Consider the following 56,811-nt stretch of genomic DNA (forward strand, 5'->3'; position numbering starts at 1 on the left):
GGAAATGAAATTGAAATTGAACAAGATTTAAAAGATATAAATATGAAATTAGTATATACAAGTTTATTTTTTTTAGGGGTATTTGGCCTTTCTAGCTGCGGCAATTCTTCGGAAGAAAAGAAAATTGACAATTCCCCTGCTGTTCCAGTAACGGTGAGTTCCGTAGCTGCAGAAAACAATACGCCATTTTTAACCGCCAGCGGAAAAATAGAAGCCGCAAACAGTGCCACCCTTAGTACGCGAATGATGGGCTTTGTGGATAAAGTACATGTAAATGTGGGTGAAAAAGTTACAAATGGACAGTTATTGGTAAGTATCAACAATTCAGACCTTTCAGCAAAACAAGCGCAGACCAACGCCGGAATTACGGAAGCGCAAGCTGCTTTTAACAATGCCGAAAAAGATTATCAACGCTTTCAAAATCTCTTTGCGGATAATAGTGCAAGCCAAAAGGAACTGGATGATCAACGCGCGCGTTACGAAATGGCAAAGGCCAGACTGGAAGGCGCAAAGCAGATGAAAAACGAAGTACAATCGCAGTTTGCTTATGTAAATCTACGGGCGCCTTTTAACGGGGTAGTTACCAATAAATTTATTGATGCTGGCGATATGGCAAATCCCGGTGTTCCTTTAATTTCGGTGGAAGGTCCAGGCAATTTTGAAGTAACCGCTTCCGTGCCTGAAAGTGAAATCTCAAAAATAAAATCCGGTACCGAAGTACAAGTAATCGTAAAATCGATTGATAAGGTAGTGCCCGGTACGGTAACCGAAGTAAGTACTTCGGCTAAAAATACCGGCGGACAATATTTGGTAAAGATAGCATTGGCCGAGACTGAGGCTAATATACTTTCGGGTATGTACGCGACGGTGCAGTTTCCTGTGGAGAAATCTACCGATGTAAGTTTGGTTCTAGTCCCGGAAGACGCTTTGGTAAAACGCGGACAACTCACCGGTATTTACACGGTAAGCCAAAGCAATACCGCTATTCTTCGTTGGGTAAGGGTTGGCCGTAGTTATGGCGATCAGGTAGAAGTGTTGTCAGGTTTGGCGGCAGACGAAAACTATATTATTGATGCCGAAGGAAAACTCTATAACGGGGCGAAACTAACCATTAAACAATAATCATGAAGGACGGATTAGCAGGCAAAATTGCCAAGTTATTTATAGATTCCAAACTTACCGTATTGTTGATGATTGTGTTTATGGTCGTTGGCGTTTACAGTTCGTTTTTAATACCGCGTGAGGAAGAACCGCAAATTGATGTGGCTATGGCCGACATCTTTGTGGGCTATCCGGGCGCCTCGCCAACCGAGGTAGAATCTAGGGTGGTAAAACCTTTGGAAAAATTGGTTTCCAATATTCCCGGGGTGGAGTATGTGTATTCCACTTCTTCAAAAGAAGGGGCAATGGTAATCGTGCAGTTTTATGTGGGCGAAGATATTGAGCGTTCGTTTGTAAAGCTCTATAACGAAATGAACAAGCATATGGACCAAATGCCTCCGGGAGTTACCATGCCGCTTGTAAAACCCCGTGCCATTGATGATGTGCCTATGTTGGGGGTTACGCTTTGGAGTGAAAAGTACGACGACTTTCAACTGAAACAAATTGCAGACGAACTCACCCAGGAAATTGAGGAAGTAAACGATGTTTCGGCTACCCAAAAAATAGGGGGGAGAAACAGGCAGTTACGGGTGGTTTTGGACAAAGATAAATTAGCTGCAAGTGGTTTGGACTTTTTAGGCGTTGCCGAAATGATCAAGGCAAGCAACCAGCAAATGAGTTCGGGTAGTTTTGATAAAAACGATACTGAGTTTCTGGTCACTACCGGAAATTTCCTTAAATCGGTTACCGATGTTGAAAACTTAGTGGTGGGCGTACAGCAAAACCAACCCATTTATTTAAAGCAGGTTGCCAATATATTTGACGGACCTGAAATAGCGAGTAAGTACGTGTCTTTTGGTTTTGGGGGAGCTAGTGAAAATGTTTCAAAATACCCTTCGGAATATCCTGCGGTTACCATTTCGGTAGCAAAGCGAAAGGGGGCCGACGCCATGAAAATTGCCGATGTAATTATAGACAAGGTTAATCATTTGCGAAGCACTTTAATTCCCGATGACGTGCACGTTGAAATAACGCGAAACTATGGTGAAACAGCTTCCCAAAAAGTCTCGGAGCTGTTAATGCACCTTATGGGCGCCATTATTGCGGTAACTTTGGTGGTAATGTTGGCTATGGGCTGGCGTGGTGGTTTGGTGGTTTTTCTCTCAGTACCAATCACCTTTGCGCTGACCCTTTTAAGTTATTATTTACTGGATTATACGCTAAACAGAATTACGCTTTTCGCCTTGGTATTCGTAACAGGAATTGTGGTTGACGACTCCATTATCATAGCCGAAAATATGCACCGCCATTTTAAGATGAAACGCTTGCCGTTTAAACAGGCCGCCATTTACGCAATTAACGAAGTGGGTAACCCCACCATTTTGGCAACTTTTACGGTAATTGCATCCGTATTGCCGATGGCCTTCGTTTCTGGGTTGATGGGGCCGTATATGTCGCCTATGCCAATCGGGGCTTCCATTGCGATGATACTTTCGTTGTTTGTGGCACTAACGATTACGCCTTATTTGGGATATATATTTCTTCGTGAAAGGGAGAAACCTGCCCGCCGAGGTGGGAAGGGAAAAGCGCCAAAGGAAGAAAAATCTTTAGAGAGCAGCCTTATATTTAAAATTTATTCGAAGTTGGAAACGCCTTTGATTGAAAACAAAAGAACGCGTTGGTTGTTTTTGGGGATTACCGTGGTGATGCTATTGGGTTCGGTTTTGATGTTTTTTACCAAATCGGTTGCCGTAAAAATGCTTCCTTTTGACAATAAAAACGAAATGCAGGTTGTGATCGATATGCCCGAAGGTACTACTCTGGAACGTACTGCGGTGGTAGCCAAGGAAATTGGGCAATATTTATCGCAACAGCCATTGGTGGTTAATTACCAAAATTATGTGGGCACCTCGGCCCCGATTACCTTTAACGGCTTAGTGCGCCATTACGATCTGCGGGGCGGTAGCAATATGGCAGACATACAAGTGAATTTGGTAAAGAAGGACGATAGAAAATTACAGAGTCACGATGTTGCCAAACTATTGCGGCCAAAGATTCAGGAAATTGGTGCAAAATTTGGCGCCAATATAAAAATTGTTGAAGTTCCACCTGGGCCGCCAGTGCTTTCAACTATCGTAGCGGAAATTTACGGCCCCGATTATGACAAGCAGATTGCAGTTGCCAAACAAGTTGAAAACATTTTAAATGAAACCCAAGATGTGGTAGATGTAGATTGGATGGTGGAAGCGAACCAAAAAGAGTATCAATTTGTTATTGATAAAGAAAAGGCCATGCGTTATGGTGTGGCGCCACAGCAAATTGTATATACAATGAATATGGCGCTTTCAAACAGACCCGTAACCAATCTATATGCCGAAAACGCTACCGAACAGGTAGGAATTGTTTTGGCTTTGGCCGAAAAGGAAAAATCTACAATTCAGGATATATCACAATTGAAGATTGCATCAAAACAAGGCAATATGGTTTCTGTGGGCGATTTGGTAACTGTGGAAGAAAGCACTCGCGCAAAAAGCATTTATCGCAAAAACCAAAAACGGGTTGTGTATGTACTTGCAGATATGGCTGGGGAATTGGAAAGTCCGGTATATGCTATTTTAGGAATGACCGATAAGTTGAATACTATCGATCTGCCGGCGGGATATAAAATAAACGAATTGTATTTGCAACAGCCCGAACACGAAGACGATTTCACCGTAAAATGGGATGGGGAATGGCAGATTACCCTCGAGGTATTCCGCGATTTGGGGATTGCCTTTTTGGGGGTCATCATCATTATTTACATTTTAATTGTTGGGTGGTTTCAAAACTTTAAGGCTCCGGTGGTGATGATGGTGGCTATTCCACTTTCATTAATAGGAATTGTACTGGGCCATTGGATAATGGGAGCATTTTTTACCGCAACTTCCTTTATTGGGATGATTGCCCTGGCGGGAATTATGGTGCGAAACTCGGTATTATTAATTGATTTTGTAAACCTGCGAACCGCAGAGGGCATTCCGTTAAAACAGGCCGTAATTGAAGCCGGTGCCGTACGAACAACCCCAATTTTATTAACCGCGGGAACGGTGGTTATTGGTGCTTTCGTAATATTATTTGATCCAATTTTTCAAGGTTTAGCCATTTCGCTTATGGGTGGAACAATTGTTTCTACCGTATTAACGCTGCTTGTGGTGCCGTTGGTTTATTATATGATTGAGAGTAGAGGTGAGGGGTGAGATTTGAGACGTGAGATTTGAGACGTGAGATGTGAGATGTGAGATTTGAGATTTGAGATTTGAGAAAAATTGGTTTGACTGAAAATAAATACTAATTAATAATACTAATCTGATGAAACTATTAATTGTAACGGTTGTTGATGAATTTCAGAAGGAGGTGCTGCAACTATTTAAACAAGCGAATATTGAGAGCTACAGCGGTTCTGATATTGAAGGTTATAAAAATGCATCGTCGTTTATGATGAACGCCAATTGGTTTCCCTCACAAAAGAGTGGGGCGGACAGCAGTTTGTTTTTTTCCTTTACCGAGGATAAAAAGATTGATGTGTTTTTTAGTTTGGTGATTCAGTTTAATGAAAGTTTGGAAACCAACAACCCGATTCACGCGGTGGTAGTACCTATAGAACGGAGCGTTTAAGCACGGACGCTTAAAGGGGTTCTCGACTGCGCTCGAACGGACAAAAGGAATTAAATAGTAAACACTTAAAATACAATAATATGATAAACAGATATATCAGGGCAATTGCCGGGACTTTTATTTTAATTAGTCTTTTGTTAGCGGTTTATGTAAATATTAACTGGTTATGGTTTACGGGTTTTGTAGGCATTAACTTGCTACAATCGTCACTTACACGGTGGTGTTTGATGGAGAAAATACTTAAAAAACTTGGCGTAAAAGACGATGGGGAGAGCTGTTGTGCATAATAGATTTCTTTATAAAACGATTTTAAGAAAATTCCACATATGCAACATTTTGTGGAATTTTTTTTAGCTTCTGAAATTGATTTGGAACGTTTTATAAATGCGCCATTCATTTAAAAAAAATCAAAATGCCCAATTCGATTAACAACGAACAACAATTCAAAATAATCAATTATGACAACGGTCATTATAAAACCCATGAATAAGAGGTATATTTGAAAATATAAACCAATTTAGATTAGTTATGACTGTAAACATCCAATATGTAAAAATGCCCACAAGCGAGGCCATGAACGAATATGTAGAACAAAAACTGCAGAAAATTGCCGAAAAATACGAGTGGTTAATACGAGCCGATGTAAGTTTTAAAATGGAGAATAATGTATATGGTAAAGGCAATATATGCGAGATTGAACTGAGTTTGCCCGGGCCTAAAATTTTTGCAACTTCTAAGGAATCCTCTTTTGAAGCTGCGGCGAAGGAAACTATTTCGGATCTGGAAAAACAACTTAAAAAACGCAAGGCAAAATTTGCCACGCACTAAAAGTAAAAATCATGAAAAAAATATTAGTTCCCGTAGATTTTTCGAAACATTCTGAACACGCAATGGAGGTGGCGGCTGCAATTGCTAAAAAGCAAAATGCCGAAATCGTCGCGCTGCACATGATGGGCTTGTCTGATGCGGTTGTAACTCGCAACCAATCGAAGGAAGTTTTTGAGGCAATGTATTATATGCGTTTGGCAGAAACTCGGTTTGCCGAATTTTTGGATAAAGATTACCTAAAAGGAATTACGGTAACAGACACCGTGCATAACTACACCATTTTTAGCGAAATAAACGATGTTGCTAAGGAAATGGAAGTAGATTTAATTGTTATGGGTTCGCACGGAACTACTGGGTTTCGCGAGGTTTTTGTAGGTTCAAATACAGAAAAAGTGGTTCGTACTTCTGAAATTCCTGTTTTGGTCATCAAGCATCAGGCAACAGATTTTAATCCGCAACTTGGTGTTTTTGCCTGCGATTTTTTACCGAACTCCATTGAGCCCTATAAGAAGGCGAAGCGGATGTTTGAGATTTTAGGAATTAAAATGCAGCCATTGTATATAAATCTTGCGGGAGATTTCCGAAATACACGGGAGATTGAAAAGCGCATCTTAACTTTTATGAATGACGCCAAAGATCCTAACCCGCTGGAGAGTTTAAATAGTGTAGTTCAATATAACGACTATTCGGTGGAGGCGGGAATATTTGCCTTTAGCCAGCTTACCGGAGCAGATATTATAGCTTTGCCCACGCAAGGCCGTCAAGGTTTGGCGCATTTCTTCTCGGGAAGTATTGGCGAGGATGTAGTAAACCATTCAGATTTACCGGTAATGACCTTTAAGGTTTAGTTAATTGCTATCGACATCAATTAACAACAAAAAGCAGGTTTTCAACTTTGGATTCCTGCTTTTTTATTTAAATTTTTTATACGAAAGTCTCAAGCCAGCTCGTATATTCAGCCCTATCAAACTCAAATTAACGGCCCCGAGCAGTAACTCAATACCTTGAACGGTGAAAAACGTGGTGTCAATAGTTTTAAAATTGGCGTGATAGTAAAGATAAATGGCGAGTGAAATCAATAATAAACCGTTAATCGCAACAAATTTCATTCGTTTTTGCTTTTGGAGAACAAGAGGGTTTATGGATTTCCCGGCCAATCTTTTACCGGAAAGTGCGAGCAAGGGCATCGCAATTATTAAAACGGGAAGACAATACAGAATAACCGTTTTCACTTGTTTGATAAAATCTGCATCGCCGATAATTTCAGCAATTAGTGAAAAGGTGAAGAAATTCGCAATGGTCAGTGCCGCAATAACAGTTGTTGCAATATGGATTTTTATAAGTTGCTTATGTTTCATTTCTTTTCAATTTCACAAACAAAACTATGTAGTTTCATGCTCTTAAAATTGTAGGAATCGGAAATCGGGCAGGTTTTCGCGAATCTTTTTGGGACTTTGGTCGGTAAGGTTTTTAATGGTGTTGGAAAAATATGCTTGATCGGCAAAATTTTGATCGTAGGAAAGTGAAGTTAGCGAGGAAGGATCGTTCTTCATTTGGAAGACAGACTGCTTTAATTTTACCAATTGTAAATAGTCTTTCGGAGAACAGCCGATGTATTTATAGAAATAATTCCGAAGCGTTCTGCTAGTAACGCCAACCGTATCGGCGAGAAACGAAATTGACACACTTCCTCTTGTGGCTTCAATTGTTTCCATTACGATTTCAATTTGCGAGAGATCTTTCGCTAGAACCGTATTTTGGAAGATTTTTTCCACCTCGGTAAACATTTCTTTGGTTGAGCCGCAGGTATCAATTTTTTTCTGGAATGATTCGGCTTTCTTTCCAAATAATTCCTTCGTATTTATAATCCAAGGCAATTCGGAAACATTTTTATTCGTGAGATAGGCCAAGGTAAAGGGTTTTACGTGCGCACCCAGTATTTTCAAGCGATCGGTCAATGGCGCAACCGAAATTTTATCTGTTGAAATTCGCGAAATGATCATTTCCGCAGTTTGCGATTTATTTTTTGAATGATTCGTTACCGAAAATGGGTGTTCGAAAAAATAACCAAATGTTAAGCGTGGAAAGGGAAGTACATACTCCTCTTTCATTACTAATTGGGAAACAGGAATATCTATAAAAAAGTAGTAGTCGACTAATTTTTGTAGAAAATGGTTTTTGGGCAGTTGAATCTGAAAGCCATTCTCCATTTTTTAAATAATTAAATATTATAAAACAGTATTCAGTGCAATCTCTACCATCTTTGAAAAACTGCCTTCGCGCTCTTCGGCGGTAGTTGTTTCGCCAGTAACCAAGGAGTCGGAGATGGTTAAAATGGCCAATGCCTTCACCTTAAATTTGGCGGCAATGGTATAGAGGCCGGCGGCTTCCATCTCTACGCAAAGCACTCCAAAATCGGCCCACTTTTTATAATTATTGAAATCGTCTTCGTAAAACTGATCGCTCGATAATACATTGCCAGCTTTTATTGGAATGTTGTTTTCCTTAGCATAGTAAGCCGCTTTCATAAACAAATCGAAATCGGCAGTAGGCGAGTAGTCGCTATTGATAAAACGGGTGTTGTTAATGCCAGAATTAGACGATGCCGCCATGGCAATTACAATATCACGAAGGTTTATATTTTTTTGATAGCTGCCCGCGGAACCCACGCGAATTAAATTTTTTACGCCGTAATCGTTTATAAGTTCGTGGCAGTAAATTAAAGCTGAAGGAATGCCCATGCCCGTGCCTTGCACTGAAATTGGTTTTCCCTGAAAAGTTCCAGTATAGCCCAACATACCGCGTACATCGTTATAGCATTTGGCATTTTCGAGAAAGGTTTCTGCTATCCATTTGGCGCGCAAGGGGTCGCCGGGCAGTAAAACCGATTCGGCAATTTCGCCTGCTTTGGCTTCAATATGAGTGCTCATCTGTATTGTTTTTTGTGGAGGTAACTATTTCAATTCCTGAAGAAGTTCCAATTCTGCTCACTCCCAAATTAATATATGCTTTTGCGGTTTCGAAATCCCGAATTCCGCCAGAGGCTTTAATTTTTAAACTGTCGCCCACTTCTTCAACCATTATTTTAACCACTTTTTCGGAAGCTCCGCCCGTGCCAAAACCGGTTGAGGTTTTTACATAATGGGCCTTGGCATTTTTACAAAGCTGGCATGCCTGTCGTATTTCGGCTTCAGTTAAATAGCAAGTTTCAAGAATTACTTTTAAGGTGCGGCTACCAATAGCTTCTTTTACCGCGGCAATTTCGTCCTGCACTTGGGAGTACAATTGGGCTTTAAGCAACCCTATGTTTAGGACCATATCAATTTCGTCGGCGCCGTTGTTTACAGCTTGTGATGCTTCGCAAATTTTAGCGTGCTGGCTCATTGCGCCTAATGGAAATCCCACTACCGAAGCAATTTTAACATCGGTATTTTTTAATTGGTCGGCGGCTAATGCAACGTAACCGCTGTTTACACAGACCGCATAAAAATTATACAATTTGGCTTCATCGCAAAGTTGAACGATGTGCTCCGGCAGGGCGGTGGCTTTTAAAAGGGTATGGTCTATGTAGCGGCTTAGATCCATTAATTTTTGTGTTGGTTTATGATGGTCACCAATTCATTTTTCTGGAGCACACCGCTTTGGCGCCACAGTTGTTTGCCGTTTTTAAAGAGAATCATTGTAGGAACACCGCGCACTTGGTATTGCGCAGCCAAAGGTTGATTTTTATCGACGTCTATCTTTACAATTTTTACTTCGTCGCCCAATTCGTCTTTTACTTGTTTTAAGATAGGAGCGAGCATTTTGCAGGGGCCGCACCAATCGGCAAAAAAATCGACTAGTACAGGGGTTTCGGAATTGATTATGTTTTTAAAATTGCTTTTCATTGTCGGTTGTCTGTTTTCGGTTGTGGGTTGTCTGTTTTCGGTTGTCTGTTTTCGGTTGTCTGTTGTGGGTTGTCGGTTGTCTGTTGTGGGTTGGCTGTTGTGGGTTGTCTGTTGTCTGTTGTGGGTTGTGGGTTGTGGGTTGTGGGTTTGGGTTTTAGCCTAGTAATGGGTTTTTTTTGAATTTCCGTAGTACGGGCATTAGCATTTCCAAAGGAATTTGAATGGAATAGGTTCCGGTGTAGGAGGGGCAAATAACGCAGTCGTCAAAGTAAAATTCTACCACTGAATCGTTTACTACAAAATTGTTTTTGGCGTTAAAGAAATCGTCTGTGGAAATTGCCCAACAATCGTAATACAATTCGCCCGAATTAATTTTTTCCTTTAAAAGGGAGTTTAAAATTTCACGAACTTCTTCTTCGGTACCGTCATTAAAAAAGTCTTCAAAATTCATAAAAACGGCACGCTCCAAATCGAAATTTAAACATTGAAACGTGTAGGAGGCGTGTGCGGCACCGGTGTAGTGGTTTTCTTTATAAAACAGCACGCTAATGAGTCGGTCGTTGAGATTGTAAATTTTATAATCTACGAAACGCTTTTCGTTTTGGCGTGGAATTCCGAGGGAATCGCACAGTCGTTGTTCTTCTAAAATTTGTTGTTCTATCCCTTTGGCATCTAGAAATTTAGTGGCGATATATTCGTTAAAGACCTCGAATTGCGGTTTAATTTTTTCGTTGAGATAGGGGTATTTAAAATCTAGGGTATAGTCGTTATTTTCCTTTAAAAACGACTTGGAAACAAGTAAGTTTTCCAGTTCTGCTTTTGAATCCTTTTTCTCCAGTAATTCCGTTCGTTTTAAGATAAGGGTTTTTTGTTGTTTCTCTAAATTTTCATTTGAAAGCTTTAGGGAGTCAACAATTTCTTCCTGGACGTTTAGCGGATCTACTTTAATTTCTTCGTTTTTGCGATCGTCTTTACAACCAAAAAATAAAAGGATAAAGATTATGGGCAGTAGGTTTTTCATTTCAATCGGATTTATCGTTTAAAAATACACAAACCTTTGTTTATGCCGAAAAGTGACAGGTTTTTTTTTGAATTACTGGCTCAGCAGCATCTTTAGTTTTGCGAGCATGACCACTTCGCTTTTGTTTTTACCTGCAAAGGAGCTGGCAATGGCATCTGCGGTTTCCCAAATAAGTTTTTTTCTTTCAGCGGTAAAAAGGTTTGGGTTTTCTTTTTTGTAATCTGCAAAACTCTCAAAACAATCGTTGGCGTCTAGCTGTTCGTAATCAAACCAATCAAAAACAATTTCAATTTGGTAGGCCGCATCGGTATGAAAAGGATCTTCGTATTCGTCGAGGTTTTTCCATTTTTCAGCAACTATATTTTTTAAAGTATCGTATTCGGTCTTTCGCACTACATTATCGGCAGCCGCAATTGCATAAAAAAGTTCGCCCATTTTTTGGTAAAAAAGCAATTGGGGCTTATTTGTATTTTCCATAACGTTATAATTTTTAAGGATGTAAATTTATATTGTTTTCTTTGGAATTTTTATGATAAAAATCAGTTCAATAAAACTGTTTAAATTCGTTACTTTTGGGGGATGAAGGTGTTTGAAGAAAAAAAGGACAATATTTTTAAAATTCTTTCTGAATCTATTTCAGAAGGGATTGTAATTGTAAACGAAAAGCAGGAAATTGTTACTTCGAACGAAGCGGCAGACCAAATGTTTGGCTATGAGCCTGGCGAACTTTTGGGGCAAAACCTCAATGTTTTAATTCCGCAAAAATATCATCGAAACCACCACCATCAAGTGGATGAGTTTATGGAAAAGAGCGATCCGCGGCAAATGGGGCATGGGCGCGATCTGTATGGAAAACGGAAGGACGGAAGTACCTTTCCGGTAGAGGCGGGCTTAAACCCTTTTGAAATTTACAACAGCAAATACGTAATGGCGTTGGTAACAGACATTACGGTTAGGAAAAACCAAGAGTTGCAAATTATAGAGCTTAACTCGCAGTTGGAACATAAAATTGACGCGCGCACCAAAGAGCTAAAACAAACCATTTTAGAGCTAGAGGAGGAGGTAACCAAACGGCAGGAGGCAGAACACAAGATAAAGGAATCGCTGCGAAAGGAACGCGAGCTTAACGAGCTAAAAACAAAGTTTTTATCGTTGGTGTCGCACGAGTTTAAAACACCTTTAAGCGGAATTCTCACATCGGCCACCTTGGCGGGTAAATACACCGAAACCGCGCAACAGGATAAGCGCGATAAGCATTTAAAAACCATTCAAAGCAAAGTAAAATACTTAAATAATATTCTCAATGATTTTCTTTCTATTGAACGTTTGGAATCCGGGAAAGCCACTTATAAATTTGATACCTTTCCGTTAAGCAAGGTAGTGAATGAGGTAATTTACAATTCGAATATGCTTTTAAAGGATGGCCAACGAATAAATTATCCGAATAATATTGATGATATTACGGTAAATTTTGATGAGAAAATCTTAGAACTGGCGTTGACCAATTTAATTAACAATGCCATAAAGTATTCGCCAGAATTTACAAAGATTGATGTGGTTGTGCGGCCTAATAACACTTCGTTGAGTATTGATGTATTAGATGAAGGAATGGGTATTCCCGCTAAGGAGCAAAAACATATCTTTAACAGGTATTTCCGTGCCGAAAACGCCTTGCTCAATCAGGGTACCGGTATAGGTTTAAATATAGTGAAAAGCCATTTGGAGAGCCTTGGTGGCACTATAGATTTTGAAAGCGAAGAGGGTAATGGCAGTAAGTTTACCATTACTTTCCCCATAAATAACAACACAAATTAATATGAAAAGAATACTTCTTATTGAAGACGATATTGCTTTAAGGGAAAACACCGCCGAACTATTGGAGCTTTCCGGGTTTATGGTTTTTACCGCGGCAAACGGCAAAATTGGCATTGAGAAAGCAAAAAAGGAAATTCCAGATATTATTGTTTGCGATATCATGATGCCCGAGATAGATGGCTACGGGGTATTAGAAAGTATGGCGTCTGAAGAAAGAACCAAACATATTCCGTTTATATTTCTTTCGGCAAAGACGGAACACAAGGAAATACGCAAGGGAATGGATATGGGGGCAGACGATTACCTCACCAAACCTTTTGACGAAATGGAGCTAATAAGCGCTGTGGAAAGCAGATTGGCTAAAGCAACTATTTTAAACTTGCGTGAAAATTACAAGGCGAATGATACAGCCGAAGATGACGAAAATCTTCAAAATTTAAACCAGTTAAAAAACTATTTTTACGACGAAGGTGAAATTGCCAAATACAAGAAGGGAGAGGCTATTTACCAAAATGGCGACCATTCCAACAATATGTTTTTAATTTTAAAAGGAGTGGTAAAAACGCATACAATGGATGCCAATGCCAAAGAGCTTATTACCGGGCTGTACAAGGCTGATGATTTTCTGGGTTTCACTTCTTTTGACGATAACATTCCATATACCGAAACCGCTACTGCAGTAGAGGAGACGGAAGTGGCCGCCATCTCCAAAAATTTTGTGAGGGATATTTTAAAGAAAAGCCAAGATGTTTCGCTTGAGTTGATGAATTTGCTTAGCGACAATCTTTCGGAAATAAAACTGCAATTGGTAAAAATGGCTTATAGTTCGGTACGTAAAAAAACGGCCAACACCATTTTACAATTTGTGGACGTTATGAACAAAAAGCCGGAAGCAGCCCTTAAAATATCGCGTAATGACCTAGCAACTACGGCGGGTATTGCAACTGAGAGTTTAATACGAACGCTTTCAGATTTTAAAAGAGATGGTATTATTGAAATAGAGGGGCGCGACATTCGAATTATAGATTTGGATGGCCTGCGAAATATTGAATAGGTTTTGTTACAAAGTAAGCCCTAGTTTTTAAAACTGATTTATATCATTTTCTATACCTAGCCGTTCAAATACATTTGTCAGTATTAAAAGATAATAATGATGAACGTATTAATTCCAACGGATTTCTCCGAAAATTCACATAATGCCATTCGGTATGCTTTGGATTATTTCGCAGCTATTCCCGTGAATTTTTATCTGCTTCACATTTCGCCCAATACTGCTATGCCTGCAGACGATGATTCAGATTTACTGTTTAATACGGCAGCTTCCCAAGGCACGGCGCAAGGGTCTATTACAAGTTTACGGGAAGAAATACTGCACTTTAAATTATTGGCTAAAAACGCTGGACATCAATTTTTTGCCATTCACGAAAACATGCTTTTGGTTGAAGCAATTCGCAAACAAATTGATGCAAAGGAAATTGACTATGTTTTAATGGGCACCAAGGGGGCTTCAAAAAACAACAGGAATGAAATAGGGAGCAATACCAGTGAAGTAATTACCAAAGTAAAGTGCCCAATCTTTGTAATTCCCGAAAATGCCAGGTTTAAAAAGATAAAGAACATTTCGTTTTTAACAGATTATAACTGTATTTATAGAAACAAGGTAATCAATGGGCTTTCGCAAGCGCTACTAATTCAGAAAGCTGCATTAAGGGTGTTGCATATTCGATCGCAAAATACAATGCTCAGCGCCGCACAAACAGATAACAAAGGGTTTTTACATTATTTTTTTAAGGATATAAAGCACAGTTTTCATTTTTTGGAAAATAAAAATATTGAGGCCGGCGTACAGGATTTTGTTGAAACTTGGGAAATAGATTTAATAGCCGTAGTTGCAAAAAATTTAAACCTTACCCAACGCCTTCTTTTTAATAGAATTAATAAGTCTATTTCATATCCATACGAAGTGCCTTTTTTAATACTGCACGAATAGCTGCTGCAAAGAGTACAAAAAACGAACTTTTACCTAAAGTTGTTTCTTTCTGAAATTGGGAAATCTTCATAAAAATCTTCGAAGGTTTTATCTGTGGTATAGTTATCTTTTAAAACGTTTACTACGCTATAAATTAGGGTAACCTGCCCTATTACCGTAAGATAAAATACGAAGCGAAACGGAAAATCGAGTGCGGCAAAAATGGCTACGGTAAGCAATATTCCGGTAACTATCAGTAAATATGTTAGGGCGGAGGCTTTCATTTGTTTTTTATTACAAAATACAAAATTGAGGGCCGAATTTTTCATAAGAATTCATTAAAATTGGTGGCAATGGTTGATAATTATCATATTTTAACGAAGTGATAATCACTATCTTTACGTAGTTGAACTTAAACAAGTTTCCATGCAAAAAATACTAATACCTACTGATTTCTCTGAAAATTCGCTAAACGCCGTTCTTTACGCTACCGAACTTTTTAAACACAATCCGGCCGAAATATTTTTACTTCACGCTTTTGCCGATCAAGTTTACGAAGAGAAGTCGCGATTTGCCGATGAAATTTTTGAAGAACTGCAGCAAAAAGCGCTTACAAAAGCGAAGGAAGCTCTGAACGATTTACAAACTAAGGTTAGTGCTATTTCGCCAAACCCAAAACACACCATCCATACTATTGCCGAATTCGGTTTGTTGGTAGATACCACCAACGATTGGGTGGAGAAGGAAAATATAGATGTAGTGGTTATGGGCACCAAGGGCGAAACGGCAGACAAGCAAATAACTTTTGGCAGTAATACGCTGCAGGTTATAAAATATGTAAAATGCCCTGTGCTTGCCATTCCTTCGGGATATAACGATATACACCCTAAAAACATACTGTTTTCAACAGATTACCTTTTGCCTTTTAAAAGGCGCGAATTAAAATTGGTAAGCACTATTGCCAGGTGCTTTGCTTCAAAAGTAGAATTCTTTTTCGCTTCCAAATTTGAATCGCTTTCGTTGCGACAGGAAGACAATAGAAATTTTCTAAAAGCTTCGTTTGCCGATAACCAAATTGATTTTATACAAAAGGACGATACAAATATCACAAAAGCAATTAACACATATATTATTGAAAACCCAATAGATATGCTGGTTATGGTTAATACCCGCCATTCGTATTTAGAAAATATTCTGTATCAATCTACTATTGAAAAAATAGGCTTGCATATTGATATTCCTTTTTTAGTACTTCAAAACTTACCTAGATAAATCTTTAATACATTTTTAAATGAAAAAAATACTCGTTCCCACCGATTTCTCGAATAATGCTTATGCGGCATTGTTTTACGCTACTAAACTTTTTAGTGATGAAGCCTTGCAGATTACCATTCTCCACTCCTTTAGTGACGAAATAGGTAAACTCACCAGCCGAGTAGATATTGGCCGTTCCGATGTTATTATTAAAAAACTGTACAAACAGTCTGATGAAGATGGCGAACAATTGGTGCATAAAATAAAATTAGACTCGGCTAAAGTAGCCCATAAGTTTGAGGTGATTTCCACTCCGGCGAGTTTGTCGAGAACTATAAATAAGTTAGTTGCCGCTGAAGGCTTTGACCTAGTGGTAATGGGTAGTAAAGGGCGTACGGGAGCCGAAGATGTGCTTATGGGAAGTACCACAATTGCCATTACCAAATCTTTAGAAGGTTGTCCGTTACTTATAATTCCCCGCGAGGTAGATTTTGTTATTCCTACAAACATAGGCTATGCTACGGATTATAACGATTTTTATCAATTGTCTAAATTAAGGCCTATCGTCCGGTTGGTGCGGCAGTATAATTCTAATTTACATATAGTGCATGTGGGCGATGAGAAAGAGTTGGATTCTAAGCAACAACAAAATTTGGAGCAATACAGAAACGACCTCACGGAATACGATACTGAGTTTCATTTTATTAAAAGAACCCAAAACGTTTCAAAATCACTTCACGGTTTTGTTGACAGTAAAAATTTAGATCTTTTGGCATTGGTTTACCACAAGCATGCATTTTTAAAGCAGTTGTTCCGCGAGCCGGTGATAAGCAGGGTGGGGAAGCATACGCATGTGCCTACTTTGGTAATTCCTTTAAAATAGCGGGTGTTTAGTTAAGTCGTAAAAAAACCGTAATTTAATGATCTAAATTTCGGAATGCTATGGCACTTATAAATCATGTAGTGGTGAATTACCCTAGCATTCCTGTATTCACTTTATTAAATATTTTATACCGATGAAAAAACGAATATTGATTCCCACAGATTTTTCGAGAAATGCGTTTAACGCCATTAAATATGCCATGGCGCTTTACAAACGAGAGTTTTGTGAATTTATAATTTTACATACCTACTACCATTCTGGATATTCTAAAGACAATTTTTTAATTCCCGAACCTTCCGAAAAAGCGCATAAAGCTGCCAAGGAATCTTCCGAAGAACGGATGAATAAACTAAAGCAACAGATGGGGCTTTACGAAAAAAACGACAATCACGACTTTCAATTTTTAAGTGAATTTGGGTCATTTTTTGAGGTTTTAAAGAAAGTCATAGAAAAGGAAGATGTAAAACTGGTAGTGATGGGAACCCGTGGGGAAACAGACGATAATTCGGTGATTCTAGGTAGTAATACGGTAAATGCCATGGAAAAGGTGCGCAATTGTCCGGTATTGGGCATACCTGCAAATACTGCATACAAGGATCCTAATGAAATTGTATTTCCCACCAGTTTTAAAACACATTACAAAGAACGCGAATTGGAAACCTTGGTAGAAATTTCGCGAATAACGAATGCGCCAATACGTATTCTACACGTTAAAAAAGGTAAGCAACTAACAGAAGACCAAGAAAAAAACAAAGAACTTTTAGAGCGAATATTAGATGCCGCTGAGTTTACACATCACAAACTTTACGATATAGATTTGCAGGAAGGGGTGCGTTGTTTTGTACAAAGTCGGGAAAGCGAAATGATTGCCTTTGTAAATAAAAAGCACAATTTCTTCGGAAGTATTTTCTCCAATCCCATGGTTAAGGAGCTCGGAATGCACACTACCGTGCCTTTATTGGCTATGCACGATTTGCGAAACTAGTTTGTTTCTTTTTTTATAAGTGAATTTTAAAACTGTGGTAATCGCAATTGCGACAGTAAAACCACGAATATATTTAGCGAGATAGAATTATGCAAAAACATATTTTAATACCCACGGATTATTCTAGAAATGCATTTAACGCTATTGTTTATGCTTTTGAACTTTTTAAGAAAGAGGAATGTGTTTTCCATATTTTCCATTCCTATTTTTTGTTCCGTTCCGCACAGGGAAACATTTTGTTTCCGGAACCCGAACCCCATGAATACGATGCGGTAGCCCGCGCATCTGGGGCAAGTATGCTGCAATTAAAAAACAAGGTAGAACTCTTGGCGGATAACCCAAAACATACGGTGTATTTTGATCATAAATTTGGTACCCTGATTGAATTATTGGAAGAAAAGGTAAAGCGAAATAATATAGACCTTATAATTATGGGAACCCGTGGTATAACTGATGATACAAAGGTAGCCTACGGTCGTAATTCAGTAAATGTAATTGAGAGTATAACCGGGTGTGCCGTTCTGGCCGTTCCCGCAAATGTACATTATAAGCGAATTAACGAAATTGTGTTTCCCACCAATTTTAAAAGTGAATTTAACGAGCGGGAGATAAATACTTTTGTAAAGATTGTACAATTGGAAAAATCACCAATTCGGATTTTACATATTGGCAAGGAAGCCGAATTATCTGAACGGCAAAGAAGCAATAGAAAACAATTGGAATCGTATTTTGAAGGATTGGAATACAGCTATCACTGGCTTGAGAAAACAGGTGTTAAAGAAGGGGTGCTCTCCTTTGTGGACGATAGAAATAGTGGAATGATAGCTTTTGTAAATAGAAAGCATTGGTTTTTTGGCAGTATATTTTCAAATCCGTTGGTTAAAAGTTTGGGCGTGCATTCCAAAGTTCCCATTTTGGCTCTTCACGATTTAAGGAATTAACTTAAAATAAAAATAGTGGTTGAAGTTATAAAGCATTCCGGGGAACGGTCTCAGTTTTCAATTGATAAACTAAAATCTTCGCTGCGGAAAAGTGGGGCAGACGAAGCATTGGTAGCCGAAATTGCCAATAACGTCCGCGACGAATTGTATCAGGGTATTTCAACCAAGGAAATCTACAACCGCGCCTTTGCGCTTCTCAAAAAGAAGAAAAGAGGCTATGCTTCAAAATATAAGTTAAAGAAGGCTATTTATGAATTGGGTCCCACTGGTTTTCCGTTTGAAAAATTTGTGGCTGCAATTCTTTTTTACAGCGGTTATGAGGTAAAAATAGGTCAGTTTTTACAGGGAAAATGCGTCACCCATGAAGTTGATGTAGTAGCCCATAATAACGGTATATATGTAGTTGCCGAATGTAAATTCCACAGCGATGAAGGGCGAAATTGCAATGTAAAGATTCCGCTTTATATCCATTCGCGCTATCGCGACATTCTAAATTTTTACGGTGATGAAAACAATGGCGATAAACCGAACGAAGGGTGGGTAGTTACAAACACGCGTTTTACCGAAGATGCCATAAAATATGGTACCTGCGTAGGCCTTTATCTTTTAAGTTGGGATTACCCGAAAAACAACGGCATAAAGGATCGGATAGACCGGTTGGGACTTTATCCGGTTACTGTTTCAACTTTGCTCAGCAAGCGCGAAAAACAGTTTTTACTCAGTCGCGATGTGGTGCTCTGCAAACAATTAATAGACGATCATTTTTATCTGGATCATTTGGGAGTTTCTGACAACCGAAAAGTCCGAATTTTAGAGGAAATAAATATTTTGTGCCAAAACCATTAAGTATGCAAAAGATAAAAATCCATTTTCTCGGCGCCGCGGGAACCGTAACGGGTTCTAAATTTTTAATTGAAACCCCCGAACACAATATTTTGATTGATTGCGGGATGTTTCAAGGTATAAAGGAATTGCGCGAAAAAAACTGGCAAGAGTTGCCCATCAATGTTTCGAAAATAGATGTGGTGCTGCTTACGCACGGGCATTTAGACCATACAGGATATTTGCCGCGATTGGTAAAACAAGGTTTTCGAGGCAACATAATCGGAACTGCGCCAACGCTTGCCATTGCTAAAATTATTTTGCATGACAGCGCTAAAATTCACGAAGAGGAAGCAGAAAAGGCCAATGATGAAGGCTATTCCAAACACAAGCCTGCGGAGCCCTTTTACAGCGTACGGGAAGCTGAGGTAACACTTGGATTTTTTAAGGCGGAAGAAAGAGACCAATGGCTTGAACTTTCAGAAAATATAAAATATCGATTTAAGTATAACGGGCATATAATTGGTGCTACTTTTATTGAGCTTCAAATCTTTGGAAAAACTTTTGTGTTTTCGGGAGATATTGGTAGAGTCCACGATTTACTGCTTTTTCCGCCCGAAAAACCAAAATGGGCAGACTATCTTTTTATGGAAAGTACGTACGGAAACAAGCTACATCCGGAGGAAAGCGTTTCTGACAAATTGGTGGAACTCATCAATAAAACCATTCACAACCGCGGAAATCTGATTATCCCCTCTTTTGCGGTGGAACGTTTGCAAACCTTGATGTTTTTGCTTTGGAAACTGTACAATGAAAACCGAATTCCGAACATCCCAATATTTATTGATAGCCCAATGGGCAACAATGTACTTTCGGTGTTTCAAAATTTTCCGGATTGGCACAAAATACCAATGAAGGAATTTAACGCAATGAACAATCGAATGCGTATAATTACTTCCTATAAAGAAACTTGGGAAACTATTGATAATCCGCAGCCCAAAGTGGTTATTGCCGGTAGTGGCATGGTGACTGGCGGAAGGGTTTTAACCTATTTAAAACAGATGATAGACAAAACCAATACCACCGTTTTATTAGTGGGTTACCAAGCTGAAGGTACCCGTGGCCGCCAAATGCTGGAAGGGGCACAAGAGCTAAAATTCTTTGGAAAATACTATCCCGTAAAAGCCGAAATACACCATATTGAAAGTCTGTCGGCACACGCAGATCAACAAGGGCTTTTGGATTGGTGCAGCGATATAAAGAATATTCCCGAAGCTACATTTCTTATTCACGGAGAGCCTACGGCACAGGATGCGTTGCGGGTGAAATTACACGATGCTTATGGCTGGCAGGTAAGTGTTCCGAAGTTGTATGAGATAAGGGAGTTTTTGGTGTAATAATCAATCATTTTATACTGTTTGTTAACTATAAATTGCACAGTTTTTTAATTTCATTTAAAACTCTATTTTTTCTCACAGGCGAGATCCCTATTTTATCCAGTAAAAAGGACGATTCATAAAGTTCTTTGGTGAGGATAATATTCTTTTCAATTAGAAGGTGTTTTTCGTGTTTGGTCAAAGTTGTTAATGTGGTGATAGGGTAGAGGGCAAACTTATCTACGTTTTGTTTTATTCCGTTGTTTTCGGGATAATCCCAACTCAACAATTGAAGTTCCACGCATTGGGAATAGTCAATGGCATCTTTAGTAAAACGGGTGTTTGTTACCAACCACCCTTGTTTTAAATGCGATGTTTTCGCAGCGTCGCTGTTCCAGCGTTTTTGAATGTCTAGAAAGCGGGAGTTTATGTATAGCGGGACTTTCACATTGCTCACGGCCTTTGGGTCTGAATGGAATTTACATTCCACGGCATACGTATTGCCGTCTTTTTCAGCTAAAACATCCACCTCGTGGGTAACACATTGGCCTTGAATCGTAACGCCTACTTGGGTTTCGTACCCGTGATGTTTTAGCAATGCGCCAATCAATCGTTCAAAAGGAAAGCCAGTCGGCCCAAGATCTAAAATTGCCCGTTTCAAACTGTATTTTGAAGCTGATATTCTATTGCGTTTTTTTAACAGTGAAAAGGCCTTTTTGTAGATTTCTTTGGAAGGAATGCCGTTGTAAAGCGTGGGCATTATGTTTTCTACAATTTCGTCTATTTCACTTTCGGAAGCTTTGCTTCTTCTAAGTGAAGTTTTTAACTTTTCAACCTTAAACTCTTCAATCTCTCCATTGAATTTTTTAATCGATATGATTTTAGTTTTCATATAATTTCCACTTAAATTTAAAATCGCAAAATTTCCGTCATTAACCCAAAACGGATGATATCCAGTTGATGCCTAAAGTAAATATTGTAATAATCCAGACCGTGATAAAACTTGACAAAAAAACCAATATCCTCAAAAAATTTGGGATGGTAATAAAATGTAAAAGCCCCACTAAATCGTTTTGTGTCAAAGGTTTTCCAATCATTTATTTCATCTAGCATCCAAGTGGTTTCAATTTTAAGTGAAAAGTTAGCCTTTCTTTTCTTACTGAAAAAATCACGGTCTAAAGGAAGCTTGTAAGCAAAAAACGAATTGTGCCATCTAAGTCCGCTGTACTGTCCTTGCAACTCGTTCAGCATCCAACTTTTGGGATGTATTTCCAAAGAGCTTTTAAAAAATTTCACTGCATTTACTTGCGAGCCGTATGAGGTGTCTATAAATCCTATTTCAAGAAAATTGGTAGCAAAGTTCCCCGATTGCAAATTGATGGAACCATCACCATTGTAAAAATCGCCATCCTGCCCGTTGGAATGATGAGCTATTCTTCCGAACAAAGTAGTGTGATGTGCCAATTCAGGATAACCGAATAAATAATACAAGGAAAGCTGCGGAATATAGCTGGGCGTTTTTACGGGGTATGAGTCCGCGTTAAACATCCTAATAGTAATTTGCGGCGTAAGTACCATCATCAATCTTGAATCTGCTCGCTTTCTAACTACAAAATTTGGGTTGAGGTTGGCTTCAAACATAAGTGGCTCTATATTGCCGATGTCTGTGGGAAATGTAATATAGCTATCGCTTTGATTAATGTGCGCAATTTGCGAGAGATAAAGGCGCGGTAGGGTGTCAGTTTTTTGTTGTGCAAAAGCACTAGTTATCCACAAAAGAAATAGTACTATGTGGAATGAGCAGCTCATATTTTTTTATTAGTACTTAAATTAATAAGACCGGCTATTATTAGGGTGAACGCAATCCTGAACGCCATTGCGCCAATGGTTTTGCTTTCGTAAAGCCCACCAGCGTGAATATGAATATAAAATGCGGCGAATGCAAAAAGCAGAATGAGAACTGCCGAAAGCATCAGCCAAAAGGGCCATTTTTTCGCCTTTAAAAAACCATAAGCTGCAATTAAATACAGAATACCCATTATTAGATTTGTCTTTACAATAAATGGCACATAATTTCCTTCTTTTGCTCGGATGCCAAACCAATCGAATAAAACGGAGCTACTCATAAATATGGTAAGTAAGGCGAAAGCAATTAGTATTCCTGCAATTATGTATTTGAATATTTTATTCTTTTTCATGACTTAACCTTTTAAAATTTCCTTCGGTTTTCCCCGTACCACCATTTTGGTTTGTATTGTTCTTTAACCAATCCAAATCTTTTAATAGCGTGAATTTTTATATGCTCCACTACTTCTTCTGCAGAATCGGTCACGAAGATTAAATCCATATCCTCGGGGCTGATGCTTTCTTGTTTGACCATTAACTCAATATGTTCAGTCAATTCTTTGTGATATGTTTTATCGAAAATAACAATTGGGAAATGCTGAATTATCTTAGTTTGTATCAATGTAATCGCCTCAAAAAGTTCATCTAAAGTGCCCATTCCGCCCGGCATTACCACAAAGGCGTAGGAGTATTTCATCAATAGGAATTTGCGTACAAAGAAATACGGAATATCAATCCACTTGTGCAAATATGGGTTTGGTTTTTGCTCAAAAGGAAGAATAATATTTACGCCAACAGAATATCCACCAGCGTCATAAGCCCCTTTGTTGGCGGCTTCCATAATGCCGGGACCGCCTCCGGTCATAATGGTAAACCCTAATTTAGAAAGTTCGGCACCAATCTTTTCAGCATTTTTATAGTGTTCGGAATCTGGTGTAAACCTTGCGGAGCCGTAAACCGTTACACAAGGACCAATAAAGTGCATTTTACGGAATCCTTTTATAAAGTTGTACTGCACTTTAAATGTAAACCATAGCTCCTTGAACCGAGAACGCGGTCCTTTTAAAAATGGAGATTCGGTTTTTTGCAAATGATATTTAGGGGTTTTTTCCATTAGTTTACTTTTTTATAACTCCAAACCGCCAAAAGGTTCATAAGTATTGCAAAAAGCAGGGTCTTCAACATTTGCGGTAAAATGTCGCCAAAGCCAGATCCCTTCAGCAGAACCATTCGCACAACCTCTACAAAGTACTTTATGGGGTTGAATTCAGTAATTATCTGTGCCCATTTTGGCATGCTTTCTATTGGCGTGAACAAGCCGCTCATTAAGATAAAAATCACGACAAAAAACCAAGCGATAAACATGGCCTGCTGCTGCGTATCGGTGAAATTTGAAATAAGCAGGCCCATCCCGAGAATTACTAAAATATAAATAGAAGTGTAGGTATAGAGTAGTATTAAACTGCCCAGCATGGGCGTATTGAAAATTACTTTTGCCAGTATAAGTCCAATGGTCAGCAATCCTATTCCAATAACCCAAAAGGGGAAAAGTTTGCCGATAATAAACTGACTTTTGCGAATAGGGGTTACGTTAATCTGTTCTAATGTACCTATCTCTTTTTCGCGGACAATATTCATTCCAGAGAGAAAAAGGGTTATCATCGTTACAAGTAACACTAATATTCCCGGCACCATAAATGTTTTATAATCTAAAGTAGTATTGTACCAAAACGACGGAATACTTGCAATAGACACAGGCTGATCAGTTTTTTTTGAAATGTTCATTATAGACATTTTCACATCTTTATTAAAACTTTGAACAATCTGATTTACATAACCACTTGTAACCCCGGCAGCTGCGCCGTCAATAGCATTAATGGAGATAGACAGACCGGCGGTTTTTTCCTTTAGTAGATTTCGTTCAAAATTATTGGGAATTTCCAGGACCACATCAACCTCTCCAGTTAACATCGCGGAACTTGCTATTTTCTGTGAAGGAAAATTGGTTAAAACATCAAAATAGGTGGAAGCGTTAAACTTCTCTAGTAAGGTGCGGGAAGTAGTGGTGCGATCGTAATCTATATAGGCGAATTTTATGTTTTTTATTTCATAGGTCGCGGCATTAGACAAGATGACCAGTTGCAAAATGGGCAGGATAAAAATAATTGGCAACATCCCTTTATTTCTAAAGATTTGCTTAAATTCCTTTTGTATTATATAACCGATGGTCTTCATTATTCCAGTCGTATTTTATATTTCTTTATACTTAGTCCAATAAAGAAAAGGGTCATTCCTATCAGAATCAACGTTTCTTTCCAGATATACGCCATTCCCACACCTTTCAGCATTATGCCTTTTATGATGATGATAAACCATTTTGCGGGTATTATGTTGCTGATAATTTGAAGCGGTACCGGCATACTCGAAATTGGAAATATAAAGCCAGAAAGCAGTATCACGGGGAGCATCAAACCCATCAAGGAAATCATCATTGCGGCCTGTTGGGTTGCGGCGATGGTTGAGATTAAAATCCCCAGTGCCAAGGAAGTAATTATAAAAAGAACGCTTTCCAATCCCAGTAAAAAAAGACTTCCCTGTACGGGCATTTTAAAAATGAAAATGCTCAGAAGTACTATTACTGCTGCATTTATGACAGATAGAAAAATATATGGAACCACTTTCCCGATAATAACCTGAAAGGGTTTTAAAGGGGAAACCAAGAGAATTTCCATCGTGCCCAATTCCTTTTCGCGAGTAATGGAGATGGAAGTCATCATGGCCGAAACCAGCATTAAAATGATAGTCATTACCCCAGGCACGAACATAAACACGCTTTTAAGTTCTGGGTTATAAACCATTCGGGTTTGGGGAATTATTTGATACTCAATTTGGATCCCTTTATTTTTTTCCTGTTGATAATTTTGAAGTATTGCATTGGTATAATTGGTGATGGAATTGGCCGTGTTTGGGTCGGTAGCGTCTGTTATAATTTGAATAGTGGCGTTGTGATCCGCGATTAGATTTTTGCTGAAATCTTTTTCAAAATTTAAGACGGCTTTTATTTTTCCTTTTTTGAAAGTGGATTCTATATCGGCTTCATGGGCAATCATTTGTTTTATGGTGAAGTATTTTGAAGCCGAGATTTTATTGATAATTTCTTCGGTTGAAGCGTCTTTTGAATGATCTAAAATGGCAATATTTACGTTGTTTATTTCATTTGTAATTGCAAATCCGAAAAGCAATATTTGGGCAATAGGCATTCCGAAGAGTATAAAGAGCGATCGCCTATCCCGAAAGATATGGTAGAATTCCTTTTTTATAAAACCTATAAATCGTTTCATTTTTATTTAATCAACAATTTTAATTGTCTGGTCGAGCCCTTCGGCGTTGCTCAGGATAAACTAAAGACGAGACCTAATTGACAAATCCGAATTTTAAAGTTCTCGACTGCGCTCGAAATGACAGAAGGATTTTTCTAATCTTATTCAATATTTCTCGCAAGCTTCAGAAACACATCATTCATCGATGCTACTTTATATTGTTCTTTCAGTTTTTTCGGGGTGTTCAAAGCTTCTATTTTTCCATCTACCATTATTGAAACGCGGTCGCAGTATTCGGCTTCGTCCATGTAATGCGTGGTTACGAAAATTGTGGTGCCCTGGTCTGCTGCTTTGTAGATCATTTCCCAAAATTGTCTGCGAGTTATGGGATCTACGCCACCGGTGGGTTCGTCTAAAAAAACAATCTTTGGGTCGTGTAAAAGTGAAACCGAGAAGGAAAGTTTTTGTTTCCAGCCCAAAGGCAGAGAGCCGACCAATTTATTGCTAATGTTTTCCAAACCCAATTCCGAAATTAATTGCTCTCTTTTCTCCCGTATTTTTTTTCTCGACAGGCCGTAAATTCCCCCAAAAAATGTGATGTTTTCCTTTACCGTTAAATCGTCATAAAGTGCAAATTTCTGACTCATATAACCAATGTTTTTTTTAATGGATTCGGTTTGTGTATAAACATCAAAACCTGCAACATTTGCTTGACCTGAAGATGGCTTGGAAATTCCTATCAGCATTTTTATTGCTGTTGTTTTTCCAGCGCCATTGGCACCTAAAAACCCAAAGATTTCACCTTTTTTGACTTCAAAACTGATTGCATTTACAGCTTTAAAATCGCCAAATGCCTTTGTTAATTCTTCGACTACTATTACATTTTCTTTCTTCATTATTTCGCTAATTCCATAAAAGCATCCTCAATGTTGGGTTGGGTTATTTCTATGCTAATGCTTGTTAAACCTGCCTTTTCTAAATGTGATTTTAAATCGGTTACTTTAAAAGAATTCCTTTTATCTGTGTAATGCACAAACTCTCCAAACGGAAATACACTGTACAAATGTTCGTAATTTTGAAGCGTTTGAATTAGTTTGTACATATTATCTGCGCCCACATTGTAAATGGTTTTTGGGAATTTGTTTACAATGGCCTCGGGGGTGTCAATCTCTAATATTTCGCCTTGCTGTATCAAGGCAATTCTGTCGCATAATGCAGCTTCGTCCATATATGGCGTTGAAACCAAAATGGTAATTCCTTTTTTCTGCAAGCGTTTTAGCATTTCCCAAAACTCTTTCCGCGAAACTGGGTCAACGCCCGTGGTAGGTTCATCCAAAAAAAGCACTTTAGGTTTGTGAATTAACGCGCAACAAAGGGCGAGTTTCTGCTTCATTCCGCCCGATAGTTTTCCTGCACGTCGGTCTTTAAATGGGGCGATTTGAACATATATTTCTTCGATTAAATCGTAGTTTTCCTCAATGGTAGTTCCGAAAATTGTAGCGAAAAACGTTAGGTTTTCCTCCACCGTTAAATCTTGATAAAGTGAAAACCGCCCCGGCATATAACCCACGGCGTTTCTAATTGCCTTATAGTTTTTTACTACATCAAATCCTGCGACGGAAGCACCACCATCATCAGGAATTAACAGGGTTGTTAAAATCCTGAAGATGGTAGTTTTTCCTGCGCCATCGGGGCCAATTAATCCAAAAAGTTCGCCTGGCGCCACAGTGAATGAAATGTTCTGGACTGCTTTTACCTTTTTATAGGATTTACTGATATGGTTTAACTGTATACTCATCTGTAATAAAGAGTGGCCACTGTTTCCATCAGAATTAAAATCCGATGCAATAAAATGGCTTGCGCCGTTGACGCTTTTGTTTTATACTACATAAAGTAGTTGTAGTAGCCTTCTAGGTTTTCTTTGATGCTCGCTGTAATTTCAGAGCCTTCATCTGTGGTTGACACTTTTCCCAAAGCTTCAATTTTTTCGATAAGTGGGTGTAAGAAAACATGTAAGTTATCGTGTGAAGGACCTTCCATTGTACATTCTTTGACAACAAAGTTTTTTACCTCGTTTAGTTTTGACGCCAAATTATGATAGTCATCAACAGTATTTGTTTCGCTGGTTTTAACCATGTTCAGCATTTTGTCAACGCCTTCGGTGGTTTCCACATTGGCTTCCCATTTGCTGCCGTTGTCTAGTTTTATTTCATCTACCCAAGCATTGTTTATTGCATGGGTTTCGGCAGCCATTTCTTCCATATGGTGTTCGTGGGTTTCTTCGGTGGTTTTAACCGCATCGGTACTTTCGTGTTTGTGTTTTGCGTCGTTACAGCTTACTAATACTGCTGAAATGATTGCTAATGATAAGATTGTTTTTTTCATAATGTAAAATATTTAAGTGTTTATAGTTTAGCGTTTATTTTTGTTTTGGCAAAAGCAATTATATGACCATCCAGGTCGGCTATATATCCCACGGTATCGCCCCAATCGCGGGTTTGTAATTCACTGATATTTTTTGCGCCCATCTCGATTCCACGTTTTAAATAATCGGCGGGATTTGTTACTTTTAAATACAGTTCGCAGCGCGGAATACCATTGGCGGTTTTGGGATGCGGCATTGCCGGGCAAATAATGTTCGAAATCCCGCTCTCCGGCATCAACCCCAGCTGCACGGTTTCCGAGAGGTTGAATTCCGTCATTCCTGGCACATTCAAAGTCGGAGTTAAACCAAGCAATTTTTCATAAAATTCAGTACTCCGCACTTGATTAGAAACATATAATATAAATTCAACTGTTTTCATAATTTTTCCATTTTTTCTACCGCCAACCGCCAACCGCCAACCGCCAACAGACAACCGACAACCGACAGCTGACTACCGACTATCAACCCACATTTCCGCAGGCATTCCAATTTTTAGGCTACCGTCATTTTTTACGGTAACCTTTACTGCGTAAACAAGGTTTACTCGTTCTTCTTTAGTTTGAATTATTTTTGGGGTGAATTCTGCCGAAGCGGAAATCCAACTTATTGTTCCTTCGTAATCTTTCATTTCTTCGCCAGCATCTATTTTTACGTTTACTTGCTGCCCAATTTTAATGTTTGAAAGCTGCGTTTCACTTATATAAACTCGTAGCGTCATTTCCTCCATATTGGCGATTTTGTACAGCGGTTTTCCGAAGGAAACAATTTCGCCAGGTTCGGTATATTTTGTTAAAACCGTACCTTTTATGGGGTTTGTAACTTTACTTTTAATAATCTGATCATTGATTTGTGCCACTTTTGCTTCAATGGTTTTTACCTCATTAACAATAGGTGCGTTTTGGGTTTCTACATTCTTAATTTGCTTTTTTAAAACGTCCACTTGATTGTTGGCCTGATCTAATTGGCGTTGTGTTGCGGCCTTTTCAGTAAACATATTTTGAATGCGCTCTTGCTCGGTTTTTGCCGTTTGTAATTGTTGGTTTAAGACGCTTACTTGCGACCAAACACCACCCGATTTAGATGCCACTGTTTCTTTTTGAGCAAGCAATTGTTGTTTGTTTAAATAAAGCTGAAGTGTATCAACCAGTCCCACTACGGTTCCTTGTTCTAAAACCTGACCTTCTTCTAAATTTAGAAATTCGAGTTTTCCATTTGCTTCCGAAGAGATTGTAATTTCAGTAGCTTCAAAGTTGCCGTAGCCATCGGCTTTTTCGCCGTTGGAGCAGGAGTAGAGGCTTCCTATTAAGCCTGCCAAAAACAATATTTTTATATTTTTCATCGTAACTATTTAATTGAAACCTCCTTTAATTACTTTATAATTCGCCTTTGCCAGCGACAGTTGTATTTTGTGCAATTGTTCGTCAATTTTCGCTTCGTACAGATTGTTTAGTTCTCTTATATATTCTGAAGAAGTTATGGCGCCATTTTGCAATTGCGAAGTCGTGGCTTCCAAAACCTTTTCGCGCAACGCAATTATTTGAGTGTCTTTTTGCAACATTTTATCATATTTTTCAATGTCGTTTTCGGCTTCTTTTTGTCGCATTTGGTTGTTCAGCAAAAAGGTTTCTTTTTCGGTAGAAACTATTTCTTTTGAAATATCGAGCGTTTGTTTTTGCTCCTTTGTTTTTCCCCAATCGAAAATATTCCAATTCAATTTCAATCCAACCATATAAAAATCTTGAAATGAATTGTCCAGCATGTTCAGCCCCGGATTGCCGTAACCAGCCTGCGCAAAACCCAAAAGTTTTGGAAAATTACTTTTTGAAATCACTTCTTTTGAAGTTTCCAGCTGCGTTTCCTGTAAGTCGAAAAGTTCCAACTCGGGACGTTGCGTCTCGATTTCCTGGGCGACCAAAATGTCTGGATTTGCCAGGGTTGTATTACTGTCTAAGTTTTGGGAAAGCAACAAAGCTAGGTTGTTGAGTGCTTTCTTTCTATCGAAATTGATCTGCGAAATCTGCTGCTCCAACTTTAGCTGCTCTGCTTTCAACACTTGTTCGGAAGCGGGGAGAACGGCGCCGTATTTCACACCCGTATTCACTTCCTTTAGGCGCGAGTCGAGCTCTTCCAATTTTGAAAGAAGCAATTTTTCCTGTTCTTGAAAAAGCAACACATTAAAATAATTTTGATTTACTCGCGATTTTAAAGTGTACAGATTTACGGCAACTTGCTGTTGCTGGGTTGCTAATTGGGCAGTTTTTAATCTTGTGTTTGCCGCGATGTTTCCGCCGTTATAAATTAATTGGTTTGCATCTAACGTGGCGCGGTATTGGTCTTTGTTTGGCGGTATTACGGTTGAATTTGGTATTTGCAAAGGAAATTCAATCACGTCAGATTGATAGGTTGCTTGTGCGTTTAAATCTAGTTTTGGCAGTTTTTCCTTTTCCAAAACCTTAATTTCAGAGTTTGTTTTATCTTTCAATAAAGCCATCTGTTTAGCCAACGGATAATTTTTTTCCGCTAAAACATAGCACTCTTCCAAGGTGAGCGTTTGTTGGGCAAATGCCAAAATGGGAGCGATTGCAAAAAGTATAAATAGAAACTTTTTCATTTTTTAATTGAATTGATAATAAACTCCGCTACTTCGGTTTTACGCCGTTCCATCAATTGTTTAAACGCTTTATCGTCAATTTTTAAAAATCCTTTTAACAATGGCGTTGCGACGAAAGGGAAAATATTGAGCGAAATAATATTGATAAAAAGCTGCTCCCCGTCTATGGGTTTTAGCATGCCTTCTTCAACTTCTGCCGCAACCTGACTTTTAAATTTTTCCAATGTTGGAAACGCGGCATTTTGTTGAATTTTTTCAAAAAACTTTGGGTTTCGGTTTAATTCTTGAATTATGAAATTTGGCAAATAGGGATACTTCGATATAAAGGAAATATAGTTGCTCGTGAAGTTTTTCACCTTGTCTTCAATTGAAGAATCGTCGTTTAAAATCTTGTTGAGTTGGGGTGCCAAAAGTGAAAATGCGTTGCTGAAAACAGCTTCAAAAAGCAATTGTTTGCTTCGGTAATAATAGTGGAGCATGGCTTTATTAATACCGGCTTCATCTGCAATTTCCTGCATTCGGGCGCCGTCCATTCCCTTTTTCTGAAAAACGTTTTTTGCGGCATTTAAAATTTGCCCTTCGGTATCTTGATTTTTATTTGTCTTTGCCATTATTCAACTTTATGGTTTAACCATTTGGTTAACAAAGATAGATAATTTATCTTTACGGTGGGATATTTTGGAGATTTTTCGGAAAATGAAGTATGGGCGGTACTATTTTAAATATAAATAGAAGTGGTTATAAGCTAGTTTCAAGCTTCGGAAATGCAGGATTTTGCTTAGAAGAAACGTATCTTTACCTAAGGTTACTAGTTACTAGGCCTAATTAATTTACTACTATGGAAAAACTTTTTGTTTTGATTGCTTCCTTGTTTTTGCTTTATGGGTGTTCCAGCAGCCGTTTGGTAGATGAATACATAAATTCAGAAAGTCCAAATTTTCGGGCCAATAAGGTTTTGGTTGTGGGTTTAACGCCGGATGAGGGTTTGCAACGGCAGTTTGAATACAGTTTGGTAAATGCGTTGGGCAACGAAAATGTGATTGCCGTAAAGAGTGCGGAGTATTTTAAATTACCGGCGCTGGCAATTAATCAATCTGAAGAAAATCTTGCCAATCTTGAAAAGCAACTTTTGGAGGCAGGTTTTGATGCGGTACTTCTCTCTAAAATTACAGGGCAGGAGAGTAAGGTAACCATTGGGCAATCGTACCGAAATCTTACAAAATCCTTTGAATCGTTCAGCGATTATTACAGCGAAAATATACCGGTTTACCAGCCCGAGCCAATGGAAGCTTATCCAGTTTACAATACTGAAACTTCGTTGTATTGCCTTTGTCCCGGCGAGGAACGCGATTTAATCTGGCGCGGAAAAATAGACATTGTAGATCCTCCTGGAGCTGCATCTACCATTCGGGATTACGTAAAAACCTTGGTACAAACGCTTAAAAAAAACAATTTATTAATAGTAAAGTAAATTTGCTTTAACCTTATTCGTGAAGTACCAAAAGCGGCACGACGGTAGCATAACTAATTTTTGAAGTTTCCGAGCCAAAAATAAAACGATCTAAAAAGCTTTTTCGTCTGGTAACCATGGCGTGCAGTTGAATGGGGACTATTTGTACAAATGAACTTATTGCCAATGGTGCTGGCACGTTTTTTATGGTATAGCGTTCAAAACCGTGTTTTTTAAAAACTGCCTCGATATGGTTTTTTTTGGGCGAAACTACAATATCTGCTTCTTCAATATCTAGAATCTTAAGTGCGGCATTGTGCTTTTTTACGATGTTTAATACAATTTCGAACGATTTTTGCAAAACGTCGTTTTGATAGTTTAGCGAGAGCAAAACGGAATTTATTTTTTCGAAAGCGTATCCTTCCGGAATAACGAGTACGGGGCAATTTACATTACGTATAATTTTAATGGTATTACTGCCAAAAATCACTTCTTTTGCCCCAGTGGCGCCATTGGTTCCCATGATTATTAGGTGTATGTTGTGTCTGGCAACTGTTTGGTTTACTGCGGCTTCAATATCATCAAAATCTATATTTGGAATGAAGGTGAAGTTTTCATTTTCCGAAATAGATTCACAAAAACGAACCGTTTTTTCGAGTTCTGTTTTATTTTCCTTTAGAATACTGTCATAAACCGAAGTACCCGGCGTACTGTAAAGCATATCTGCAGTAAGGTAGCCTGTTGGTTTTTGTGTGTTTAAAATATGGAAGGTACACGTTTCACCTTTAAAAAACTGTAGTGCATACCTGATGGCATTCTTTGAATTTTTTGAAAAATCTGTTGGCAGAAGTATGTTTTTCATAGTCTCAGTTTTCCCAAAAGTACGTGATAAGTGTAAATTCTAAAATGATTTCTATCATAAATAATTTAGCATTATGCGGAATTATTAAGGCTGTATAAATTTTTAAGTCCTCAGCATTTTAGCAGGGTAGCTAATCAAGGACAAATAAGTCTGATATATGACGAAAATCATATTCTATTTAATGCCTTCACCTTAGTTTTGTCCTGTTAATTAATTCAAACAACTATGAAAAACATAATGAAATCAATGGCCGCTTTAGCAGTACTAATTTTAGTTAGCTGTGGCGGAAAAGAAGAAAAAAAGAAAGAGGGCATTCAGATTGGCCAAAAACCAGCGGCGACTGAAACCCCAAAGGAAGCACCAGTTTCTGATGTAAAACCATCACAGACAATAGATTTAACGAACAAGGGAGTGGGCCCGATTAAGAATGTAGAAATCGCTGCTACCATTGACGATGCTATGGCTTCCAAAGGTTCTGAAATTTTTAAGTCTAAATGTATGGCTTGCCATAAACCAGACAAAAAGTTTATCGGACCGGCGCCAACAGGGATTTTGGAAAGACGTACTCCAGAGTGGATTATGAATATGATTTTAAATCCTGAAGAAATGACGCAAAAGGATCCACTAGCAAAAGCTCTTTTAGTAGAGTTTAACGGGTCGCCAATGGCAAACCAACACCTTACCGAGGAGGAAGCAAGACAAGTATTGGAATATTTTAGAACACTTTAATATATACACTTAAGCAACCAACCCGCCCTTGCGGGACGCAAAATCCTGCAAGGGTTAAAAACCAAACAACTATGAAAACAATCATTAAACTATTTTTTGTTTCAGCTGCAGTACTGCTGTTTTCAGCTTGTAAAAACGAAAAAACTACCGAAACTGGAGCTTCCGTAGAGAGTTCCACACCAAGCGAAGTTTCATCAAGCAATCAAGGACAAGCGTTTATTGAAGATGATGAATCTGCACCCAATGTGTTGCAAATCGCTATTGGATCGCCAGACCACACCACCTTGGTAGCAGCTGTACAAGCGGCAGGGTTGGAAAATTCATTAGTTAATGCGGGACCTTTGATGGTGTTTGCGCCTACCGATGAGGCTTTTAATGCGTTGCCAGCGGGTACTGTAGAAGATTTATTAAAGCCTGAAAATAAAGAAAAGTTAGCTTCTATACTGAAACATCACGTAACTCCAGGAAATTATTCGAAGGAATTTTTAAAGAAATTTAAGAAAGTAGGACAAGCCGATGGCAATGACGCTAAGGTAGAAGTTGTAGGCGATGATGTATTTGTAGGCGGTGCAAAAATAGTGGCCAGTGTAGATGCTGGAAACGGAATTGTACACGTAGTAGATAAGGTAATAGTACCGGCTAATTAATTATAAATCAATTTAATTTAAATAATAGGATAATGAAAAAAACAATTAATATTTTAATCGCCTTGATTATGGCTGCCGGATTGGTGAGCTGTAATAATGGGGGAGACCAAAAGAGCAAGAAAGGTGGTCAGGGAGGTTTGGCTACAAATGCTGCCGAGCGAGTTTATGTAGCGCCAGGTGAGCACGACGAATTTTACGGCTTTATGTCTGGTGGATTTAGCGGCCAGCTGGGTGTTTACGGACTGCCATCGGGTCGATTACTTAAAGTTCTTCCGGTTTTCTCACAAAACCCAGAAAACGGATGGGGTTATTCTGAAGAAACAAAACCAATGTTAAATACATCGTACGGGTTTGTGCCTTGGGACGATTCGCACCACCCGGATATTTCACAAACCAATGGGGTATTGGATGGTCGTTGGATATTTATAAATGGTAACAACACCCCGAGAATTGCACGTATTGGCTTAAAGAGCTTTAAAACTGAGGAGATCATTGAAATTCCAAACAGTGCGGGTAACCACAGTTCATCTTTTATTACTGAAAATACTGAATATGTAGTAGCGGGAACTCGTTTTTCTGTGCCGGTGCCTCAAAAGGATATGTCGATTAACGAGTACAAAGGAAATTTTAAAGGTGCCCTAACGTTTATTAATGTAGATCAAGAAACCGGAAGAATGGGAATTAAATTCCAGCTAATGATGCCAGGTTTTAATTACGATTTATCGCACCCTGGACGTGATAAGAGTCACGGTTGGTTCTTCTTTACTACTTATAATACCGAAGAAGCCCACTCCCTTTTAGAAGTTAACGCATCACAAAACGACAAGGATTTTATTGCTGCCGTAAACTGGAAAGTAATTGAAGAATATGTAAACAACGGTGGTGGTACAAAAGTACCTGCAAACTATGCGCACAACATATTAGATGAGCATACACACACGGCTACTTCAACTATGTTAAAGGAAGTTTTAACAGTAAACCCTATGGATGTACCGGGAGCGGTTTATTTTTTACCAACTCCTAAATCTCCACACGGTTGCGACGTTGATCCAACAGGAGAATACATTATCGGAAACGGAAAACTATCTGCAGATTTAACTGTTCACAGTTTTACAAAAATGCTTGATGCTATTGAGAACAAGAAATTTGATGGAGAAGCTTATGGCATTCCAATCTTAAACTTTGAGGACATTCTTGCGGGAGTAGTAAAGCAACCAGGATTAGGGCCACTTCATACCGAATTTGATGGTAATGGAAATGCTTATACCACATTCTTTATCTCTTCTGAAGTAGTAAAATGGAAAGTGGGTACTTGGGAAGTTTTAGACCGTCAGCCAGTGTTTTATTCTGTAGGGCACGGTATGATTCCTGGTGGAAATTCGCGTAAGCCATTTGGTAAGTATTTTGTTGCCTTAAACAAGATTACAAAAGATAGATACCTACCCACAGGTCCGGAACTTACACAGTCTGCCCAGTTGTTCGATATTACGGGCGATAAAATGGAGCTGTTGTTAGATTTCCCAACAATCGGGGAACCTCACTATGCTGCTGCGATTCCAGCCGAATTGGTTGCGCCAAATTCAACGAAAATCTTTAAGCTTGCTGAAAACAAACACAAGTATGCAGTTCTTCAAGATAGCGATGTACGAGTAGAGCGTGATGGAAAAGATGTTCATATTTATATGAATATGATTAGAAGCCACTTTAACCCAGATAATATTGAAGGTGTAAAAGTAGGGGACAAGGTGTACTTCCACATTACAAACCACGAACAAGACTTTGATGTACCACACGGTTTTGCGGTAATTGGAGCAAATAATGCTGAATTATTGATTATGCCCGGAGCTACCGAAACCTTACTTTGGGAACCAAAACAAGTAGGTGTTTGGCCGTTCTATTGTACCGATTTCTGTTCTGCACTTCACCAAGAAATGCAAGGATATATTCGTGTAAGCCCAGCAGATTCAAACATTGAATTGTCTTGGAGCTTAGGCGAAGATTAATAGGATGTTTTTAGTTGTGAAAATACTTAATTAGTGATTAATAGTATTTTCAGTAAAGACGGGGGTTGTTGATTTCCCCCGTCTTTTTTAAAAATTTGACGAACATTTTGTTCAAAATAAAAATCAACAACTACACAATCTGCACAAATACTTAAACTACAAACCAACCATACTGACGTTTAAGATTTTAAATTCAAACAAAATGAAAAAAGCAGGAATTATAATGATAATTGGGTCCTTGCTACTATTGGGTCTTTTTAAATTCCCATTGTGGAATATAATGCTAGGTGCGCCCCAATATCCAGATCCTTTGGGAATGGATATTTATATTGAAGGAATACAAGGTGTTGAAGAATTTGATATTCAGAATATTGACGGCCTTAACCATTATATTGGAATGAAAACCATTCCAAAAGTGGAAGATATGTGGGAGTTTAGCGTTTTTCCTAAAGTAATTGGAGCAATGGTGGCCCTTGGGGTACTTATTGGAATTCTTGGATTTTTGGGAAAAGTAAGTTACAAATGGTTCCTCGGTTGGTTCGTATTAATGTCTGTTCTCGGAATTCTGGGAATGTACGACTTTAACTTATGGCTTATAGATTACGGAACAGATCTAGACCCTAAGGCTATTATGAAATTAGAAAACCTTGACGGTACGCCAATGACCTATAAACCACCATTATTAGGGTATCAAAAAATGTTGAATTTTGATGTAGATTCCTGGCCTGGACCCGGTGCGTATATGATTTTTGTTGGAATGATTCTTACCTTGGTGGCCTTTTTTGTAGGAAAAAAAGAATATAAAAAAAATTAAAGCCTAAATAAATACTCCTTCTTCTTTTTTAGAAGAAGGAGGCTTTATAAAACGTTGAAAGAATTTTGTAATGCCTGAAGGTGAAAACCTTTTAAAATTTTGGAAATATGAAAATTATACAACTCTTGGTTATTTTAGTACTCTTTACAGCCTGTACAGTAAAACCACAACCTATAAATTACGGCTCAGACGTGTGCCACTACTGCAATATGACTATTGTAGATAAACAGCACGCCTCACAAATGGTTACTGCAAAAGGAAAAGCTTTTAAGTACGACGCCATAGAATGTATGGTCCATTCGTTACAGGATGAGTTTAAAGACACCGAAATGGCGCACCAACTAGTGGCAGATTTTTACCAACCGGGCGAGTTGATTAATGCTACAGAAGCTAGCTATTTGGTGAGTGAACAACTACAAAGCCCAATGGGAGCAAATCTATCGGCGTTTAAAAATACAGAGAACGGACAAAAAGCCCAAGATGAATTTGGCGGTAAAATATACACTTGGAAGGAAATACAAGAATATTTAAAATTGTAAAGTTATAAAAATCACTTCGGTGGTTTTTAACGGGTTACTCAACTCTGTAATTTCCCGAAATCAATTTTTAGCATCCTTTTTATTGTACTGTTTTTCTACGACTGTAGATTTAAAGTATCGGAATCATCATTAATTTAAGTATCTTCAAATTTTTTAAATTTCCGCGATAGCGAATGAGTTCGTAAAGCGTAATTTTGTCATCGTTTTGAAAAATAATCACAACATATTCTTCTTTTTAATTTTATTGTTTTCCACAGCATCTATGTGGTCTAAAACAATAACGGTTTGTGCTACCTGCCCTGTAAAATCTATTAACGAAGCTATACTTCAAGCCGAAGAGGGCGATACCGTTTTTGTAAAAAAAGGCACATACAAAGAAGCCAATATAAAAATTAATAAAAGCATTGCTCTAATTGGAGAAAATTTACCCACAATTGACGGGGAGAAGAAGGGTGAGATTATTACCATTGGCACTGATAACGTAACCTTAGATGGCTTTAAGATTATAAACGTAGGGGTTAGTTATACAACAGATTATGCGGCAGTTCGCGTGGTAAACAGTGAAGGTTTTGTTATAAAAAATTTAGAACTCGAAAAGCTTTTCTTCGGAATTTACCTTCAAAAATCTAACAATGGCAAAGTACTTAACAATAAGGTGCGGGGAGAGGCGGTAACCGAATTTAATTCAGGAAATGCAATTCATCTTTGGTATTGTAAAAATGTAGAAGTTCGCGGAAATGATGTGCAGCGGGTGCGCGACGGAATCTATCTTGAATTTTCAGATGAAATTTCAATCAAGGATAATTTCAGTAAAAATAATGTGCGCTATGGGCTTCATTTTATGTTTAGCAATAACAATTATGTAATCAATAATGTTTTTGAAACCAACGGCGCCGGAATAGCTTTAATGTTTTCAAAGTTTATGGAAGTTGAAAACAATATTATAAAGAAAAACTGGGGCACCGCAGCCTATGGGTTATTGTTAAAGGAAGTAAACGATGCCAACATTAAAAACAACCTGTTTTTTGAAAATACGGTAGGTATAACTGTAGAGGGGAGCAACCGTTTGCAATACGCAAATAACGATTTTACCAGTAATGGCTACGCAATAAAAGTGAAAGGCGCATGCTACGAAAACCACGTTATTGATAATAATTTTCTTTATAACTCTTTCGATATATCATACAATGGGCGGATAAACAACAATAAATTTAACAACAATTATTGGAGCAATTATACGGGGTACGATTTAGACAAGAACGGCATTGGCGATGTGGCGTATCGTCCGGTAAAACTGTTTTCATATATAGTAAACCGCACTCCGGAAACCATTATTTTAATGCGAAGCTTATTTATAGATATTATAGATTTTTCGGAAAAAGTTTCCCCGGTATTTACACCGGATGATTTAATGGATGAAAATCCAAGAATGAAACAAATAGCTCATGATAGAAATTAGGGATTTATATAAAAAATTCGGTAAGAACGAAGTGCTTAAGGGCATCGACCTCGCTATAAAAGAAGGCGGTATTTTTTCCATTCTCGGGCCTAACGGATCGGGAAAAACCACACTTATTAAAGCTATTTTAGGTATGGTTTTGCCAGATTCGGGTGAAATTTTCATTAATGGAAAGTCGTTGAGAAACAATTTTAAATATCGCGAAAAGATAGATTACCTACCGCAGATTGCAAACTTTCCCGGCAACCTAAAAGTGAATGAACTTATTGCCATGATAAAGGATTTAAGGGCTTCCGAGGCAACTAAAGACGAAGAGCTAATTGAACTTTTTAAGCTGCAACCCTTCCTTAATAAACGATTGGTAAACCTCTCCGGAGGAACAAAACAAAAAGTAAACCTAGTGCTTACTTTTATGTTTGACAGTCCGTTAATAATTCTTGACGAACCTACCAGCGGCCTCGATCCTATTTCGCATTTGCGGCTAAAAAACTTAATTTTTGCCGAAAAGGAAAAAGGGAAAACAATTTTGGTAACCTCGCATATTTTGAGTTTTGTGGAAGAAATTGCCGACGAGATAGTTTTTCTGTTGGAAGGAAAAATTTATTTTAAGGGAAGTATCCCAGAATTAAAAGCGAAAACCGAACAACCCGATTTTGAACACGCTATAGCCTCCATTTTATCTGCTAGTTATGCTTAAAATATTAAAATACAGTTTTTACGATTTAATGCGAAGCCGCTGGAGCTACGTATATTTTCTGTTCTATTTACTGCTTGGCATCGTGTTGTTGTTTCTTAACAACGACCTTTCAAAAGCAGTTATAACGTTAATGAACGTAATCATTATTTTGGTGCCGCTTATTGGGACTATTTTCGGGGTGATGTATTATTACAATTCCCGCGAATTTACCGAACTGCTTTTGGCGCAACCCGTAAAACGAAGCTCCATTTTTTTGGGTCAGTATTTTGGAGTTGCAACCTCTTTATCAATGAGTTTGGTGATAGGCTTGGGAATGCCATTTGTTTTCTACGGAATTTTTAACAGTAACGCCATTTGGGACTTTTCACTATTGCTAGTAACGGGGGCATTTTTAACCTTTATTTTTACCGCTTTGGCCTTTGTAATCGCGCTTTCCAACGAAAACAAAATAAAGGGGTTTGGGTACGCTATCTTACTTTGGTTGTTTATGGCGGTAATCTACGACGGTATCTTTTTAATGTCGTTATTGTATTTTGAAGATTATCCGTTAGATAAATTTTCCCTAATTGCCACGATGCTAAACCCAGTAGATTTATCGCGGGTATTGATACTTTTAAAGCTGGATATTTCGGCACTTTTAGGATATACCGGAGCCGTATTTCAGAAGTTTTTTGGAACAAGTTTCGGGCTAATTTTATCGTTTGTAATGCTAATTATTTGGGTGGTTGTTCCAACTTTCTTTATTTGGCGAATTGCAAAACGGAAGGATTTTTAGTAAACCAATAAATTTCTTGTATTTGTTTTTAGGGCCGTGTGTTAAAATGAAATCGTCTAATAATTACGAATTCTTTTTAAGTAGCTCTATTTGCTGTAAAACTGCTTCGGCTTCTGAAACTTTACTGTCACTGAGTTTTCTGTTGGTTGTGGACAGTTTAAAAGATTCTTCCATTAATTTTTTGTACTGAGCATGTAGTTTTTCGGCCTTGGATTTTCTGTTGAATATATTAAACATAATTTTCGTTTGATTTATATTAGTTCGATTGTATCAATTAAAAGTTCAAAGTTTTCATCTTTTTTATTAGCGATCAGAAATGCAATTTGTTCTATATAGTTATGGGAAAAATTTGGAATGTCCAGTTTTCTTCCCCTTAAAGAGGGATACATATTTTTTAAATCTATTTCTATATTTTCCCACGTGTTGGCAGTTGAAAATGTAGCGATATAGGAGTAGTAATTATCTGCATTATCCTTAATTCTAAACTGATAATCTTTACCATCTCCTTTCAACCTAATTCTGATTTTCGAGTATTTTGCGACGTTCAATTTGTTGAATTGATAACGAACCGATGAAAATCCGCCATTATTTGCCACGGATACCTGTCCTTTAAAAACCCCAAAACCATTGGCGTTCAGTTTAATCTCACTTGTTGATTTACCACCCATTACTGCATCGTCAACAATACCCCAATCTTGAAGATTTGACTCTTTATTAAAATCGAAAATTATTTTAGTGTTCATTCCTTGAAATAGTATTAGAATAAAGATGAAATATTTCATTGTAGCGATATTCTTGTTCAATAAAAACTAAGCAAAGTTAAACAAAAATAGATAACACGATGATTTATTGGGTATTATTTAGCTTTTTTACCAAGGAATAGTTGAATGTGTTTTTAAAAATAACAACATAAAAGACTAAAATGTATTATTTATGATTTTTATCATAAAATGGTCTTTTTAGATAGCTTTTCTTTACCGCATTTTCAATCCTAATATTTTTTTAATGCAGACTACCAGTCCACACAGTTTTCATATTCCCGTAATGGGTATTGCTTTTACCATTGATTCGCCTATAAAAGTTGCTCATTTTGGTATAAATAGTACGCTTTCTATTATTGAAGATAATTTAATAGAGGTAATGCGAAAATACTACTACCAGCAAAACAACGAGCCCTATGTGCCTATTTCAGAAAAGGAACCGGATTCGCGGGCGAGACGCATTACCGATTATTTAAATTTAATGCAGCGAATTGTAACCTCTAAAATGGAGCGGTTAAAACATTCAGCTTTTGAAACTGGTTCTGATATTGTGAAATATTTTGAAATGCTTCCAGATAGTAGTGTGTTGAAGGAAAAATACCATGAGTGGTTTTCGCTTTCTGATAGCACAGAAAAGCAGAATGCCGAAAAATTGCTACGCGAAAGTTTGGTTCCCGGTGCTATTGAGGTAAATATTATGACCAAGGTAGATAAGGACCAACTAGACAAAAACAAAGAACCTATTGAAAACGGATCGGATGCCATTACGGCCTTAAAGGGATACGCAGATTGCAATTTAGGCAATTCGGCCGTTGTGCTGTCGGCGGGAATGAATCCGCGTTTGTACAATTATATGGAAGGCTTTACAGCGTTTGATGCTTATAAATTGGGTGGTTTTTATAAAAAGGTAATTATTAAGGTAAGCGATTACCGTTCGGCATTGATTCAAGGTAAATACTTGGCTAAAAAGGGAATTTGGGTAAGTGAATTTAGAATTGAATCGGGCTTAAATTGTGGCGGTCACGTTTTTGCCACACAGGGTTTGCTTATGGGGCCGATTCTTCAAGAATTTAAGGAAAAGAAGCAAGAATTGCAGGATAGCCTATTTGAACTTTATAACCCCGCAATTAAGGCAAAAGGGAAGCCCAGTTTTGGTAAACCACATCCGATAAGGATTACCGTACAGGGTGGAATTGGAACCAGCGAAGAAGATACATTGCTAAAAAAGTATTACAACGTAGATGGTACTGGGTGGGGAACGCCATTTTTACTGTGTCCTGAAGCTACTACTGTAGATGAGAAAACCTTGGAGCTATTGGCAAAATCTAAAGAAAACGATGTGGTTAGAAGTAAAGCCTCGCCATTGGGAGTTGAATTTAATTATTTAAGGGGCACCACCGCAGAAACGGAACGTTTAAACAGAATTGGAAAGGATAAACCCGGTAGTCCGTGTACAGAAAAGCTGTTGGAATCTAATACTGAATTTACAAAAACTCCAATTTGTACAGCTTCTTCCAAGTATCAAAAACTAAAATTAGCGCAGTTAAAGACTTTAAATATCTCAAAACAGGATTATGATAAACAAGTAGAAGACGTGTTAAGTAAAGAATGTCTTTGTATTGGGTTAAGCAACGCGGCACCAGCGCTTTACGAGGTGCCTTTTCTAAAAAAATTGCCTGCCGTTACTATTTGTCCGGGGCCAAATATTATAAACTTCTCCAAAACCACCAGCCTCCGCGAGATGACAGATCATATTTACGGTAGAGCGGATATTATGCAAAAGCCCAATCGCGCTGCATTATTTGTCACTGAACTTAGACTATATATAGACTTTCTAAAAAAAGAGATAGAGGGCGTTACTTCGCCTACTGTGCGCGACTATAAATCTTGGGATAAATTTAGCCAGAATCTATTGGATGGCATTGAACACTATCAAAACTTGACGATAAATTATATTTTGGAAAATGCTATAAAATTTAAAAGGGAATTAGATTTTGCTAAAGTTGAAATTTTAAAAGTTCGCGATTCTCAGTTGCAGTTGGGATAGTGGGATTAGGTAAATTCGGCTTATTAGAATAGAGTGGCTTTGAGTAGCCTAAACCGGTTTGTTTTTTAAAATTATTTTGGCGTGGGGTGTTTGCCGTTACTATTGATTACTTCTTAAAAAATTGTGAAAATCCACTCTAAATATGACAATGGTCATAAATAATTTTTGGTGAATGTTTTTATTTTGCTATTAAGATATTTTAGTCTTAATATATAACTTAAAACCAACCAATATGCTATCCAAACAACAAGCGCGGGCATTTTTCCTCGGTGGAACGCTCGTAACATTCCTGATTTTTATTGGTCTTACCATTTACTCCTTTAGCGATGGAAACGACCAGACCAACTATGAAAACATTACCGAACAAGTAGTACGCGGTAAGGTTATCTGGGAGGAGAACAACTGCATGGGTTGCCACACCATTCTCGGCGAAGGTGGCTATTATGCCCCTGAACTTACCAAAGTTGTTGAACGTAGAGGCGAAGGTCTAATAAAGGCAATTCTTATGTCGCCCGTGCCTTGGGAGCCAAACGGTAGAAAAATGGTGGCTTATGGTTTCACGGCCGAAGAGGCCGATGACGTCATCGCATTTTTTAATTGGATTGGCGAAATAGACTTAAATGGTTTTGACCGCATAGTATCGCCTTTAGCGAAAGACAAACAATTACTTAATAACCAATCTGAAAATTAATATTATGAAATATAAATCTCAAAAAGTAGCTTATTGGTTTTTCGCACTTTCAATGCTGTTACTCGTACTTCAAATAACCTATGGTTTTATTATGGGTTTTGCCCGTATCGGGATGGATGGGCTTCACGAATTTATTCCTTTTAACACGGCACGTGCCGTTCATACCAATCTCTTGGTGGTTTGGTTGCTCTCCGGGTTTATGGGAGCTGCCTACTATATTATTCCTGAAGAAGCCCAGCGCGAACTCGTAAGTGTAAAGTTGGCGTATGTGCAGCTTATTTCACTTGCAGCGGTTGGCGTGGCTGCAATTGTGGGCTATCACTTTAACTGGTGGGAAGGCCGTAAATTTTTGGAAATTCCGCGGCAGCTTGACTATTTAGTGGTTTTAAACGTACTGCTATTTTTAGCATTAATACTTCTGACACTTTTTAAAGGAAAACGAAAAACTACCACAGCATTGGTGCTCTCAATGGGGCTGCTATTTGCGGCATTATTATACATTCCCGGAATGTTACCATTTGACAGTCAGGTAACCGACAGCTTTTTTCGCTGGTGGGTAGTTCACCTTTGGGTTGAAGGCGTTTGGGAACTTATTATGGGCGGTATTCTGGCCTTCCTATTAATTAAACTTACGGGAGTTGATCGAGAAGTTATTGAAAAATGGCTTTATGTAATCGTTGGCCTGACCTTTCTTTCTGGAGTACTGGGCACCGGCCACCACTACTATTATATTGGCGTAAATAAAATCTGGCTGATCGTTGGTGGAATTTTCTCAGCCTTGGAACCTTTGGCCTTCCTTGCAATGGCACTTTTTGCGGTAAATATGTACCGCAAAGGAGAGAAAAAACACCCTAACAAAATTGCCTTATTCTGGACGTTGGGTGCCGCAATTGTATCGTTTGTGGGCGCAGGACTTTTAGGGTTTGCACACACGCTGCCACAAACAAACCTTTATACCCACGGAACCTTGGTAACTGCAATGCACGGACACTTGGCCTTTTGGGGAGCTTATGCAATGATTGTTTTAGCAATTATAAGCTATAGTTTGCCGAATATGACCGGGCGTAAGTATTATGACGGCGTACGTGGTCGCGTGGCGTTCTGGACATCAAATATTGGAATGATAGGAATGACGATGGCTTTTGGTGTAGCCGGCGTGGCACAGGTTTATTTGGAACGAAAATTTGGCATGGAATTTATGGCAGTTCAAAAGGAAATAAGCATCCATTTTGTAGTGTTGATTATCTGCGCCAGTTTATTTGCCGTGGGAATTTTAACCTATATCTATGACTTTTACAAACACGGTCGTCCAACAGATGAAGCTTTGGAAAAAGCTGAACACGAATATTTATAATTGATAAAGGGTCTGAATTCGGTTACGCTCTTATACCTAAAAACGCCTGGAAAGTTCAACTTCACGTAAAACACTTAAAGTTTCTTTCCAAAAAGAACCGTTTTTCAGACCTTTTAAATAGCTATTTTAAGAAGAGAAAATTATGTCCACAATAGATACTAATATCATAAGATCAGAAACGAAGGTTTCTTATAAAACCATACCCTTTTACAAACCCATAGATCGCGAAGTTGAAGTTTTTCAGCACGCGTTTAAAAACAAATTGCCCATTTTGCTGAAAGGCCCCACGGGAACTGGAAAAACCAGGTTTGTAGATTTTATGGCGCATCAATTGGAGCAGTCGCTTTTAACGGTTTCCTGTCATGAGGAAACTTCTTCCACAGACCTTATTGGCCGCTATATAATCAAAGGCGCCGAAACTATTTGGGTGGACGGGCCGTTGACCAAAGCGGTAAAAGAAGGTGCAATTCTATATTTAGATGAAATCGCCGAAGCTCGCCCAGACGTTGTGGTTGCCATACATTCACTCACAGATCACAGAAAGGAATTGTATATAGACAAACTGGGCATTACCGTAGAAGCCCATCCGGATTTTATGCTCGTGGCTTCCTTTAATCCAGGATATCAAAAGGGTTTTAAAGAGCTGAAACCTTCTACCCGCCAACGTTTTGTGGCGCTTTCGTTTCAATATCCCACTGCAAAGGATGAAACCGAAATTGTGTACACGGAAACTGGTTTGGACAAAGACACCTCCAAAAAATTGGTAAACATTGCCAATAAAATTCGCAATCTAACTGAATTGGGACTTACCGAAACCGTCTCCACCCGTTTGTTGGTAGATGCGGCAATGCTTATAAACAGCGGACTTCCCAAACGACTTTCCGTAAAAGTGGCAATTGTGGAACCATTGACCGATGATCTTGAAATTACCCAAGCACTAACAGATCTGTGCGATTTGATGATTTAAGAAAAAACCATGTTCGAACCCGATGAGTTTATCTTTGCCAAGGTTGCAAAATTTCTAAAGCGCAGAAAAAAAAGTGCTAAGGAAGCAATTGCGCACACCGTAAAACTTTGTGAAATAAAGCCTCGGCTCACTTTGGTGGCACGTGCCGTAACCTGTCATCCCATCGAAATTTTTGAGGCAGAGCAGGAGGGTGGTTATAAAAACAACGCTTTCTTTTTGCCCGAACGATTTTCAGGGTTTGATACTTCGGAAAAAAATCTGGCTTTTTATATTTTTAGGACGCTATATCTTTCAATTCAAAAAAGTTTTCAGCTTAATTATGAATTGGGCGAGGAGCATACCTTGGAAGAGGCGCGGCAAATTTCCGAAGAAAATGCTGAAAAAGTATTAACTGAAATTTTTAATCAATTTCCCGGAACGGAGCAGATTTATAACGAACTGAAACTTCACTTTGAAAAAAACGCTTCGGAAAAAAATCCGCCCGACTATTCCTATATTTATGGGAAATGGATGGCGAATTCGCCTGAAACACCAAAGAAAAAAGTACTTCAGAATATTTCAGAAAAAGTAAAAACCGCCATTGAAGAAGAGATAAATACTATTTTGAAAGCCAATGCGGTAGAAGAAATAAAATCTATTGAAGTTGACAAAAAAGCACAGGAAGATTATGTGCTCACCCACAACTTTGAAAAAGCCGAAACCGCAGAAGAGTGGGAAGGCGGTTGGCGCGATTTTGATGGCGATGACGAGCTGGACGACCACGCAAATGCGCTGGAAGATTTAAATATGAAACAAACCGTGCGGGTAGACGATCCCACGCATTCTATTTATCAGGCCGAGTTTATTGAAAATACAACCATTTCTGAAAGTGCGGAAATAGAAAATGCCAACTACAACATTTTGTATGACGAATGGGATTATTCCAAACGCACTTATAAAACAGATTTTTGCAAGGTTTATCCGCAAACACAAACCGAAACCGATTCTGATTATTATATAAATACTTTAAGGGAACACGCAACAACCTTGATGGGGCTTCGGAAAATGCTTACTTCGGTAAATAATAAATACCAACAGCAACGCAGGCAGTTGCAGGGCGAGGAGTTTGACCTTGATGCGCTCACAGATTTGTATGTGGACGTTCATTCGGGCCACACGCCTTCGGAAAATATCTATCTCTCAAAACGCAAAAAAGAAAAAGACCTTTCTATTTTGATGCTTTTGGACAGCAGCCTTTCCAGCGATGGCTATGCTGCAGACAATCGGGTAATAGATGTGGAAAAACAGGTTTCAATCATTTTTGGGGAAATTTTGGAGGAATTCAACGTAGATTTTTCTATTGCCGGTTTTCATTCCAAAACCCGGAACCACAGCACATATTTAACCTTAAAAAATTTTGATGAGCCGTGGCAGAAGGCAAAGCAAAAAGTTGGCGCCTTGCAACCCAGCGGTTATACGCGAATTGGTACGGCATTGCGACATTCGGGTGCTTTGCTGGATAAACGTGACACAAAAAACAAATGGGTAATTCTTATTTCAGATGGAAAACCCAATGATTACGATAAGTACGAAGGCAAATACGGCATAAATGATGTAAAGCAGGCGCTACGTGAATTGAACCAGCGGAATATAAATTCGTATGCGTTGGCCATTGAAGCGCAGGCAAAATATTATTTGCCGCAGATGTTTGGGCAGAACCATTTTCAGATTTTGACTACACCGGTAGAACTGCTGCAATCGCTTGTAAAATTGTACGATAAAATAAAACACCAAAGTTAATATGAAAACTACGGCAACAATAGATTACAAAAACATATTTTACCCACCAGGCGGCATATTGCTGTGGATTGTTATTTATTTGGAACTGGTAACTTTTGGCATTGCATTGGTTTTTATGGCGATAAATGCAAAAGCCGAACCCGAAATATTTCACGAATCGCGCTTAATGCTCAATACGGCTTATGGCGCAATAAATACCGTATTTTTACTTAGTAGCGGATGGTGCATGGCGCAGTCGGTTCATTTTTTGAAACGTCGAAATTTTAGTAAAAGCAAATTGTTTTTAAAGCTAACCATGCTTGGTGGCGTACTTTTCTTGGTATTGAAAGGAGTGGAATATTACGATAAAGTGGAAGCCGGCCTTACTATCGGCTACAATGCCTTCTTTGGTTATTATTGGATGCTTACGCTATTTCACCTAATTCACGTTGTAGTGGGCATCATTATTTTGCTTGTTTTGGGAAGAACCCTCAGCAAAAAACCCGAAACCCTAAAAGTAGAAGATTATGAATCGGGCGCGGCCTTTTGGCATATGTGCGATTTGATTTGGCTACTTCTTTTTCCAATAATTTATTTATTATTCTAAAAAATGGAACGCACTTTTAACATCACTTGGCTTATTTTAATTGGGCTTACAATTCTGTCTGCAGTTTTTGCGAATCTGGATTTGGCTAATGTTGCATTAATTATTTTGGCTTTGTCTTTTCTAAAATTTATCGGGGTTGCTTTTTTCTTTATGGAACTTAAAAAAGCCAATGCTTTTTGGAAGGTACTTTTGGTGGCGTTCTTGGGGTTACTGCTAGTTGTGGTTTGGGCGATTTAGCGAATTATAAGATTTTTGTAAGTGAGTATAAAGAAACAATGATTTAACTATAATTTTGACAAGAAAACTTTTCAGTCGTAATGGAAGCGGCATTTTGCAATTAATATTTCACCCTCTTTAAATTTATAAATTAGCCTATGTTCGCTATCAATTCGCCTAGACCAGAAGCCAGCGTATTTGTGTTTTAAAGGTTCAGGTTTTCCAATGCCATCAAAAGGATTTCGAGCGATATCTTTTAGAATTTCATTTATTTTTTTCAACTTCTTTTTGTCGGTTTTTTGCCAATACAGATAATCTTCCCAAGATTCGTCGACAAAAATATACTTCATTTTAATCTTCGATTAGTTCTTTGTTAAAAGTAGATCCGCTATTAAGTTTGTCAATTGCAGAATCTAATCTCCTTTCATTCTTTCGAGAAGACAATTCGTGATTTGTAGCCATTAAGGAATTGTACTCCTGCAAAGACATGATTACTATTCCAGAATCCTTTCCGCGATTAATAATTAAAGTTTCAACGTTCTTTACAACTCGATCTAAGTACGTTTTAATATCCTTTCTAAAGTCCGAAACGGTTGTAATTTGCATAAGGTTATTTTTTAAAATTAGTACAAATTTATGTACAAAATTTGAATTATGCAATTTTCATCAAGACACTATATTATCTTGTTACAACTTGTCCAAGTATTAATTCCCACTCACCTCCCAATCCGCACTCGCGCATCTACCGCGGTGATGGCGCGTTGTGTGCCAATTAATGGGTTGATGTCCATTTCAATAATTTCGGGGGCAGCTTGGACCAATGCCGAGAGCCGCTGGATAATATCTACAAATATTTTTTCATTCGCTCCTTTTTGTCCTCTGGCGCCTTGAATTAATTTGTACCCGCGGAGTGAGTGCACCATATTTACGGCCTCGTTTTTGGAGATAGGGCTTAAGCCCGCAGAAACATCATTGAGCACTTCAATAAAAATTCCGCCCAAACCGCAAAGAATGGTGTGGTTAAATCCGGGTTCCTTCATTACGCCCACAAACAATTCCAGCCCTACTAATTGAGGCTGCACCATTACAGCAGTGGCCGAATCTATCTTCATCAATAAATCGAAAGTTTCGGCGGCTTCACCTTTATTGGCAATATTTAAAACCACGCCTTGGGCATCCGATTTGTGGAGTGGGCCAACCACTTTCATCACTACGGGAAAGTCTGTTGCTTCCATAGCTGCAAGCAATTTTTCTTTTGAATTTTCTACAATTTCATGAACCCGCGGAATTCCTGCTGCATCCAATAAATCTACGGTTTGTTTAGGAGAAAGATAGCCTTCAGTAGCGGTGTTGATGATTTTTCTAATACTTTCAATATCAATTTTTGGGAGAGATATTTTTTGCGATTGCGGCTCGGGTGTATTATAAACTTGTGCCAGAGCTTTTCCCAAAACCACTTCATCTGGAAAATGAATGTGCCCTTTCTTTAAAAAAGATTGAATTTCGCGCTGGGCGTTTACAACGGAAGGTAGAACCGGGAAAATTGGTTTGTTGCAAATTTCGAGTTTTACGCTTAAAACGTTGTACACATTTTCAACATCAAAGAGGCCCGCACTTCCAAAAACTACGACCATAGCATCTATAGAATCAAATTTATGTTCGCAATAATCTATAATGATGCCCAACTGCTCGGCGGTTCCGGTTGCCAAAAAGTCTATGGGATTGGCAATTGAAGAACCGGGATAAAGAAACGATTTCAATTTTTCTGCTTCGGGACCTGAAATTTCGGGAACTTTTAATCCGCCTTTTGAAAGCTGATCTGCCAACATTACCGCCGAACCCCCTGCGTGGGTTATAATTGCAATGTTTTTTCCTTTTAACTTTTTATAGTTGAAAATAGCTGCTACGCTCAACAATTGCTCTCTACTGCTGCAATAAACAATGCCCGCTTTGTGAAACAGCGCGCGCACCGTCATATCGCTACTGGCAATTGCTCCGGTGTGCGAAGTTGCGGCGCGACTGCCTTCTGCGGTGCTTCCCGCTTTTATGGCTGCTATTTTTGCCCCTTTTTTTATAAGAGAGGAGGCGTGTTTTAGCAATTTTTGTGGATTGGAAATGGTTTCGAGATACAGCAGTTTTATCAAGGGATCTTTTTCGGCATTAAAATTTTCATCCATATATTCCAAAATATCCTCAACGCCTGTTTGGGCTGCATTTCCAACGGAAAACACATTTGCAAAAGTAACGCCCAAGGCCATTCCCGCTTCCATGATAAAAACCGCCGTTGCGCCCGAGCCCGAGATGAGGTCGCAACCTTTTGGATTGAAAGGTGGCACCGGAGCCGTAAAAACGCCTTTGTAATTTTCGGTAATTACGCCAATGCAGTTTGGGCCAATCAGGCAACCATTAGCCGAATTGACCGTCGAAACTATCTGCTGCTCGCATTGTTTTCCCTGTTCGCCCGCTTCGCCAAAACCTGCGGAAATGATTATAAAAGCCTTCGTATTTTTTTCTTCGGCTAAAATTTTTACCGTTTCGGGACAATATTTTGCCGGAATGGCAAGAATGGCGAGGTCGGTTTGGGGAATTTCCATTACTTCAGAAAAACTTTTTATGCCCTGAACTCTTTCTTCCTTTGGATTCACCGCGTAAAGATTTCCCGCAAACCCTCCAGCAAGAATGTTTTTCAGCATATTGCCACCGGGTTTTTTTGAGTCGTTGGAAGCGCCAATTACAGTGATGCTTTTTGGGTTAAGGAGTTGTTTGTTTACCATACGGAAGAAGTTGAGTTTAAAATTGAAAATATAAGAAAAAACGATGGTTTGCCAAAAGCGAAATTAAAAGATGTTTAAGTCCTAAAAACTGATAAATATCATATTTCAGGCAGGAGGGAAGGGGTATTTTTATGGCCAAATAATTTAAATTGAAATGGTCTCCAATCCAAGGCCTTATATTTTCGTGATGGCGGTTTTACTCGTCGTTTTCAGTATTTATAATTATATAATTTATAATACTGATGGGTACGTGGCCGTAGAAAAATTATCCCCTGTGGCAGTAAAAGGCCAGCAATTGTTCCAGAGTAACCGTTGTTGGTCCTGTCATCAATTGTACGGCTTGGGTGGTTATTTGGGTCCGGATTTAACAAACGTATATTCCGCGGAAGGCAAAGGGGCAAATTACATTAAAGCGTTTTTAAACAGCGGGGTGAAGAGTATGCCGCAATTCCATTTCACCGAAGAAGAGAAGGATGCTTTGGTGGAGTATTTAAAACAGGTGGATGAAACGGGCATTTACCCAAATTACGAAGCCGAGATTGAAGCATCTGGCTGGGTAAAAATAAAGTATAGAAATGAAGAATAAAGTGCCGTTCTATTTTTTGCTGTTTGCCCTAACCGCCCTGTTTTTAGGGATGCTCTTTGGGCTTACGGCTTCGTTCCAGTATTTGTTGCCAGAGTTTTTAAAGGAAACGGTTCCCTTCTCCAAACTGCGACCCTTTCACGTTACTTCTGAAACTTCGTGGATCGTGCTCGCCGCCACGGGCAGTATCTATTTTTTTATCGCTTCGGTTGAGAAGTTTGAGCTCTTTTCGCGCAAATTGCAATCGCTGCATTTCCTACTTTTTCTGTTTACGGGCGTTGCTATTTATTTCTCTTTCGCTTTCGATTATACCGAGGGGCGGGAGTATTTCGCTTTTAAACCTATTTTAATGATTCCGATATTATTAGGTTGGATATTATTTGGAATTAATTATTTTAAGACGCTATACGCCAATATGAAGGGTTGGCCCGTCTATTATTGGATGTGGGGCACGGGCATCGTTTTTATGTGCTACCATTTGATGGAGGCGCATTTTTGGCTGTTCGATTTTTTTAGATTGAATTTTATAAAAGATTTTGCCGTACAGTGGAAATCTACCGGCTCGTTTACCGGTTCGTGGAATATGCTAGTTTATGGCATCTCCATTTATCTGATGTCTAAAATTAAAAAGGATACGGACGTTGCCACGAATAAATTGGCTTTTTTCTTCTACTTTTTGGGGTTGACCAATTTAATGTTTGGATGGGCGCACCACACCTATTTATTGCCAACCCAGCCCTGGATTCGGTATGTAGCTTACGGAATTAGTATGACGGAGTGGATTGTTTTGGCTTCGATTATTTACAATTGGAAACGTTCGGTTTTAAAGGTTGAAAAGGAAAATCACCCTATGGCGTATCGCTTTTTGCTAGCTACCGATTTTTGGATTTTTATAAATATAATCTTAGCGCTTCTGTTCTCCATTCCGGCCATTAATTTCTTTACCCATGGCACGCACGTTACCGTGGCACATTCCATGGGCACTACCATTGGCATTAACACAACGATACTTTTTTCGGCCTTGTTTTTTATTGCGCATTATGTTCGGCCACAGCTAAAAACCGACACCAAATGGGTTAAGCGCGGGTTTGTTGCTTTCAATATTTCGCTGTTTATCTTTTTTGTTTCGTTGATAATTGCTGGGGCTAAACGCAGTTATTGGATGTACGTTTCAAAAGAAGGGTCGTTTGCTGAAATGCAGGATTCGGTCGTGCCGTATTACATTTCATTTTTCATCTTCGGAATAGGGATTTTTGTTTCGCTTTTAATTGTAGCGACGCCTATTTTCAAAGCTTTGCTTCAAAAAATAAAATCATAATGGATTTACATCAAAAAATAACTGAACTGAAAAAGCAGAAAAACGCCGTCATCCTCGCGCACTATTATCAAGTGCCCGAAATTCAGGAAGTGGCAGATTATGTGGGCGATAGCTTGGGACTGTCGCAAAAAGCTGCCGAAACCGATGCCGAAATGATCGTCTTTGCTGGCGTGCATTTTATGGCAGAAACGGCCAAAATTTTGAACCCCGATAAAAAAGTTTTGTTGCCCGATTTAATGGCGGGTTGTTCGTTGGCAGATTCGTGTCCCGCCGACGCTTTTCGCACTTTGGTGAAAGCACATCCAGATCACGAGGTGATAACGTATGTGAATTGTTCTGCGGAAGTAAAAGCCTTGAGCGATATTATTTGCACCTCTTCCAACGCCGAAAAAATAGTGAATTCGGTGCCAAAGGATGTGCCAATTATTTTTGCGCCCGATAAAAATCTGGGAAAATATATTCAGAAAAAAACCGGACGTAAAATGCTGCTTTGGGATGGCGCATGTATTGTACATGAGGCTTTTTCGATGGATAAACTGTTGAAACTTTACAAAGAAAATCCGGGTTCAAAAATTATTGCGCACCCCGAAAGCGAGAGCCATATTTTGGAAACGGCAACTTATGTAGGCTCCACCGCCGGAATGATAGATTATGTGAAAAAACATCCGGCGGAAAAATTTATTGTCGCCACGGAAGCGGGTATTCTTCACAAAATGCAACAGGAAGTGCCTCAGGCCGTACTAATACCTGCTCCCGCTGAAGAAGACAACACCTGCGCTTGCAGCGAATGTGCGTTTATGAAAATGAACACTTTGCAAAAATTGTACGACTGCTTGCTGAATGAAAATCCGCAGATTGAAGTTACCGCAGAAATTCGGAAAAAAGCCATTGTGCCCATTGAGCGCATGTTGGAATTATCAAAATAGTGATGGAAACAAATTTTTTGATTATCGGGTCCGGAGCTGCAGGTTTAACACTTGCGGTAAAACTTGCTGCGAAATTTCCAAAGAAAAAAATAACAGTTGTTACAAAGGCCCACGTATCTGAATCGAATACGAAATACGCCCAAGGCGGGGTGGCAGCGGTATTCGATTTAAAAAAAGATTCTTTTCAAAAACATATTGACGATACGTTACGCGCAGGCGATGGACTTTGCGATGAGGCGGTGGTTGAAATGGTGATTACCGAAGGACCCGAACGGCTTCGCGAACTGATGGAGTGGGGTGCCAAATTTGATACCGATGCCAACGGCCAACTCACTTTGGGCAGGGAGGGCGGTCATTCAAAATTTAGGGTAATTCATCATAAAGATACTACGGGCAATGAGATTGAGCGCACACTTTTGGAACGTAGCAACAAACTGCAGAATATTACGATGCTTCCACATCATTTTGCCATTGATTTAATAACGGAGCATCATTTTTTAGAAGAGAAGAACGAAAATCTCTCGTGTTATGGAGCTTATGTTTTGGACCAGATTTCAGGAAATATTTTTACAATAAAAGCAGATTGCACTACGTTGGCTTCGGGCGGAATGGGGCAAGTTTACGGCCATACCACCAATCCCACTGTTGCAACCGGCGACGGTATTGCAATGGCGTATCGGGCAACAGCGAGAATACAGAATATGGAATTTATCCAGTTTCATCCCACGGCACTTTACGACGGAAAAAATCAATCTTCTTTTTTAATTTCGGAAGCCGTACGGGGGTTTGGAGCTTTTCTTCGTAATAAAATCGGAGAGCGATTTATGTTTAATTACGATGCTCGAGGCGAATTGGCATCGCGCGATATTGTTTCGCGCGCCATCGATTCAGAAATGAAAAATTCTGGCGATGACTGTGTTTACTTGGATTGTACCCATTTGAACATCGACGATTTCAAAAAACACTTTCCGAATATTTATGAAACTTGTTTGCAGCGAAATAAAAATATTGCGAAGGATTGGATTCCGGTAGTGCCAGCATCGCATTATTTGTGCGGCGGGGTGGTTGTGGATGTGGATGGCAGAACTTCTTTACAAAATCTTTTTGCTTGCGGAGAATGTTCGTACACAGGTTTGCACGGCGCTAATAGGCTGGCATCCAACTCGTTGTTAGAGGCATTGGTTTATGCAGATAGAATTTTTAAATACCTCTGTAAACACCAGCCCTGGCAAACGACCAAAGACATTCCGGAATGGAATGATGCAGGGACGGTTTTATTGAAGGATGTTGAAATTCTTCAACAGAAAACGGTCCAATTACAATCTCTAATGCGGCGATTTGCAGGTGTAGTTCGAAATAATAAAGATTTAAAAAAAGCATCCATTCAACTTGAAATGTTGTATTTTGAAGCGGAGGCACTTTACCAAAAACACAAACTAAACACGAGTCTTTCAGAGCTTCGGAATATGGTAAACGTGGCCCATTTGATTATTCAGCAATCATTAATTCGTAAAGAAAACCGCGGTGGATATTTTAATGAAGATTATAATAAAGAATCTGTAGAAAATATAGTAAACGACAAAATATAGTTGATTGAATGACCTCTCGACTTCGCTCGAGGGGACATATTTAAAAAAAATTAAAGTAAAGAAATAAGATGAAAAATTTGATAGAAAGCTCCGTAAACAAAGCAATGGATTATTCCGAATACAACTTGCTTTTCAAGCAATTGGTTGAAGAAGGCAGAACCACTGGCGAACAAACACAAGAGAAAATCGATTACACAAAGCTGAATTTCAGTCGCACAAAGCGTTTGGACAAAACCGCTATAATTTCTGAAGAAAGTATGGAAGTTTTTAAAAATGTTTCAGAAAAACAAACTTGGTTGGTAATCAGCGAACCCTGGTGTGGCGATGCCGCGCAAACGCTTCCGTTTCTAAATAAAATTGCACAACTTTCAGAAAACATCGATTTAAAAATTGTGCTTCGCGATGAAAACCCGGAATTGATGGATGAGTTTTTGACAAATGGTTCGCGCTCCATCCCCGTGGTTATTATGCTCGATGCAGACTTCAACGTAATCAATACTTTTGGTCC

Annotated in this window: 63 protein-coding genes (1 of these 63 running past the window's edge); 36 read left to right on the forward strand and 27 right to left on the reverse strand. The window is 38.7% G+C overall.

The annotated features are described in order from the left end of the window. Positions 1–42: 42 nt before the first annotated feature. The 6 genes from VZD24_RS00820 (at position 43) to VZD24_RS00845 (ending at position 6,431) form a co-directional block, all read left to right on the forward strand. Positions 43–1,122, forward strand: a complete 1,080-nt coding sequence (locus VZD24_RS00820) for an efflux RND transporter periplasmic adaptor subunit (RefSeq protein ID WP_342686607.1) — start codon at positions 43–45, stop codon at positions 1,120–1,122. Between the two features lie 2 nt (positions 1,123–1,124). After that, positions 1,125–4,337, forward strand: coding sequence for an efflux RND transporter permease subunit (locus VZD24_RS00825; RefSeq protein ID WP_342686606.1), 3,213 nt, complete (start codon positions 1,125–1,127; stop codon positions 4,335–4,337). 112 nt (positions 4,338–4,449) lie between these two features. Further along, entirely contained in the window at positions 4,450–4,755 is a 306-nt protein-coding gene (locus VZD24_RS00830) for a hypothetical protein (RefSeq protein WP_279447537.1), read from the forward strand. 80 nt (positions 4,756–4,835) lie between these two features. Beyond that, complete coding sequence (locus VZD24_RS00835; protein WP_279447538.1) at positions 4,836–5,042, forward strand: YgaP family membrane protein; 207 nt, start codon at positions 4,836–4,838, stop codon at positions 5,040–5,042. 241 nt (positions 5,043–5,283) lie between these two features. Then, entirely contained in the window at positions 5,284–5,583 is a 300-nt protein-coding gene (gene hpf / locus VZD24_RS00840) for a ribosome hibernation-promoting factor, HPF/YfiA family (protein ID WP_279447539.1), read from the forward strand. 11 nt (positions 5,584–5,594) lie between these two features. Continuing rightward, on the forward strand, positions 5,595–6,431 hold the full coding sequence (locus tag VZD24_RS00845) for a universal stress protein (protein ID WP_279447540.1): 837 nt from the start codon (positions 5,595–5,597) through the stop codon (positions 6,429–6,431). A gap of 63 nt (positions 6,432–6,494) precedes the next feature. Here VZD24_RS00845 and VZD24_RS00850 read toward each other — a convergent pair whose 3' ends face one another. The 7 genes from VZD24_RS00850 to VZD24_RS00880 all read right to left on the reverse strand — a co-directional run bounded on the left by VZD24_RS00850 (position 6,495) and on the right by VZD24_RS00880 (position 10,968). Next, complete coding sequence (locus tag VZD24_RS00850) at positions 6,495–6,941, reverse strand: hypothetical protein (RefSeq protein WP_279447541.1); 447 nt, start codon at positions 6,939–6,941, stop codon at positions 6,495–6,497. A gap of 42 nt (positions 6,942–6,983) precedes the next feature. Then, entirely contained in the window at positions 6,984–7,793 is an 810-nt protein-coding gene (locus VZD24_RS00855) for a helix-turn-helix domain-containing protein (RefSeq protein ID WP_342686605.1), read from the reverse strand. Positions 7,794–7,811: 18 nt separating this feature from the next. Further along, positions 7,812–8,513 (reverse strand): purine-nucleoside phosphorylase, encoded by a 702-nt coding sequence (deoD, locus tag VZD24_RS00860; RefSeq protein ID WP_279447543.1) that lies wholly within the window; start codon positions 8,511–8,513, stop codon positions 7,812–7,814. Further along, positions 8,497–9,168: a deoxyribose-phosphate aldolase gene (gene deoC, locus VZD24_RS00865; protein ID WP_279447544.1), complete on the reverse strand. Its 672-nt coding sequence runs from the start codon at positions 9,166–9,168 to the stop codon at positions 8,497–8,499. Before deoC ends, deoD begins: the two co-directional genes overlap by 17 nt. Beyond that, on the reverse strand, positions 9,168–9,470 hold the full coding sequence (gene trxA, locus VZD24_RS00870) for a thioredoxin (RefSeq protein ID WP_279447545.1): 303 nt from the start codon (positions 9,468–9,470) through the stop codon (positions 9,168–9,170). The genes deoC and trxA overlap by 1 nt, the downstream gene beginning before the upstream one ends. A 154-nt stretch (positions 9,471–9,624) precedes the next feature. Continuing rightward, positions 9,625–10,491, reverse strand: a complete 867-nt coding sequence (locus VZD24_RS00875; protein ID WP_342686604.1) for an RsiV family protein — start codon at positions 10,489–10,491, stop codon at positions 9,625–9,627. Between the two features lie 72 nt (positions 10,492–10,563). Then, a complete protein-coding gene (locus tag VZD24_RS00880) occupies positions 10,564–10,968 on the reverse strand; it encodes a hypothetical protein (protein ID WP_279447547.1) in 405 nt (134 codons plus the stop codon). Between the two features lie 102 nt (positions 10,969–11,070). Between VZD24_RS00880 and VZD24_RS00885 the strand changes: the two genes are divergently transcribed. From VZD24_RS00885 to VZD24_RS00895, 3 genes are all read left to right on the forward strand, one after another. Further along, the gene (locus VZD24_RS00885) at positions 11,071–12,306 is read left to right on the forward strand and encodes a PAS domain-containing sensor histidine kinase (protein WP_279447548.1); all 1,236 of its coding nucleotides are present in this window, start codon (positions 11,071–11,073) and stop codon (positions 12,304–12,306) included. A 1-nt stretch (position 12,307) separates the two neighbouring features. Then, positions 12,308–13,360, forward strand: coding sequence for a response regulator (locus VZD24_RS00890; RefSeq protein ID WP_342686603.1), 1,053 nt, complete (start codon positions 12,308–12,310; stop codon positions 13,358–13,360). A 96-nt stretch (positions 13,361–13,456) separates the two neighbouring features. Next, a complete protein-coding gene (locus VZD24_RS00895; RefSeq protein ID WP_342686602.1) occupies positions 13,457–14,296 on the forward strand; it encodes a universal stress protein in 840 nt (279 codons plus the stop codon). 29 nt (positions 14,297–14,325) lie between these two features. On the opposite strand, the gene VZD24_RS00900 is transcribed toward VZD24_RS00895, so the two are convergent. Further along, the gene (locus VZD24_RS00900) at positions 14,326–14,559 is read right to left on the reverse strand and encodes a hypothetical protein (RefSeq protein WP_342686601.1); all 234 of its coding nucleotides are present in this window, start codon (positions 14,557–14,559) and stop codon (positions 14,326–14,328) included. A gap of 142 nt (positions 14,560–14,701) precedes the next feature. Between VZD24_RS00900 and VZD24_RS00905 the strand changes: the two genes are divergently transcribed. The 6 genes from VZD24_RS00905 (at position 14,702) to VZD24_RS00930 (ending at position 20,557) form a co-directional block, all read left to right on the forward strand. Continuing rightward, positions 14,702–15,547 (forward strand): universal stress protein, encoded by an 846-nt coding sequence (locus VZD24_RS00905; protein WP_279447552.1) that lies wholly within the window; start codon positions 14,702–14,704, stop codon positions 15,545–15,547. A gap of 19 nt (positions 15,548–15,566) precedes the next feature. Beyond that, positions 15,567–16,412: a universal stress protein gene (locus VZD24_RS00910; RefSeq protein WP_342686600.1), complete on the forward strand. Its 846-nt coding sequence runs from the start codon at positions 15,567–15,569 to the stop codon at positions 16,410–16,412. A gap of 133 nt (positions 16,413–16,545) precedes the next feature. Further along, positions 16,546–17,397, forward strand: a complete 852-nt coding sequence (locus VZD24_RS00915; protein WP_279447554.1) for a universal stress protein — start codon at positions 16,546–16,548, stop codon at positions 17,395–17,397. Between the two features lie 89 nt (positions 17,398–17,486). After that, entirely contained in the window at positions 17,487–18,338 is an 852-nt protein-coding gene (locus VZD24_RS00920) for a universal stress protein (RefSeq protein WP_279447555.1), read from the forward strand. Positions 18,339–18,353: 15 nt separating this feature from the next. Beyond that, complete coding sequence (locus VZD24_RS00925) at positions 18,354–19,184, forward strand: ATP cone domain-containing protein (RefSeq protein ID WP_373693804.1); 831 nt, start codon at positions 18,354–18,356, stop codon at positions 19,182–19,184. A 2-nt stretch (positions 19,185–19,186) separates the two neighbouring features. Continuing rightward, the gene (locus VZD24_RS00930) at positions 19,187–20,557 is read left to right on the forward strand and encodes an MBL fold metallo-hydrolase RNA specificity domain-containing protein (RefSeq protein ID WP_342686599.1); all 1,371 of its coding nucleotides are present in this window, start codon (positions 19,187–19,189) and stop codon (positions 20,555–20,557) included. 28 nt (positions 20,558–20,585) lie between these two features. On the opposite strand, the gene VZD24_RS00935 is transcribed toward VZD24_RS00930, so the two are convergent. From VZD24_RS00935 to VZD24_RS00995, 13 genes are all read right to left on the reverse strand, one after another. Then, a complete protein-coding gene (locus VZD24_RS00935; protein WP_342686598.1) occupies positions 20,586–21,428 on the reverse strand; it encodes a restriction endonuclease in 843 nt (280 codons plus the stop codon). Positions 21,429–21,445: 17 nt separating this feature from the next. Continuing rightward, positions 21,446–22,345 carry a hypothetical protein gene (locus VZD24_RS00940; protein ID WP_342686597.1) on the reverse strand — a complete coding sequence of 300 codons (900 nt, stop codon included), beginning with the start codon at positions 22,343–22,345 and terminating at the stop codon, positions 21,446–21,448. Continuing rightward, positions 22,342–22,734: a hypothetical protein gene (locus tag VZD24_RS00945; protein ID WP_279447563.1), complete on the reverse strand. Its 393-nt coding sequence runs from the start codon at positions 22,732–22,734 to the stop codon at positions 22,342–22,344. Before VZD24_RS00945 ends, VZD24_RS00940 begins: the two co-directional genes overlap by 4 nt. Positions 22,735–22,745: 11 nt before the next feature. Further along, positions 22,746–23,495 carry an LOG family protein gene (locus VZD24_RS00950; protein ID WP_279447564.1) on the reverse strand — a complete coding sequence of 250 codons (750 nt, stop codon included), beginning with the start codon at positions 23,493–23,495 and terminating at the stop codon, positions 22,746–22,748. Beyond that, a complete protein-coding gene (locus VZD24_RS00955) occupies positions 23,495–24,616 on the reverse strand; it encodes an ABC transporter permease (protein WP_342686596.1) in 1,122 nt (373 codons plus the stop codon). The genes VZD24_RS00950 and VZD24_RS00955 overlap by 1 nt, the downstream gene beginning before the upstream one ends. Next, positions 24,616–25,722: an ABC transporter permease gene (locus VZD24_RS00960; protein WP_279447566.1), complete on the reverse strand. Its 1,107-nt coding sequence runs from the start codon at positions 25,720–25,722 to the stop codon at positions 24,616–24,618. The genes VZD24_RS00955 and VZD24_RS00960 overlap by 1 nt, the downstream gene beginning before the upstream one ends. Positions 25,723–25,862: 140 nt before the next feature. Continuing rightward, the gene (locus tag VZD24_RS00965; protein ID WP_342686595.1) at positions 25,863–26,597 is read right to left on the reverse strand and encodes an ABC transporter ATP-binding protein; all 735 of its coding nucleotides are present in this window, start codon (positions 26,595–26,597) and stop codon (positions 25,863–25,865) included. Then, entirely contained in the window at positions 26,597–27,499 is a 903-nt protein-coding gene (locus tag VZD24_RS00970) for an ABC transporter ATP-binding protein (RefSeq protein WP_342686594.1), read from the reverse strand. Before VZD24_RS00970 ends, VZD24_RS00965 begins: the two co-directional genes overlap by 1 nt. Positions 27,500–27,585: 86 nt before the next feature. Next, positions 27,586–28,086 (reverse strand): hypothetical protein, encoded by a 501-nt coding sequence (locus tag VZD24_RS00975; RefSeq protein WP_342686593.1) that lies wholly within the window; start codon positions 28,084–28,086, stop codon positions 27,586–27,588. A gap of 20 nt (positions 28,087–28,106) precedes the next feature. Next, positions 28,107–28,505: a VOC family protein gene (locus VZD24_RS00980; RefSeq protein ID WP_279447570.1), complete on the reverse strand. Its 399-nt coding sequence runs from the start codon at positions 28,503–28,505 to the stop codon at positions 28,107–28,109. Positions 28,506–28,577: 72 nt separating this feature from the next. Further along, the gene (locus VZD24_RS00985) at positions 28,578–29,465 is read right to left on the reverse strand and encodes an HlyD family secretion protein (RefSeq protein WP_342686592.1); all 888 of its coding nucleotides are present in this window, start codon (positions 29,463–29,465) and stop codon (positions 28,578–28,580) included. A gap of 9 nt (positions 29,466–29,474) precedes the next feature. Then, positions 29,475–30,737, reverse strand: coding sequence for a TolC family protein (locus VZD24_RS00990; RefSeq protein ID WP_342686591.1), 1,263 nt, complete (start codon positions 30,735–30,737; stop codon positions 29,475–29,477). Beyond that, positions 30,734–31,348, reverse strand: coding sequence for a TetR/AcrR family transcriptional regulator (locus VZD24_RS00995; protein WP_279447573.1), 615 nt, complete (start codon positions 31,346–31,348; stop codon positions 30,734–30,736). The genes VZD24_RS00990 and VZD24_RS00995 overlap by 4 nt, the downstream gene beginning before the upstream one ends. A gap of 227 nt (positions 31,349–31,575) precedes the next feature. Between VZD24_RS00995 and VZD24_RS01000 the strand changes: the two genes are divergently transcribed. Then, complete coding sequence (locus VZD24_RS01000) at positions 31,576–32,208, forward strand: putative periplasmic lipoprotein (RefSeq protein WP_279447574.1); 633 nt, start codon at positions 31,576–31,578, stop codon at positions 32,206–32,208. Positions 32,209–32,221: 13 nt separating this feature from the next. Here VZD24_RS01000 and VZD24_RS01005 read toward each other — a convergent pair whose 3' ends face one another. Next, positions 32,222–33,049: a universal stress protein gene (locus tag VZD24_RS01005; RefSeq protein ID WP_342686590.1), complete on the reverse strand. Its 828-nt coding sequence runs from the start codon at positions 33,047–33,049 to the stop codon at positions 32,222–32,224. Positions 33,050–33,274: 225 nt separating this feature from the next. Here VZD24_RS01005 and VZD24_RS01010 point away from each other — a divergent pair, with 225 nt between their 5' ends. From VZD24_RS01010 to VZD24_RS01045, 8 genes are all read left to right on the forward strand, one after another. Then, on the forward strand, positions 33,275–33,778 hold the full coding sequence (locus VZD24_RS01010) for a c-type cytochrome (RefSeq protein ID WP_279447577.1): 504 nt from the start codon (positions 33,275–33,277) through the stop codon (positions 33,776–33,778). A gap of 71 nt (positions 33,779–33,849) precedes the next feature. Beyond that, entirely contained in the window at positions 33,850–34,425 is a 576-nt protein-coding gene (locus VZD24_RS01015; RefSeq protein WP_279447578.1) for a fasciclin domain-containing protein, read from the forward strand. Between the two features lie 32 nt (positions 34,426–34,457). Beyond that, a complete protein-coding gene (nosZ, locus tag VZD24_RS01020) occupies positions 34,458–36,428 on the forward strand; it encodes a Sec-dependent nitrous-oxide reductase (protein ID WP_279447579.1) in 1,971 nt (656 codons plus the stop codon). Between the two features lie 202 nt (positions 36,429–36,630). Next, the gene (locus VZD24_RS01025) at positions 36,631–37,242 is read left to right on the forward strand and encodes a hypothetical protein (protein WP_342686589.1); all 612 of its coding nucleotides are present in this window, start codon (positions 36,631–36,633) and stop codon (positions 37,240–37,242) included. A 107-nt stretch (positions 37,243–37,349) separates the two neighbouring features. After that, a complete protein-coding gene (locus VZD24_RS01030; protein WP_342686588.1) occupies positions 37,350–37,781 on the forward strand; it encodes a nitrous oxide reductase accessory protein NosL in 432 nt (143 codons plus the stop codon). A 262-nt stretch (positions 37,782–38,043) separates the two neighbouring features. Next, entirely contained in the window at positions 38,044–39,240 is a 1,197-nt protein-coding gene (locus VZD24_RS01035) for a nitrous oxide reductase family maturation protein NosD (protein WP_342686709.1), read from the forward strand. Continuing rightward, a complete protein-coding gene (locus VZD24_RS01040; RefSeq protein ID WP_279447583.1) occupies positions 39,227–39,937 on the forward strand; it encodes an ABC transporter ATP-binding protein in 711 nt (236 codons plus the stop codon). The genes VZD24_RS01035 and VZD24_RS01040 overlap by 14 nt, the downstream gene beginning before the upstream one ends. Beyond that, positions 39,930–40,712, forward strand: coding sequence for an ABC transporter permease (locus VZD24_RS01045; protein WP_342686587.1), 783 nt, complete (start codon positions 39,930–39,932; stop codon positions 40,710–40,712). The genes VZD24_RS01040 and VZD24_RS01045 overlap by 8 nt, the downstream gene beginning before the upstream one ends. A gap of 63 nt (positions 40,713–40,775) precedes the next feature. Here VZD24_RS01045 and VZD24_RS01050 read toward each other — a convergent pair whose 3' ends face one another. Beyond that, positions 40,776–40,949: a Lacal_2735 family protein gene (locus VZD24_RS01050; RefSeq protein ID WP_279447586.1), complete on the reverse strand. Its 174-nt coding sequence runs from the start codon at positions 40,947–40,949 to the stop codon at positions 40,776–40,778. A 14-nt stretch (positions 40,950–40,963) separates the two neighbouring features. Continuing rightward, positions 40,964–41,494, reverse strand: coding sequence for a CIA30 family protein (locus VZD24_RS01055; protein ID WP_342686586.1), 531 nt, complete (start codon positions 41,492–41,494; stop codon positions 40,964–40,966). Between the two features lie 223 nt (positions 41,495–41,717). Here VZD24_RS01055 and VZD24_RS01060 point away from each other — a divergent pair, with 223 nt between their 5' ends. The 7 genes from VZD24_RS01060 to VZD24_RS01090 all read left to right on the forward strand — a co-directional run bounded on the left by VZD24_RS01060 (position 41,718) and on the right by VZD24_RS01090 (position 49,134). Next, positions 41,718–43,520, forward strand: coding sequence for a hypothetical protein (locus VZD24_RS01060; protein ID WP_342686585.1), 1,803 nt, complete (start codon positions 41,718–41,720; stop codon positions 43,518–43,520). Between the two features lie 232 nt (positions 43,521–43,752). Then, on the forward strand, positions 43,753–44,211 hold the full coding sequence (locus tag VZD24_RS01065; protein WP_279447589.1) for a c-type cytochrome: 459 nt from the start codon (positions 43,753–43,755) through the stop codon (positions 44,209–44,211). Between the two features lie 4 nt (positions 44,212–44,215). Further along, positions 44,216–45,565, forward strand: a complete 1,350-nt coding sequence (locus tag VZD24_RS01070) for a cbb3-type cytochrome c oxidase subunit I (protein WP_342686584.1) — start codon at positions 44,216–44,218, stop codon at positions 45,563–45,565. Positions 45,566–45,707: 142 nt separating this feature from the next. Continuing rightward, positions 45,708–46,532 carry a CbbQ/NirQ/NorQ/GpvN family protein gene (locus VZD24_RS01075; RefSeq protein ID WP_342686583.1) on the forward strand — a complete coding sequence of 275 codons (825 nt, stop codon included), beginning with the start codon at positions 45,708–45,710 and terminating at the stop codon, positions 46,530–46,532. Between the two features lie 9 nt (positions 46,533–46,541). Continuing rightward, complete coding sequence (locus VZD24_RS01080) at positions 46,542–48,311, forward strand: nitric oxide reductase activation protein NorD (RefSeq protein WP_342686582.1); 1,770 nt, start codon at positions 46,542–46,544, stop codon at positions 48,309–48,311. Position 48,312: 1 nt separating this feature from the next. Then, positions 48,313–48,897: a cytochrome c oxidase subunit 3 gene (locus VZD24_RS01085; protein ID WP_279447593.1), complete on the forward strand. Its 585-nt coding sequence runs from the start codon at positions 48,313–48,315 to the stop codon at positions 48,895–48,897. A 3-nt stretch (positions 48,898–48,900) separates the two neighbouring features. Then, positions 48,901–49,134, forward strand: a complete 234-nt coding sequence (locus VZD24_RS01090) for a cytochrome C oxidase subunit IV family protein (protein WP_342686581.1) — start codon at positions 48,901–48,903, stop codon at positions 49,132–49,134. Between the two features lie 71 nt (positions 49,135–49,205). Here VZD24_RS01090 and VZD24_RS01095 read toward each other — a convergent pair whose 3' ends face one another. The 3 genes from VZD24_RS01095 to VZD24_RS01105 form a co-directional block, all read right to left on the reverse strand. Then, on the reverse strand, positions 49,206–49,463 hold the full coding sequence (locus VZD24_RS01095) for a Txe/YoeB family addiction module toxin (protein WP_279447595.1): 258 nt from the start codon (positions 49,461–49,463) through the stop codon (positions 49,206–49,208). A 1-nt stretch (position 49,464) separates the two neighbouring features. Next, entirely contained in the window at positions 49,465–49,719 is a 255-nt protein-coding gene (locus VZD24_RS01100; RefSeq protein WP_279447596.1) for a type II toxin-antitoxin system Phd/YefM family antitoxin, read from the reverse strand. Positions 49,720–49,829: 110 nt separating this feature from the next. Further along, positions 49,830–51,887 (reverse strand): acetate--CoA ligase family protein, encoded by a 2,058-nt coding sequence (locus VZD24_RS01105; protein ID WP_342686580.1) that lies wholly within the window; start codon positions 51,885–51,887, stop codon positions 49,830–49,832. Between the two features lie 187 nt (positions 51,888–52,074). Here VZD24_RS01105 and VZD24_RS01110 point away from each other — a divergent pair, with 187 nt between their 5' ends. The 5 genes from VZD24_RS01110 to VZD24_RS01130 all read left to right on the forward strand — a co-directional run. After that, complete coding sequence (locus VZD24_RS01110) at positions 52,075–52,473, forward strand: c-type cytochrome (RefSeq protein WP_279447598.1); 399 nt, start codon at positions 52,075–52,077, stop codon at positions 52,471–52,473. Further along, the gene (locus tag VZD24_RS01115) at positions 52,463–53,788 is read left to right on the forward strand and encodes a cbb3-type cytochrome c oxidase subunit I (RefSeq protein ID WP_342686578.1); all 1,326 of its coding nucleotides are present in this window, start codon (positions 52,463–52,465) and stop codon (positions 53,786–53,788) included. The genes VZD24_RS01110 and VZD24_RS01115 overlap by 11 nt, the downstream gene beginning before the upstream one ends. Further along, positions 53,788–54,714: a quinolinate synthase NadA gene (gene nadA, locus VZD24_RS01120; RefSeq protein ID WP_279447600.1), complete on the forward strand. Its 927-nt coding sequence runs from the start codon at positions 53,788–53,790 to the stop codon at positions 54,712–54,714. The genes VZD24_RS01115 and nadA overlap by 1 nt, the downstream gene beginning before the upstream one ends. A gap of 2 nt (positions 54,715–54,716) precedes the next feature. After that, positions 54,717–56,303, forward strand: coding sequence for an L-aspartate oxidase (nadB, locus tag VZD24_RS01125; protein ID WP_342686577.1), 1,587 nt, complete (start codon positions 54,717–54,719; stop codon positions 56,301–56,303). A 68-nt stretch (positions 56,304–56,371) separates the two neighbouring features. Next, positions 56,372–56,811 carry the 5' portion of a thioredoxin family protein gene (locus tag VZD24_RS01130; RefSeq protein WP_342686576.1) on the forward strand. 157 nt of this gene lie beyond the right edge of the window, so the window shows 440 of its 597 coding nt (coding positions 1–440); its start codon is at positions 56,372–56,374; its stop codon lies beyond the right edge, outside the window.

Origin of the sequence: Aequorivita flava, from assembly GCF_038742595.1 — a bacterium.
Lineage (GTDB): Bacteria > Bacteroidota > Bacteroidia > Flavobacteriales > Flavobacteriaceae > Aequorivita > Aequorivita marisscotiae.

Coding starts and splice junctions, on each gene's coding strand:
- VZD24_RS01080 (WP_342686582.1), top strand. CDS start 46,542: ATGTTCGAACCCGATGAGTTTATCTTTGCCAAGGTTGCAAAATTTCTA.
- VZD24_RS01075 (WP_342686583.1), top strand. CDS start 45,708: ATGTCCACAATAGATACTAATATCATAAGATCAGAAACGAAGGTTTCT.
- VZD24_RS00965 (WP_342686595.1), bottom strand. CDS start 26,597: ATGAAGAAAGAAAATGTAATAGTAGTCGAAGAATTAACAAAGGCATTT.
- VZD24_RS01105 (WP_342686580.1), bottom strand. CDS start 51,887: ATGGTAAACAAACAACTCCTTAACCCAAAAAGCATCACTGTAATTGGC.
- VZD24_RS00915 (WP_279447554.1), top strand. CDS start 16,546: ATGAAAAAACGAATATTGATTCCCACAGATTTTTCGAGAAATGCGTTT.
- trxA (WP_279447545.1), bottom strand. CDS start 9,470: ATGAAAAGCAATTTTAAAAACATAATCAATTCCGAAACCCCTGTACTA.
- VZD24_RS00995 (WP_279447573.1), bottom strand. CDS start 31,348: ATGGCAAAGACAAATAAAAATCAAGATACCGAAGGGCAAATTTTAAAT.
- VZD24_RS01035 (WP_342686709.1), top strand. CDS start 38,044: ATGTGGTCTAAAACAATAACGGTTTGTGCTACCTGCCCTGTAAAATCT.
- VZD24_RS00850 (WP_279447541.1), bottom strand. CDS start 6,941: ATGAAACATAAGCAACTTATAAAAATCCATATTGCAACAACTGTTATT.
- VZD24_RS00875 (WP_342686604.1), bottom strand. CDS start 10,491: ATGAAAAACCTACTGCCCATAATCTTTATCCTTTTATTTTTTGGTTGT.
- VZD24_RS01065 (WP_279447589.1), top strand. CDS start 43,753: ATGCTATCCAAACAACAAGCGCGGGCATTTTTCCTCGGTGGAACGCTC.
- hpf (WP_279447539.1), top strand. CDS start 5,284: ATGACTGTAAACATCCAATATGTAAAAATGCCCACAAGCGAGGCCATG.
- VZD24_RS00830 (WP_279447537.1), top strand. CDS start 4,450: ATGAAACTATTAATTGTAACGGTTGTTGATGAATTTCAGAAGGAGGTG.
- VZD24_RS00820 (WP_342686607.1), top strand. CDS start 43: ATGAAATTAGTATATACAAGTTTATTTTTTTTAGGGGTATTTGGCCTT.
- VZD24_RS01025 (WP_342686589.1), top strand. CDS start 36,631: ATGAAAAAAGCAGGAATTATAATGATAATTGGGTCCTTGCTACTATTG.
- VZD24_RS00930 (WP_342686599.1), top strand. CDS start 19,187: ATGCAAAAGATAAAAATCCATTTTCTCGGCGCCGCGGGAACCGTAACG.
- VZD24_RS00960 (WP_279447566.1), bottom strand. CDS start 25,722: ATGAAACGATTTATAGGTTTTATAAAAAAGGAATTCTACCATATCTTT.
- VZD24_RS00855 (WP_342686605.1), bottom strand. CDS start 7,793: ATGGAGAATGGCTTTCAGATTCAACTGCCCAAAAACCATTTTCTACAA.
- VZD24_RS00975 (WP_342686593.1), bottom strand. CDS start 28,086: ATGAAAAAAACAATCTTATCATTAGCAATCATTTCAGCAGTATTAGTA.
- VZD24_RS01090 (WP_342686581.1), top strand. CDS start 48,901: ATGGAACGCACTTTTAACATCACTTGGCTTATTTTAATTGGGCTTACA.
- VZD24_RS01005 (WP_342686590.1), bottom strand. CDS start 33,049: ATGAAAAACATACTTCTGCCAACAGATTTTTCAAAAAATTCAAAGAAT.
- VZD24_RS00825 (WP_342686606.1), top strand. CDS start 1,125: ATGAAGGACGGATTAGCAGGCAAAATTGCCAAGTTATTTATAGATTCC.
- VZD24_RS00980 (WP_279447570.1), bottom strand. CDS start 28,505: ATGAAAACAGTTGAATTTATATTATATGTTTCTAATCAAGTGCGGAGT.
- VZD24_RS00955 (WP_342686596.1), bottom strand. CDS start 24,616: ATGAAGACCATCGGTTATATAATACAAAAGGAATTTAAGCAAATCTTT.
- VZD24_RS01040 (WP_279447583.1), top strand. CDS start 39,227: ATGATAGAAATTAGGGATTTATATAAAAAATTCGGTAAGAACGAAGTG.
- VZD24_RS01015 (WP_279447578.1), top strand. CDS start 33,850: ATGAAAACAATCATTAAACTATTTTTTGTTTCAGCTGCAGTACTGCTG.
- VZD24_RS00835 (WP_279447538.1), top strand. CDS start 4,836: ATGATAAACAGATATATCAGGGCAATTGCCGGGACTTTTATTTTAATT.
- VZD24_RS00880 (WP_279447547.1), bottom strand. CDS start 10,968: ATGGAAAATACAAATAAGCCCCAATTGCTTTTTTACCAAAAAATGGGC.
- VZD24_RS00945 (WP_279447563.1), bottom strand. CDS start 22,734: ATGAAAAAGAATAAAATATTCAAATACATAATTGCAGGAATACTAATT.
- VZD24_RS00970 (WP_342686594.1), bottom strand. CDS start 27,499: ATGAGTATACAGTTAAACCATATCAGTAAATCCTATAAAAAGGTAAAA.
- VZD24_RS01115 (WP_342686578.1), top strand. CDS start 52,463: ATGAAGAATAAAGTGCCGTTCTATTTTTTGCTGTTTGCCCTAACCGCC.
- VZD24_RS00895 (WP_342686602.1), top strand. CDS start 13,457: ATGATGAACGTATTAATTCCAACGGATTTCTCCGAAAATTCACATAAT.
- VZD24_RS00890 (WP_342686603.1), top strand. CDS start 12,308: ATGAAAAGAATACTTCTTATTGAAGACGATATTGCTTTAAGGGAAAAC.
- deoC (WP_279447544.1), bottom strand. CDS start 9,168: ATGGATCTAAGCCGCTACATAGACCATACCCTTTTAAAAGCCACCGCC.
- VZD24_RS00940 (WP_342686597.1), bottom strand. CDS start 22,345: ATGAGCTGCTCATTCCACATAGTACTATTTCTTTTGTGGATAACTAGT.
- VZD24_RS01010 (WP_279447577.1), top strand. CDS start 33,275: ATGAAAAACATAATGAAATCAATGGCCGCTTTAGCAGTACTAATTTTA.
- VZD24_RS00900 (WP_342686601.1), bottom strand. CDS start 14,559: ATGAAAGCCTCCGCCCTAACATATTTACTGATAGTTACCGGAATATTG.
- VZD24_RS00885 (WP_279447548.1), top strand. CDS start 11,071: ATGAAGGTGTTTGAAGAAAAAAAGGACAATATTTTTAAAATTCTTTCT.
- VZD24_RS01030 (WP_342686588.1), top strand. CDS start 37,350: ATGAAAATTATACAACTCTTGGTTATTTTAGTACTCTTTACAGCCTGT.
- VZD24_RS01085 (WP_279447593.1), top strand. CDS start 48,313: ATGAAAACTACGGCAACAATAGATTACAAAAACATATTTTACCCACCA.
- VZD24_RS00985 (WP_342686592.1), bottom strand. CDS start 29,465: ATGAAAAATATAAAAATATTGTTTTTGGCAGGCTTAATAGGAAGCCTC.
- VZD24_RS00905 (WP_279447552.1), top strand. CDS start 14,702: ATGCAAAAAATACTAATACCTACTGATTTCTCTGAAAATTCGCTAAAC.
- VZD24_RS00845 (WP_279447540.1), top strand. CDS start 5,595: ATGAAAAAAATATTAGTTCCCGTAGATTTTTCGAAACATTCTGAACAC.
- VZD24_RS01110 (WP_279447598.1), top strand. CDS start 52,075: ATGGCGGTTTTACTCGTCGTTTTCAGTATTTATAATTATATAATTTAT.
- VZD24_RS00935 (WP_342686598.1), bottom strand. CDS start 21,428: ATGAAAACTAAAATCATATCGATTAAAAAATTCAATGGAGAGATTGAA.
- VZD24_RS01070 (WP_342686584.1), top strand. CDS start 44,216: ATGAAATATAAATCTCAAAAAGTAGCTTATTGGTTTTTCGCACTTTCA.
- deoD (WP_279447543.1), bottom strand. CDS start 8,513: ATGAGCACTCATATTGAAGCCAAAGCAGGCGAAATTGCCGAATCGGTT.
- VZD24_RS01050 (WP_279447586.1), bottom strand. CDS start 40,949: ATGTTTAATATATTCAACAGAAAATCCAAGGCCGAAAAACTACATGCT.
- VZD24_RS01100 (WP_279447596.1), bottom strand. CDS start 49,719: ATGCAAATTACAACCGTTTCGGACTTTAGAAAGGATATTAAAACGTAC.
- VZD24_RS01095 (WP_279447595.1), bottom strand. CDS start 49,463: ATGAAGTATATTTTTGTCGACGAATCTTGGGAAGATTATCTGTATTGG.
- nosZ (WP_279447579.1), top strand. CDS start 34,458: ATGAAAAAAACAATTAATATTTTAATCGCCTTGATTATGGCTGCCGGA.
- nadB (WP_342686577.1), top strand. CDS start 54,717: ATGGAAACAAATTTTTTGATTATCGGGTCCGGAGCTGCAGGTTTAACA.
- VZD24_RS01055 (WP_342686586.1), bottom strand. CDS start 41,494: ATGAAATATTTCATCTTTATTCTAATACTATTTCAAGGAATGAACACT.
- VZD24_RS00990 (WP_342686591.1), bottom strand. CDS start 30,737: ATGAAAAAGTTTCTATTTATACTTTTTGCAATCGCTCCCATTTTGGCA.
- VZD24_RS01045 (WP_342686587.1), top strand. CDS start 39,930: ATGCTTAAAATATTAAAATACAGTTTTTACGATTTAATGCGAAGCCGC.
- VZD24_RS01000 (WP_279447574.1), top strand. CDS start 31,576: ATGGAAAAACTTTTTGTTTTGATTGCTTCCTTGTTTTTGCTTTATGGG.
- VZD24_RS00950 (WP_279447564.1), bottom strand. CDS start 23,495: ATGGAAAAAACCCCTAAATATCATTTGCAAAAAACCGAATCTCCATTT.
- VZD24_RS00910 (WP_342686600.1), top strand. CDS start 15,567: ATGAAAAAAATACTCGTTCCCACCGATTTCTCGAATAATGCTTATGCG.
- VZD24_RS00920 (WP_279447555.1), top strand. CDS start 17,487: ATGCAAAAACATATTTTAATACCCACGGATTATTCTAGAAATGCATTT.
- nadA (WP_279447600.1), top strand. CDS start 53,788: ATGGATTTACATCAAAAAATAACTGAACTGAAAAAGCAGAAAAACGCC.
- VZD24_RS01060 (WP_342686585.1), top strand. CDS start 41,718: ATGCAGACTACCAGTCCACACAGTTTTCATATTCCCGTAATGGGTATT.